We start from the raw sequence: 55,455 nt of genomic DNA, 5'->3' as shown, positions 1-55,455 counted from the left end.
CTCGACCGCGACATGTGTCGAGTTCAGCGCGACCGCCCTCAGGTGCAGGCCGAGCGGGGCGTGCCCGCCGCCGGCCCGGCCGCGTGGCAGGTCGAGCTCCACCTCCCGGCGCACCCCGGTCCGCCGGACCTGACCGGCCAGCGTGCGCAGGATCGGGTGTGCGGCGATGGTGCCGGGGGCTCCACCGGAACGCAGCAGGCCCATCGCGCGGGCCGCCGGGTTCACCAGCACCGGATGATCGTCGGCGTCGAGGACGACGACTCCCACCCGTAACGAATCGAGGCTCTTACGTCCAAGCCCCTTGAGGCCGTGTTTGCCTCCCGGGCGATCGTCGTCCGGTTCGATGGCGGCGCTCCCCTCCGGTGCCCCGGTCCGAGCCTCTCCGCCCGGCCGGCGGATTCGGGCAAGGGCGAGTCCCGCTCCCACACCGACGGCGAGCGCGGCAGAAACCATGCCGACGGCGTATTCCCACTCCACGCTGCGATCGTAGGGTCATTGTTTACCTGAACCACAGGGCCATTACGGCAAATCGGGCGCGCGTCGAATAATGTTCACCACTGCGCCCGCCCTCGTTCACCGGTGTTCATGTTGAGGCCGTTCCACGCCCATACCGTGGGCAGCGCACCCCGGCCGACGCCATCGGCCGACGCCGTCGAAAGAGGGATCTGAGAAATGCGCGAGGAGTACCAGGCCGATCTGGTCGAGGTGAGCCGCCTGCTCGTGACCATGGCGGAGTCCGTCCGCGCCGCGCTCCGCAAGGCGACGTCGGCGCTGCTGACCGCCGACCTGGAGGCCGCCCAGGCGGTCATGGAGCGGGACTCCGAGGTCGACGCCATCTACGAGCAGGTCGAGCTGAAGGTGGCCGACACCATCGCCCGGCAGGCCCCGGTCGCGTCCGACCTGCGGCGCGTCATCACCGCCCTGCACATCGGCGCCGACCTGGAGCGGATGGGCGACCTGGCCGAGCACGTGGCCAAGACCGCGGCCCGTCGCCACCCGTCCCCGGCCGTGCCGGCCGAGCTGCGCCCCACCTTCAAGGGCATGGCCGAGGTCGCCGACCACATGGCCGAGCAGATCACCGAGCTGCTGGCGAAGCCGAACGCGGAGCAGGCGGCCCAGTTGGAGAAGGACGACGACGCGATCGACGACCTCGAGCGCAAGTTGTTCAAGATCATGCTGGCCGACGACTGGCCGTACGGCGCCGAGACCGCCATCGACGGCGCTCTGCTGGGCCGTTTCTACGAGCGTTACGCCGACCACGCGGTGAACATCGGCGAGCACCTGATCTACCTGATCACCGGCGAGACCGTGGCCGCCGCCGAGGTCACCGAGGACTGATCCGATCTCCGGCGCGCGAGCCAGGAGATCCAGGGGCCGGGACACCACGGGGGTGTCCCGGCCCCTGTCTGTTACTTGCGGCCCTGGGCGGCCACCGCGGCGGCGGCCTCCTTGGCGGCGACCGGGTCGAGGTAGGTGCCGCCCGCGGTGATCGGGCGGAGGTTCTCGTCCAGGTCGTAGCGCAACGGGATGCCGGTCGGGATGTTCAGGCCGGCGATCGCCTCGTCGGAGACGTCGTCGAGGTGCTTGACGATGGCCCGCAGCGAGTTGCCGTGCGCCGCGACCAGCACCGTCTTGCCCGCGCGCAGGTCCGGGACGATCGCGTCGTACCAGTACGGCAGGGCCCGCTCCAGCACGTCCTTCAGGCACTCGGCCTTCGGCAGGACCTCCGGGGCCAGGTCCGCGTAGCGAGCGTCACCGGCCTGGGAGAACTCGGAGCCCTCCTCGATCGGGGGCGGCGGCACGTCGTACGACCGGCGCCAGAGCATGAACTGCTCCTCCCCGTACGTCTCCAGGGTCTGCTTCTTGTCCTTGCCCTGCAGGGCGCCGTAGTGGCGCTCGTTGAGCCGCCAGTGACGCTTCACCGGGATCCAGTGCCGGTCGGTGATGTGCAGTGCGATCTCACTGGTCCGGATCGCGCGCCGAAGAAGGCTGGTGTGCACCACGTCGGGCAGCACCCCCTGCTCCTTGAGAAGTTCGCCGCCGCGCCGGGCCTCGTCCTCACCCTTGGCGTCCAGGTCCACGTCGACCCAGCCGGTGAAGAGGTTCTTGGCGTTCCACTCGCTGTTGCCGTGTCGCAGCAGCACCAGGGTTCCAGTCATGACCACATCTTCCCCCGAGCTGCGCCCGTCCGTACGGGCCACCCGGCACGTGTCCGCCGCCACACCGAAACCCGCTTGCGGAAGATTCGCAGATGTAAGGGAATGAACCGCGCCGACTACTTACGGGGAGACGATCGTGCGAGGTTGGTTACGACAGGCCGCCGGTGGGCTGCCGCGGCAGTTCTGGTTCCTGTGGACCGGCACTCTGATCAACCGGGTCGGCTCCTTCGCGGTGCTGTTCCTGAGCATCTACCTGACCTCGGAACGCGGCTTCTCGCAGAGCCAGGCCGGTCTCATCCTGGGCCTGTACGGCGTCGGCGGAGCGATCGGCACTCTGGGCGGCGGCGTGCTGGCCGACCGCTGGGGCCGCCGCCCGACCATGCTGGTGGCCCAGTTCGGGGCGGCCGCACTGATGCTCACCCTGGGCCTGGCCCGGACGTACCCGCAGATCGCCGTGGCGACCCTGCTGCTCGGGCTGTTCGCCGAGGCGGTCCGGCCGGCCTTCTCGGCCATGATGATCGACGTCGTGCCGGAGCGGGACCGGGTCCGGGCGTTCTCGCTGAACTACTGGGCGATCAACCTCGGCTTCGCCCTGGCGGCGATCATCGCCGGGTTCGCCGCGAAGGTGGACTACCTGCTGCTCTTCGCCGGCGACGCGGCCACCACGCTGATCACCGCGATCATCACGGCGATCTTCCTGGCCGAGACCCGGCCGACCCGGACCGCGGAGCGGAAGGCGGCACCGGGCGGGCTCGGCACCGCGCTACGGGACCGCCACTACGCCGTCTACCTGCTCCTCAGCTTCATCTCGGTGCTGGTCATCCTGCAGCACCTGTCCACGCTGCCGATCACCATGCTGGCCGACGGCCACACCGCGGCCACCTACGGCACGGTGATCGCGGTGAACGGCGTCCTGATCGTCGCCGGCCAGCTCTTCGTGCCGAAACTGATCGAGGGCCGGGACAGTGCGAAGGTCCTGGCGGTGGCGGCGTTGCTGGTCGGTTCCGGTTTCGGGCTGGTCGCCCTCGCCGAGACCCCGCTGATGTACGCCGTAACGGTGATCATCTGGACGCTGGGCGAGATGCTGCAGTCCCCCAGCAACGCGGCCACCGTGGCGGCCCTCTCCCCGCCCGCGCTGCGTGGCCGTTACCAGGGCCTGAACTCACTCTCCTGGTCGGCCGGGACCGCGCTGGCCCCGATCGTCGGCGGCCTGGTCCTGCAACGGGCCGGTGACGCCGTGCTCTGGGGTGGCTGTTTCGTCCTGTCCGCCCTGGTGGCGGCGGGCCAGTTGCTGGCCGGTCCGGCCCGGGCCCGGCAGGCGACGCGGCTACGACTCGCGCAAGAGGAGGCGTCGGAACGGGCGGCGGCCGCCGCCTGACACCGGCCGGGAAATCGGATTCCCACGACTCTCACGCCATTAGGCGGAGTCCATCGATAGACAATGATCCGGGCGTGTCCAATAAGTGAACAGCAGAAACAAGCCGGAAACAAAAGCGCCGGCGGCGGCGGACGACACCCATCCCCATAGGCGCCGTCCGCACTTACCGCCGGTCTCGGGTCGCGCCGTCCCCCAACGGCTCATGCCACCCGTCCCCAAACGCCGAACCGTGGCGATCATTGCTGATCGACCCGTTCCCCGAACTGACGGCTCGGCGTCCATCGACCACGCTAGTTGGGCCGTGCAAGCCTCACAACCAAAAATCGTGTCGACATCTGTCTCAACCGTCACATTCACCAACAACCAACCGATCGGACGAGCCGCCAATCACTCTTCCGGGTTTCTCAGTCGGGAAGAAATCACGACGACTACCGTTCGGTAGCCCGGCTCCGGCAAATGGCGCGCGAGTCTAGACGGCGATCGAACCAGCCGCCCAGAGGCTCCAGCGAATCCTCAGCACATCGCCAGGAGACTGCCAGTACCCAGGGACGGCGCGATCCACACATCGACGGATTGGTGCGCGATTCCATCACCGCCGGACCACAATGGACCGACCGGTACGGATAGACGGCACTAGATGATCAATAACTGCTAGTCGGTCCGCTCGACCAGGTGCTTGAACGCCTGCAGGTTGGCCGTCGACTCGCCCCGACTGACCCGCCACTCCCACTCCCGCCGGATCGACGACCCGAAACCGATCTCCAGCATCGTGTCGAACGACTCGTCGGCATACGTCAACACCGAGCCGAGCAACCGGTCCAACTCGTCCTCGTCCAGGCCCTTCAACGCCACCCGGCCGGTCAGATAGACGTCGCCGGCCGCGTCGATCGAGAAGGCGACCCCGTACATCCGGGCGTTGCGGCGCAGCAGCCACGCCCACAGGTCCTCGTGCCGCTCGTCCGGCCGGCGCATCACGAACGACTCGATCCGCAGCGAATGCTCCCCGACGATCAGGTTGCAGGCCGTCTTCAGCTTATGGGTGCCGGGCAGGGAGACCACATAGGAACTGTCACCTGTCGCCTCCCACTCCAGCTCCCGCTCGGTCAGCACCCGCTCGATCAGCTCGGTCACCATGCGCAGGACGCCCTCTCCAGTCGCGCCGCGATCAGCGCCCGATGCCCACTCACCGCGTCACGGTAGACGCGCAGCAGCGTCTCGGCGGTGCGATCCCAGGAGAACTGCGACGCGTGGGCGACCGCCCCGGTGGCCAGCCGGTGCCGGTGACCCGGCTCGTCGAGCAGCCGGTCGAGCACCTTCGCCCAGTCCCGCGGATCGTGGCCGTCGACGAGCACGCCACTCACCCCGTCACGGATCGCGGTGACCAGGCCGCCGACCGCGGCCGCCACCACGGGGGTGCCGCAGGCCTGCGCCTCCAGGGCGACCAGGCCGAAGGACTCGTTGTAGGACGGGACGGCTACCAGGTCGGCGGCCCGGTAGAGGGCGGCCAGGTCGTCACCCGTCTGCGGCGGCAGGAACACCACCGAGCCGGCCACACCGAGCGTGGCGGCCAACTCGATCAGGGCGGTCGGCCGGTCCAGCCCACTGCCGCTCGGGCCGCCACAGATCACCAGGGTGGTGCCCGGGCTCATCTCGGCCAACGCGGCGATCAGCACGTCGGGCGCCTTGAGCGGCTGGATCCGGCCGACGAACGCGACGATCCGGCCGTGCTCAGGCAGGCCGAACCGGGCCCGGTCGGTCGGGCCGGGCCGGAACCGGCGCAGGTCGACACCCGGCGGCACCACGCTGACCAGCGCCGGATCGGCGCCGTAGTGGGTGATCAGGTCCTGCGCCTCGAAGTCGGTGTTGGCCACCAGGCGGTCCGAGGCGGCCACCACCTGCTCCTCGCCGATCACCCGGGCCTTCGGCTCGGGCCGGTCACCGGTCGCGATGAACCTGTTCTTGACCTTGGCCAGGGTGTGCGCGGTGTGCACGTGCGGCACGCCCCAGCGCTCCCGGGCCAGCCAGCCGACCTGACCGGAGAGCCAGTAGTGCGAGTGCAGCAGGTCGTAGTGACCCGGCGGGTGCGCGGCCTCGGCCCGGAGCACGCCGTTGGTGAAGGCGCACAGCTGGGCGGGCAGCTCCTCCTTGGCCAGCCCTTCGTAGGGCCCCGCGGTGACGTGCCGCACATGGACCCCCGGCGCCATCTCCACCACCGGGGGCAGGTCACCGGCGGTGGCCCGGGTGAAGATCTCCACCTCGACACCGCGCTCGGCCAGGCGTTTGGCGATCTCGACGATATAGACGTTCATCCCGCCGGCGTCACCCGTGCCCGGCTGCTCCAGCGGCGACGTGTGCACGGAGAGGGTCGCGATCCGGCGGGGCGTGGGCCATCGGCCACCAGCCCGTAGATCAGCCACGCTGACTCCCTCCGTATCGGTTTCGCAACATGCTTGTTGCGCCAACGTTCATCTTCCCCATCGGCGCCCCCGGAACCACCACTCAGCCGACCCGGGGTGATCCAGGTCATTGATCGCGTGGGACGTTCCTCCGGATGGATCAGAATCGGGGCATGCAGAACATCGCGGTTGTCACCGGGGCGTCCAGCGGGATCGGCGCGGCCACGGCCCGCCGGCTGGCCCGGGAGGGTTTCCACGTCGTCGTCGCGGCCCGGCGGGCCGACCGGCTGGAAGCGCTGGTCAAGGAGATCGGGGCGGGCGCCACGGCGGTCGAGTGCGACGTCACCTCGGACGACTCGGTGGCCGCTCTGGCGACCGCGGTGACCACGCTCGGCGGCCCGGTCACCCTGCTGGTCAACAACGCCGGCGGAGCCCGAGGGGTGGATCCGGTCGCCACCGGGTCGGTCGAGGACTGGCAGTGGATGTATGACGTGAACGTGCTCGGCACGCTTCGGGTGACCAAGGCGCTGCTCCCGGCCCTGGAGGCGAGCGGCGCCGGCACGATCGTGACGGTCGGGTCGACGGCGGCCTTCACCCCGTACGAGGGCGGCGGTGGCTACGTGGCCGCCAAGCACGCCGAGACCGCCCTGGTCGGGACCCTGCGGCTGGAGTTGGCCGGCCGTCCGGTGCGGGTCATCGAGATCGACCCGGGCATGGTGCGGACCGACGAGTTCGCGGTCAACCGGTTCGGCGGCGATCAGGACAAGGCCGACGCCGTCTACGCCGGGGTCCGGGAGCCACTGGTCGCCGACGACATCGCGGACTGCATCGCGTGGACCGCCACCCGGCCCCAGCACGTCAACGTCGACCGGCTGGTGGTGCGGCCGATCGCCCAGGCCGCCCAGCACAAGGTCCACCGGGAGCTGTAGGTATGCGGCCGGTCGGCGCGATCACCCGGGGGACGACCAATCCCAACCGGCTCCGACGCGTCGACAACTTCATCTCGTACCGCTGCGGTGAGCTCTTGAAAGAAGCGGCGCAGCCGCTAATGATCGATCTGGGCTACGGCGCGTCGCCGGTCACCGCGGTGGAGCTGCGGGAGCGCCTCGCCGCCTCGGTCCGCGCGGACGTCGCGGTGGTCGGTCTGGAGATCGATCCGGTACGGGTGAGTGGCGCGCAACCGTACGCGGACCCGCCGTGGCTGGAGTTCCGGCGCGGCGGGTTCGAGCTGGCCGGCCTCGCCCCGGTGGTGGTGCGCGCGTTCAACGTGCTGCGGCAGTACGCCGAGGACGAGGTGGCGCCGGCCTGGCGGACGATGACCGCGACCGGCGCGCTGCTGGTCGAGGGCACCTGTGACGAACTGGGCCGGATCGCCACATGGACGGTCGTCGAGGCGGGCGTGCCGTCGACCCTGACCCTGTCGGCCCGGCTGCCGGTGCTGGAGCATCCGGCGGTCTTCGCCGAGCGGTTGCCGAAGGCGCTGATCCATCACAACGTGCCCGGTCATCCGGTGCACGAGCTGCTGCACGCACTGGGCCGGGCATGGGAGACCGAGGCGACACCGTTCGGGCCGCGGCAGCGTTGGTCGGCCACCGTCCGGCGGATGCGCGAGGAGGGTTGGCCGGTGCTCGACGGCCCGGCCCGGTGGCGGCTCGGCGAGCTGACCCTGCCCTGGCCGGGCTAGTTCTGGTCCTTGCGGTCCAGGGCCTCCCGCACCGCGGTCAGCAGGGCGTCGGCGGTGAACGGCTTCTTCACCAGGATGTCGTCCTCGGTGATCTCGCCCTTGGCGACCGCATGGTCCTTGGGCAGGCCGGAGACGAAGACCACGCCGATCCCGGGCCGTACGTTGCGGATGGTCCGGGCCAGCTCACCGCCGGACGCGCCGGGCAGGGTCAGGTCGGTGATCAGCACGTCGATCTTCCCCGAGTGGTCCCGGACGATCGAGAGGGCCTCGTCCGGTTCCCCGGTGGCCAGCGTCGTGTATGACCCGCGGCGCTCCAGCATCCGCCGCATGATGTCGCGCAGATCCTCTTCATCGTCGACGACCAGGATTGTCGGCCTCTCGGGGACCGGCGCCTCGGACATCTCGGTCCTCCTCGGGCTGGGGTCGCTCTCACGCTATCCGCCCCCGGGGCCCGGCGTACGGCTCACGCTCAAACAGGCCGGCTCTCAGTGCTGTCTTCGGCATCGCGAGACGACACTGAGAGCCGACCGGGTTTTCAGAGCAGGTGACCGGTGTAGAGCAGGCGGTTCGGGGCGCCCTTGAGCTCGCCCTTGATCAGGTCGACTCCGGAGTTGGCGACCAGGTCGTCACGGACCTGGCGAGGCGTCCAGTCCGGGTGCGCGGCCAGGACCAGGGCGGCGGCACCGGCGACGTGCGGGGCCGCCATCGAGGTGCCGCTCATCTTCTGGGTCGCGGTGTCCGAACCCTTGGCCGACGACACGATGTCCACGCCCGGGGCGAAGATGTCCAGGCAGGTGCCCCAGTTGGAGAACTTCGCCCGGCGGTCGGCGGAGTCGACGGCACCGACCGTGATCGCGTCGGGGGTGGCGGCCGGCGAGCTCTTGCAGCCGTTCGCGTTCTCGTTGCCGGCGGCGATCGCGTAGGTCACGCCCTTGTCGATGGAGCGCTTGACCGCGGCGTCGAGGGCCTTGCTGCGCGGGCCACCCAGGCTCATGTTGGCCACCGCGGGCAGCTTGGCGTTCGTGGTGACCCAGTCGACGGCGGCGATGAAGTCGGAGAACGAGCCGGAACCGTCGCAGCCGAGCACACGCAGCGCGACGATCTTGACGTCCTTGGCCACGCCGTAGGTGGCGCCGCCGATCGTGCCGGCGACATGGGTGCCGTGGCCGTGGCAGTCGTTCGCGGTGGCGTCGCCGTCGACGAAGTCCCAGCCGCTGACGGCCCGGCCGCCGAACTGCTTGTGGCTGGTGCGGACGCCGGTGTCGATCACGTAGGCGGTGACCGCCGACGCCGGCTTGTAGGTGTACGTCTTCGACAGCGGCAGGGAGCGCTGGTCGAGCCGGTCCAGGCCCCAGGTCGGCTTCTTCGACTGGGTGATCGAGGCGGTCGGTGCCGCGGCCGGCAGGGCCTTACCGTCGACCACGGCGTCCTGCTCGACGAACGAGACGGACGGGTCGGCGGCCAGGCGGGCGGCCTCGTCGGCGGTGGCCTCCAGGTGGAAGCCGCGCACCGTGGAGAGGTAGTTGCCGGCGACCTTCCCGCCGTACCGCTGGGTCAGCTCCTGCGAAGTGGCGGTGACCCGGTCGGCGGCCGGCGTGCCGGGCTTCAGCACCACGATGTAACTGCCCGGGATGGCGCCCTCGGCGCCGGCCCCGGCGATGGTTCCCACCACGGGCGCGGCCGGGGCGGCGACAGCCGGCCCGGTCAGGCCCCAGAAGGTGGCGGTGGCGGCGCTCGCGACGGCGGTCAGTCGAATGGCCAGGCGGCGGGCGTCGTTACCGAACATATGTGGTGGGTCCTCTCGGTTGTGTTCTCAGGTCGTCTTTGAATCCGGCCCGGGGGCATGCCGAAAGCAGCTGAGGGAAAGATTGGTGGGGGGAGGTTGTGGTCCCGGGTTCTCGCGGGTTGTGGTCGAGTTGCACGATCCGGGCCGTCAGAGTCACACCGCGAACCTCTAAGCCGACCGGGCGGAGGGCCGAATCTCTCGCTGTCAGGACACCTGCACCACCACTGAGCACCGCTACCGAAGCACCGCCACCGAGCCACCGCGAGCTACTAGGAGAGCGATATGACCGCACTGCTGTCGCCCGAGATCGACACCGTCGGCGAGATGTCCGAGCGCTGCGATCGTTGTGGGGCGGCCGCCAAGCTGGAGGTCGTCCTGACCAGCGGTGGCGACCTGGCCTTCTGCGGGCACCACGCCAACCGTCACCGGGCCGACATCGCCAAGGTGGCCAGCAAGATCCGCCTGGAGGACGGCTTCGACTGGGCGGGCAAGTAACCAACCGCTCACCCCGGGTAGCCCGCGTTATGCTCTTTCCCTCACGTCTTGGGGGTATTTGTGCATATCACGGCGCACGACGTGGGCAGGCTGTCCCGGCTGACCGCCGGGTGCGCCGGAGTCACGGTCGCCATCTTCGGCGTCCTGCACACGTTCGACCCCGGGCCGGCGCCGGCCCTTCTTCCGGCCGGCGTCGCCCTCCTGCTCCAGGTGGTTCCGGCCACCGGTAGACGGATCGGCCGGCTCCGCGCCGGGGCGGCGGCGCTTCTCGCGCTCGCCGCCACCGGCGTGGGCGCCGCCAACCTCGGCACCCATCCCGCCTCGGCGGTCGCCACCGCCCTCTCCGGGCTGGCTCTGGCCTGCCTCGATCTACGGGTGCCCCGCCGCAACGGCGGCATCGCCTTCCGGGTCGCCGACCCGCTCCTGCTCGGCGCCGCGATCATCGCCCTGGTGGCCCTCGTGCCCCGGCTCTTCGACGCGACCTTCCCGACCGGCGAGGAACCGGACAGCGTGATGCCGCCCGCACTGGCCGGCGCACTGCTCTTCCTGGCCGTCGGCACCATCCTGGCCCGCCCCGAGACCGGGCCGATGCACACCCTCGACGAGTCCGGGCCGCGCGCTGCCGTACGCCGCCTGGCCCCCGCCCTGATCGCCGCCCCCGTGGTCGCCGCCCTGGTCAGCGCTTTCGCCGCACAGACCCGGGAGAGCAGCCCGGTGGCCGCGGTGAGCACCGGCGTGATCCTCGCCGCCCTCGCCCTGCTGGCCCTGCTCGCCTATCTGGTCCGCAGCCTCGACGACGCCGACCAGCGGCAACAGCATCTGGTGGCCGAGCTGGAGGAACGGCAGGACTTCGCGCAGACGCTGCTCCAGTCGATGAACGAGGCGGTCATGGTCCTCGACGCCAACTACCGGGTGATCGACGTCAACCGCCGCTGGCGGGAACTCACCGGACACGACGGTCCGCCCGCTGAATCGCCGCCGCTGCCGCCACCGGGCACCGGCGGCGATTGGCTTCTGCCCCGCGCCGACGGCACCGATGTGCCGGTGCTGGCCACCATGGCGGCCATCCCGGACGCGGCCGGCGCGACCCGCGGGTACGTGGCCACCTACATCGACATCGCCGAGCGCAAACAGGCCGAGGAGGCGCTCACCGAGCACGCCGCCGAACTCGAACGCGGCAACGCCGAGCTGGCCGCGGCCCTGGCCTTCAAGAACGACCTGACCTCGATGCTGACCCACGACGTGGCGCAGCCGATCAGCTCCATCGCCAGCCTCGCCGAGCTGCTCTGCGCGGACTGGGCCGACCTGCCCGACGACATCCGGCTCGAACTCGCCACGAAGATCGACAAGAACACCCGCCGGCTGATCAAGATGATGAACGACCTGCAGCTGCTGTTCCGATTGGACACCGGGACGGTCACCGCCCGCCGGGTGCCGGTCCCGTTGCTGGAGGTGGTCGAGGCGGCCTGCGGTACGGCCATCGGCACCGGTGACGTCGAGATCGTCATCGACGAGGAGTTGGCCGCGCTGGCCGACCGCGGGCACCTGACGGTCGTGGTGGAGAACCTGCTGAAGAACGCGCTGAGCCATGGGGCCCCGCCGATCCACATCCGGGCCGATCGGGGCGGCCCGGGTACGGTCCGGCTGGCCGTGCAGGACAGCGGCGCCGGGATCCCCGAAGACGTGCTGCCCAGCCTGTTCGGCCGGTTCATCCGGGGTGCCGGGCTCGGGCTGTTCATCGTCCGGCACCTGGTCGAGGCGAACGGCGGGACGGTCCGCTACGAGCACGCCGAACCCCGCGGCGCCCGACTGCTGGTCACCCTGGAGGCGGCGCCGGCGAGCGCGTGAAAAGGCCCGAGACGCGGTGCGTCCCGGGCCGGTAGAACGAGGGGCGGTCAGCCGCGCTCCTCCTCGTTGATCATGCCGTTGCCCCACATGTCGGCCCCGGCGGTACGGCCACCCATCCGGGCGGTGCCGGCGACGCCGGTGTCCCAGCCGGCGCCCGGGCTCGGCGCCGGGGTGTTCCGGTTGCGGATGCGTGCGGCCACCGCGGCCGGGGACGGGGTGTCCGCGCCGGGGAGCAGTCCGAGCGGCTTGGTGCTGACACCGCCGTGCGGGATCGGTCGGCCGCCGAGCACTCCGCTCTCCACCAGGCCCTTGAACGTGGTCAGGTCGGCCTTGAGGCGGCGGTTCAGCGACTCCTGACCATGCCTGTCGCTCGGCATGAGGAAGGCGATGTCGGCCTCCAGCTGGGCGACGATCTGGGTCTTGGTCTCACCCATCGGACGCAGTGTGATCGTCTCGGCGAGCAGCGGGCCCTCCATGGTCGACCAGGAGACCCGCTCGTCCGGCGACCGCTCGATGATCTGGGCGTCGAACTCGCGCCGCTTACCGTCGACGTCCATGATCCAGTGGGTCTGGTCGGCGCCGATCGACGTCACCTGCCGCACACCTGTCATGAAACGCGGGTAGTTCTCGAACGCCGCGAGCTGCTCGTACACCGTGTGGACCGGCGCACTGACCTCGATAGCCTGCTGAACCATGCTCATCGCAACTCTCCCATGCTGAAGTGCTGGCATCACAGAGAGTACGGAGACGAGTGCTGGTCGTGTTCGGTTTTGCTGTTCTCCTCAGACACGTCGCAGGTACTGCCAACGGCCCACCTCGGCGGCATACCGGGCGTCACTCGCCGGGGCCACCGGGACCGCCGTGTCCAGCAGCATCTGCACCACCCGCGGCGACGGACTGCGCCACGCCTCGCTCACCTCGACCACCGCCCCGGTGGTCCGGCAGGCCGAGGCCAGCTCGCCGATCAGCTCCGGCGTCACGCACGAATCGTCGAGGCCGGCCTGCCCGAGCAGCGCCAGCGGACGGGCGAGCTGCGCCGGGACATACCGGGACGCCCGCTCCAGGCCCTTGACGGCCGCCGCCACCAGCAGCTCGGCCACCTGGCCGGCGGTCAGCAGGCCCATGTCCAGCCGGGTCCGAACCTCGCGCGGGGTGAGCAGCTCGTCGCCGACCGGCAGATCGGACACCGCCACCGAGAGGGCGTCCAGCGGCGCCAGGTCCGGCGGCAGGGCCAGCCAGCCGTCCGGGCGGACCACCTCCACCTCGGCCGCCACCCGCAGGGTCATCTCGGTACGGTGCCGGGCCCGCCGGACCGCGTCGGCGTAGGCCGAGAGCCAGGTGGTGTCCGGCCCGGCCTGGTCGGCGAAGGTCAGCGCGCGCAGACCGGTCTGGTCGGCGGCCGAGACCACCACACCGACGGCGTCCCGTCCGGCCGCGAACCCGGTGTGCACATGCGCGTCCACCGCCAGGTCCAGCGCGCAGGCGGTGCCCACCGCACCGCCACCGATGACTGAGTCCCGCTCTGCGCCCACGCTCGCTCCCCGGCTGAAAGAGGCGGGTTTCTCCCGCCCGATGATGAGAGTGAGGCTCCGACGTTGTCTCCGGGGTCAGTGGCCGGTGCAGGACAGGAGCGTGTGGCGGGCCGGAGACGAAAGAACGCCCGTCGCCGGCGGCGACGGGCGTCACTCGTTGTCCCCTACTGCGCCGTGGTGTCCGGCTTCTCCAACATCTTGGCGAGTGCGTGGACCGCGTCCTCGGTCGGCGAGGCGGCCGCCCGGTTGGCCTCCTGCAGTTCGCGGTAGACCTCCTCGCGGTGTACCTGGACATCCCGCGGGGCCTGGATGCCCAGCCGGATGACATCACCGCGAGCCTCGAGGACCGTGATCACGACGTCGTCGCCGATCATCACACTCTCCCCGGCACGACGCGTCAGAACCAGCATCGGTGCCCCCTCCATCCCTCGTACGGACAGCACCTCGTACGGACAGCAAAGGCGCGGTCGCGACGAAAACGCGACCGCGCCCGCTTCTGGAGGGTCAGAAGTTCCGGTTCATGATCGCCCGGACCGGGTAGCCCGAGCCGGAGAGGACGACCTGCATGGCCCGCATGCTGTCGCGGTCCACCACGATCGGGGCGAGCAGGTTCGCGGTCGTCTCGTTCTCGCCGGCGGTGATGACCGTGAGCAGCAGGAGCCGGTCCGGGTCCTTCGTGTTCAGCGCCGCGAAAACCGCGTTCTCGATCTCCGGGGCGTACTCCGGGAAGAACGGCTCCGGAGGGGCCACCAGGAACCGGAGCTCCGGGTTGTCGATGGACGTGAACGCGTAGAGCAGGCCGTCTTCGTTGAGCCGCACCAGGACGAAATCCCGATGAGACGGGAACCCCGGCATGGGGACCGCCATCGTGATGGTCGGCAGCCCCAGCGACGGGTCGGTCATGGTGGCCTCAATCGGACGGGATGCGGTGCGAGTAGTCATGGTCACCTCAGGAAATCGATGAGCGAGGGCTGGATCACCTTGGCCGTGGCGGCCAAGGCTGCCTGATACGAGGTCTGCTGGAGTTGCAATTCCATGATCGCCTTGGGCAGGTCGACATCCTCGATATCGGACAGCTGCGACGACACGGACATCAAGCGATCCTCTGCGGACTGCTTCATCTGCGTAACCCGATTATATCGGGCGCCTACGTCCGAAAGGGTCGAATTCAGGGTTTCCGCTGCTTTATCGAGATTCTCCAGACCCGTTTTGATGCCTGCGGCATCACCTGTGCGCATTGCGGTGGAAATGGAATCGAGGACCTTGAAGAGCTGGGCCTCGTTCGGAACCGGGTCACCATTCGCATCGACCTGCGGTGTCACCCCGTCGGCCTGCATCATCGCGTCGGTGCCGAACACCTCGGGACCGCGTACATCGACACGGACCTTGGCGTTCGGGCCGATCGACCGATTGGTCTCACCCTCCGCCTCGCCCACATAGGAGCCTGATATCTCGTACGCGTGCGCGTCCGGAGTGAAGCCGCCGAAGACCGGCCGGTTCAGGTACTTCGTGTTCGCGAACTGGACGACGAGACCCTTGATCTGGTCGAGCTCGTCGGCACGGGCCTTGTTCGCCTGCGGGGTGCTGCCACCACCGGCGTTCAACCCCTCCAGGGTCAGCGTGCGGACCCGCTGGACCTGGTCGTACACGCTCTGCAGGGTGTCCTGCACGGTGCCGAGCCGGCCCATCGCGTCGTCGGCGTTGGCCGAGTACTTCTTGTTCTCCCGGACCTCGCCGCGCAACTGGAGCGCGGTGACCGTGCCGGTCGGCGAGTCCGACGGGCGGTGCAGGAGCTTGCCGCTGGAGATCTGGTCCTGCGCGGTCTGGGTCCGGTTCAGGTTCCGCTGGAGGCTCGCCATCGTCCGGGTGCGGACCGAGCTTTCGGTTACTCGCGGGCTGCTGCTCATGAACGGTGTTCCCCCTGCCTGTTACCTGCCGACCAGACCGGTGCGGTTGATCAGCTGATCGAGCATCGAGTCGATCGTGGTCAGTACGCGTGACGCCGCCTCGTAACCGCGCTGGTAGGTGAGGAGGTTTGTCATCTCCTCGTCGAGGTTCACCCCGGACTCGGCGTCCCGGGCCGCGTCGACCTGGTCGGTCACCGCGTTCTGGATGTCCCGCCGACGGATCGAGGACTGCGACGCCACACCGAGGTCACCGATCAGCGACTGATAGGTCGCATCCGCACCGACTCGCGAAGTGGCCAGATCGGACACCTCGTCGGCCACCGAGCCGTTCAGCACGCGGGTCGCCGTGCCGACACCCAGCGGATCACCGGACGACACCGCCACCTTGTCCACATTGTTGATCAGGGTGGTGTTGACCCGGATGTTCGAGGCCGTGATGGTCAGATCGGCCGGATCGTTGCGCACGAACACGTCGAGGCCGGTGGTTCCGTCCACTCCGTACCCCGCACGATGTGCGTTGTTGACGTTCGACGCCAGGGTGGAGGCGACCGCGTTCAACCGCTGCGAGATCTCGCGCAGGGTGCCGTCCTTGTCCAGCAACTCCATCTGGGCGCCCATGCTGCCGCCCGCCGCGACCGTGCCGTTGGTGTCCTTCCAGCGCAGGTTCACCTCGACGTCGGGCAGGTCCTGCAGCTTCTGCGCGCTGCCCGGTTCGACCCAGATCTCCCGGGCGTTGAACTCGCTGACCAGCTGGGCACTGCCGACGTACACACTCATCGCGCCGTTCGGCAGCTCGGTCGCGGTCGCGCCGATCAGCTCGGACAGCTTCAGCATCTGCTGGCCCCGTTGGTCCTGTAGCTCGTTGGCCTGCAGGCCGGCCTGGGTGGCGATCACGATCTCGTGGTTCAGTCTGGCGATCGCGTCGGCCGCCTTATTGACCTCACCGGTGTACGTGTCGAGGCCGGCCCGGGTCGACTTGTACTGGTTGTCCAGCGCGGCGGCCGCGTCGTTGAGCGACGACGCGACGGTCACCGACTGTTCCAGCATCGCCGACTTCGGCGCCTGCTTGTCCGGGTTCGCGGAGATCGCGTTCCAGCCGTCCCACATGTCCTGCAGGCGGGCCTGCAACGCGGTGTCGCTGGGCTCGCCGAAGACGTCCTCGATCAGCGTGTAGGCACCGGCCCGCTCGTTGTGGTACGACGAGTTCGCGTGCTCGGTGTAACTGCGCTGGTCGAGCGCCGAGTTGCGGAGCCGCTCCACCGAGCTGACCGTGACGCCGTTGCCGACCGCGGACGTGGTGGAGTAGATGCCCGGCACCAGGTTCGCGTTCTGCGCGTGCATCACCACACGCTGACGGGTGTACCCCTCGGTGCTGGCGTTCGCGATGTTCTGGCCCGTGACGTCCAGGCCCCGGCGCTGCGCGTAGAGAGACGTGAGCGCCGTGTTGAGTCCACTGAATGTGCTGCCCATCAGATCGCCTCATCAACCAGGGTGGGGCGCCGCACGGCGCCGCTGACGGTCTGGCCCTGCGGTCCGTACGTTTCCACAGTCTCGGCGAACGCGAGCATGGTTTCGCGAGCCGCGCGCTGACCCGCAGTGAGCAGGTCACGGTTGACGTCGGCCAGGGCCCGGATCTCCGACGTCAGCATCAGGAAGGCCTTGCGGTGCTGGTGGAGAAGCTCCGACCAGGGGTCCGGGGCGGCGTCGGCGAGCTCGCCGAGCGAGGCGTCCGGAGACAGGCCGAGCTCCACGGCGACGTCCTGCGAGTACGCCGCACGGATCACCTCGGTCTGCCGGATCTGATCCAGGACCACTTCCACCTCACGGGTGGCGTGGCTGAGCCATCGGGACCGGTTGGACGCGAGGAGCAGCTGCTCCTCCTCAAGCTTGAACAGCAGCATCTCCAGCAGCTCACGTGAGCGCCAGAGGACACTGGCCAGGTCGGTCAGGCTCACCCGGTCCTCCGTCGTATGGCTGGTCGGGCCTACCCCCTCGGCGGACCCGCTCATTCGGACAGGTCGGCACATCCGCCGTGCCGCTGAGCGCTTTCTCCCGATCGGTACTTCTCCGGTTCGCCCGAAAAGCCCGAAAAAATCTCAGAGAATGCTCATGGCCTCTCGGCGACCCGCCGATGGGAAGTGGCGTAACACCACGGCTCATGGACGGGCCGGCTCAAGACCCCACTCAAGGAGGAATCACCCAATGGGTCTTCGCATCAATCAGAACATCGCCGCGCAGAACGCCTACCGGAACCTTTCGGTCACCGACAACCAGATGTCGAAGTCGCTCGAGAAGCTCTCCAGCGGTTTCCGCATCAACCGGGCGGCGGACGACGCGGCAGGTCTCTCGATCTCCGAGGGCCTGCGCGCGCAGACCGGCGGTCTCAAGGTCGCGGTTCGCAACGCGCAGGACGCGATCAGCGTCGTGCAGACCTCCGAGGGTGCGCTCAACGAGGTCACCAGCATGCTCCAGCGCATGCGTGACCTGTCGGTGCAGGCCAACAACGCCTCTCTCGACGACAGTGCCAAGAAGGCCGCCAACGCCGAGTTCTCGCAGCTCGCCTCGGAGATCGACCGGGTCAGCGAGACCACCTCGTTCGGCAAGTCGAAGCTGCTCGACGGCTCCTTCGGCATGGTGTCGAAGGCGGAGTCCACCCAGACGGGTACCGCGGCCGCCGTCGGCCCGCCGGCCACGCTGGCCACATCCGGCATTGCCAACGCCGTCGCCGGGGGCACCACGAGTTCCACGACCATGACTCTCGACGTCACCGGAAAGGACGGCACCGCGACGACGCTCAATCTCGCGGACGTCTCCCTGGTGGACTCGAAGGGCAAAGCACTCAGCCCGCAGGCGGTCGCTTCGAAGCTCAACAGCTCCATCGCCACGGCCATCAAGGACGCGGGTCTCGACCTCACTGTGGAGGTCACGGCTGAGTTCAACGACTCGACCGGTGACACCAAGTTCACGGCCGCCGGCACAGCCGGCTTCACGCTCACCGCGGGCGCCCTCAACATCGGCGGCGCCGCCACGGACGCGACGAGCACGACGCCGGGCGCCTTCCAGATCGGTGCCAACGCCGGTGAGACCCTGAGCGTCGGGCTCGGCAAGGTCGACTCGAAGACGCTGGGTCTGAGCAACCTGGATCTGACCAAGACCGCCGCGAGCAACGGCGGCAAGACGGGCGCCGCCGAAGCGATCGAGGCGCTCGACGTCGCGATCCAGTCGGTCTCCGACACCCGGGCCAAGCTGGGTGCTCACCAGAACCGCTTCGAGCACACCATCAACAACCTGAACGTCGCCGTCGAGAACCTGTCGGCGTCGGAGTCGCGGATCCGGGACACCGACATGGCGCAGGAGATGGTGTCGTTCACCCGCAACCAGATCCTCACCCAGGCCGGTACCTCGATGCTGTCGCAGGCCAACCAGGCCTCGCAGAACGTGCTGTCGCTGCTCCGCTGACGCACCGGCCGGCAACCCGATAACCACCGACGACAACTGAATCCGGTCCGCGAACGGCCGAACAGTGGGGGTAGCCCGGCACGCCCAGCCGGCTACCCCCACTCCGCTCTCGTCCTCGGCAGGAAAGGCAGGCTCCCGTGACCAGCTCCGTTGACGGCCTCGTCAGTGGTCTCAGCACCTCCTCGATGATCAGCCAGATGATGCAGGTCGAGGCGGCCGGCCAGACCAAGCTGAAGACCAAGGTCGAGACCGCGGAGACCGCGATCAGCTCGTACCAGTCGGTCAACACCAAGCTCAAGGCGACCAAGGCGGCCGCCGAGGGGATGGGCTCGCTGAGTTCCTGGCGCGCCATGAAGGCCACCTCCAGCTCGACGAGCGTCACCGCGACCGCCACCGGCGGCCTCTCCGGCATGACCGGCAACCTGAAGTTCGACGTCACCTCGGTGGCCCGCTCGCAGACCACCATCCTCGAGGTCGCCGACACCACCGCCGAGCAGGCCGTACCCGCGACGATCAAGATCCAGCCCGGCACATGGAGCCCGGACGCCGACAACGACGGCGTCGACGAGTTCACCGCGGTCGGCGCCGAGGTCGAGGTCACCATTCCGGAGCCCCGGACGATGGCCAAGCTGACCGCGGCGGTCAACTCGGCGACCGATGCGAACGGCGCCACCCTCGGCCTTCGCGCCTACACCGTGAACACCTCCGGCAACGAGGGTGTCGTGCAGTTCAGCGGGATGAAGAGCGGCGCGGCCAACGGCTTCAAGATCAATGGCCTGGAGGGGTACGGCAAGAGCGGCGCCGACCCGAAGACGACCTCCGCCAAGGACGCGGTGCTGACCGTCAACCCGGGTAGCAACTCCGAGTACCAGGTCACCAGCACGACGAACACGTTCAGCACGCTGATGCCGGGTGTGACGATCTCGGTCACCAAGGAGGAGCAGAACGTCGTCGTCGACTCGACCGCCGACTCGAGCGCGATCGCCGACAAGATCAAGGCGATGGTGACCGCGGCCAACGAGGCGCTCACCGAGATCGCGACGCAGACCAAGTACGACCCGGAGACGAAGAAGGCCTCCCCGCTCACCGGTGACTTCACGATCCGGCAGATGAACCAGGCCATGCTCGGCGTGGTCAGCAACGGTCTGTCGTTCACCCGGGAACTGAGCACCGACGCGGACAATGACGGCAAGCCCGACACCACCACTGTGGACTTCGGCTCGCTCAAGCAGCTCGGCATCACCCTCAGCAAGGACGGCACCCAGTTCGCCTTCGACTCGGGTGCGTTCGCCGAGTCGTACGCCAAGGACCCGACCGCCATCCAGGAGGCCGGCATGGCCTTCGGCTCCCAGCTGCGCTCCCTCGCCGACACCCAGGCGAATGCGGTCACCAACGTCATCACCGGCCGGAAGACCGAGATCAAGTCGCTCAACGACCAGATCGACAACTGGGACGTCCGGCTGGCCACCCGCCGCCAGGCGCTACAGCGGCAGTACGCGGCGCTGGAGACCTCCCTGGGCAACCTGAAGAACCAGTCGAGCTGGCTCTCCGGACAGCTGGCCGGTCTCGGCTGACGACCCTCGACCACGGACTCCAGCCGACCGCCCCTGACCGAGGGAGACTCATGAGCGCGCCCCACCTCCGCGACCGCTACCTGCAGGATTCGATCAACACGGCCTCGCCCGCCAGACTGCTGATCATGCTGTACGACCGTCTGATCCTCGATCTCATGCACGGCGAGGAGGCGTTCCGCAACGACGACCGGGTACTGGCCAACGAGAAGATCACGCACGCCCAGGAGATCGTCCTGGAGCTGCGGGTCACCCTCGACCTGGAAGCCTGGGACGGAGCACCCGGTCTGGCCAGTCTGTACGGTTTCGTACTCACCGAGCTGATCGGGGCGAACATCCAGCGCGACGCCGATCGGGTGGCCGGCTGCCGGGCCCTGCTGGAACCGCTGCGCGACGCGTGGCGCGACGCCGCCTCGGCCTCGACATGAGCACCTCGACGTCGAACGCGGTGGACTGGCGGTCCGCCTGGACGGCGGCGCTCGACGATCTCGAGATGGACGTGCTCGCGGTCGAGACCATGCTGGCCGACGAGCGCCGAATCGCCGAGACCCCGCCGTCGAACATGTGGCGCCCGCCGACCGAGCTGGGTGCGCTGCCGCTGGAGCTCAAGCCGCGCGCCGACGAGATCCTGACCCGGCAGTTGGCCGCGGCCGAGGAGATCGCCAGGCGGCTCACGGCGAACCGTCAGCAGATGGCGATGACGTCGCGGATCGAGACCGGCGAGGCGGTCAAACGCCCGGTATATCTGGATTGCGCCATGTAATGCGATGACCTCAAGGTCCCGGACCCCACGCGGGGTCCGGGATCTTTTCGTGTGCAACCTTCCGGCAACCGCTTGGGACTCAGCGGATCGGCGAGCACGCCGAACTGCAGGGTACGAGCACGGATCGCTCAACCGAAAAGCCAAGGACGGGCTACCTCGAACGACTGAGGAGCAACCTTGTTCGACGACCGCTCATCGGCATCATTGCGCGTCGCCGTCGCCGGCCTGGCGGCCCGGCAGCAGGCCATCGCCAACAACATCGCCAACATCGAGACCCCCGGTTACCGGGCACGTAAGGTCAAGTTCGAGGAGGCGCTGCAGAGCGCCGTCGCCCGCGGCGATTCACCGGCCGGGGTGTCCCCGAGTGTGCTGACGTCGCTGGAGCCGACCCGGCTCAACGGCAACAACGTCAACCTCGACGAGGAGACGCTGTCGCACATCGACACCACGATGCGCTATCAGCTCGCCATCCGAGCACTCGACGGCAAGTACAGCCTGCTGCGCGAAGCCATCAAGGGGGCCTGACGATGAGTACCTTCAACGCCATCGGGATCGCGGGTAGCGGCGTCACCGTCTACCGGAAGTGGCTGGACGCCGCGGCGGACAACCTCGCGAACATCAACACCACCACCCGGACCAGCGAGAACGCCTTCCAGGCCCGGTACGTCGCGGCTCGCGCCGCGCAGGACGGCAACGGCGCCGAGGTCGCCGGCGTCCACTTCGGCAGTGCCGAGGGCATCCTGGCGTACGAGCCGGAGAACCCCCTCGCCGACGCCGAGGGTTACGTCCGCCGCCCGGACATCGACATGGGCAACCAGATGGCCCAGCTGATGATGGCCCAGCGTTCCTACCAGGCGAACCTCGCCGTGGTGGACCGGGCCCGTGACTCGTACACCGCCGCGATCAACCTCGGGAAGTGATCCTCTTGACCTCACCGATCAGCCCCATCGGCGGCTTCTCCGCCATCGGCGGACTCAGCGACCGCGGTGTCGGTCTCGGCGGCCTCAACGGTCTCGGCGGCATGCTCGGTTCGTCCGAGCCGCAGGCGCCGCAGGGCCCGAACGCCGACTTCGCCGGGATGCTCGCCAAGGGCATCGAGAACGTTCAGGCATCCCAGACCAAGGCCGCCGACCTGGCCGTCCAGGTCGCCGACGGCCGGCTGGCCGATCCGGCGCAGTACACCATGGCATCCACCGAGGCCGCCCTCGGGCTCCAGCTCACCATGGCGATCCGGAACAAGGCCGTCGAGGCCTTCCAGGAGATCATGAGGATGCAGGCCTGACATGACCGACCGCCTTCCCGCTCCGGTACGCCGCATCACGGACACCTTCAAGTCCTTCACGCCGGGACAGAAGGCTGTCACCGTTTTCGCGGTTCTCGCGCTCGCCGTCGGCGGCTACTTCTTCGCCACCTGGGCGGCGAAGCCGTCGTATCAGATCCTCTTCAACAATCTGTCCACCAAGGACGCCAGCGCGATCGTCGAGTCGTTGCAGAAATCCGGCACCCAGTACGAACTGGCGAACGACGGCCAGACCATCCTGGTACCGGGCGAGCAGGTGAACGAGCTCCGCCTCCAGCTCTCCGGTGAGGGCCTGCCCAACGACGAGGGCACCGGCTACTCGCTGCTGGACCAGCAGGGCATCACCACCAGCGACTTCATGCAGCACGCCAACTACCAGCGGGCACTCGAAGGCGAACTGGCCAACACCATCAAGTCGATCGACGGCGTCGAGGCGGCGACCGTCCACCTGGTGATGCCGAAGGAGGACATCTTCACCGAGGACCAGTCCAAGCCGACCGCTTCGGTACTGGTCGCCTCGAAGGCGAACAATCCGCTCAATCAGCAGCAGGTGCAGTCGATCGTGCACCTGGTCGCGTCGAGCGTCGAGGGCCTGGACCCCACCCAGGTCACGGTCGCCGGTTCGGACGGGCGGATGCTCTCCACCGGAGGCGGCAACTCCATCGGCGCCACCGGCGGCGACGGCGGGACCGAGCAGCAGACCGTGGCGTTCCAGAACCGTCTGAACAGCTCACTCCAGCGGATGCTGGACAACCTGGTCGGCCCCGGCCACTCGGTGGTCACCACCAACCCGATCCTGGACTTCGACTCCACCGAGACGCGGAGCAAGAAGTACAGCACCGACCCGTCCATGCCGGCCGAGTCGGAGAACCTCAAGAGCGAGACCTACTCCGGCACCGGCACCGGCAACGGCGGTGTGCTGGGACCGGACAACATCCAGGTGCCCAACGGCGTCGGCTCCGGGCAGTACCAGCAGAAGGACGAGACGCGTACCCGTCGGTTCAACGAGGTCGAAGAGGTACGCCGCAACGCGCCGGGCAGCATCGAGCGGCTCAACGTCTCGGTCCTGCTGGACAGCACGGTGGCCGGCACGATCAAGCCCGCCGACGTACAGCAGCTGCTGAGCGCCGCGGCCGGTATCGACCCGAACCGGGGTGACACGATCGCGGTCGCCTCGATGCCGTTCGACAACACCCAGGCCCAGGCGGCGAAGGACGAGCTCGCCGCGGTGGCCGCCGCCGAGAAGTCGGCCAAACAGACCAAACTGATCCAGACCGGCGCCCTGCTGTTCGTGGTGCTGATGCTGATCCTGCTGGCCTGGCGGGCCAACCGCCGCGCCAAGAAGCGGCAGCAGCAGCTCACCGCGGAGGAGCGACGGCACCTGGAGGAGATGCAGGCGGCGCTGGAGGCTCAGCGCGCGGCTGAGATCGACGTCACCACCGCGCACATGCTGGAGCTTCCGGAACTCGCCGATAAGACGGACGAAGCGCGGGAGGAGCGTCATCGTGAGATCGAGGACCTGGTCCGGGAGAAGCCGGACGAGACGGCGTCCCTGATCCGCAGCTGGATCTCGGCCGACGAGAGCAACCGCTGAACCACAGGAGCAACAGTTGACTACACCGGCGCTCAGCACGCTCTCCATGACCGGAGTGCGCAAGGCCGCGATCATGCTCGTCCAGTTCGGCCGGGAACATGCGGCGTCGGTCATGGCGAACATGACCGACAAAGAGGTCGAGATGGTGTCCGCCGAGGTGGCTCGGCTGGGCAAGCTCGACCCCGTCCAGGTCGACGACGTGATGGACGAGTTCTACGCCATGGCCACCACCCGATACGCCGGGTCGGGTGGCATGGACTACGCCAGGGAGCTGCTGGAGGCGTCGCTCGGCAAGGAGCGGGCTGCGCTGATCCTGGAGCGGCTCGAAGCGTCGATGAACGACATCCCGTTCAACTTCCTGAGTCACGCCGACCCCCGACAGCTGCTCTCCTACGTCCAGTACGAGCACCCACAGACCATCGCCCTGGTGTTGGCCCACATCCCGTCCGGGTTGGCCTCGTCGATCCTGGCCGGCCTGCCGCTGGAGGTGCAGACCGAGGTCGCGCACCGCATCGCGATCATGGACCGCACCTCGCCGGACATCATCCGCCAGGTGGAGAGCGCCCTGCAGCGCAAGCTGTCCAGCGTGCTCCAGCCGGACGAGCTCTCCACGGTCGGTGGCCTGCAGCCGCTGGTCGACATCATCAACCGGGCCGACCGCACCACCGAGCGGCTCATCCTGGAGGCCCTCGACGCGCGCAGCCCGGAGCTGGCCGAGGAGATCCGCCGCCGGATGTTCATGTTCGAGGACATCGTGAACCTCGAGGACCGCGCGGTACAGCTGATCCTGCGCCAGGTGGAGCCGGCCGATCTGGCCACCGCCCTCAAGGGTGTGCCGGAGTCGGTCCGCGACAAGGTCACCAAGAACCTCTCCGAGCGCGGCCGGGAGAACCTGCTGGAGGAGATGGACCTGCTCGGCCCGGTCAAGGTCAAGATGGTCGAGGAGTCCCAGGCCAAGATCGTCAGTGTCATCCGTACCCTGGAGGACTCCGGCCAGATCGAGATCCAGCGTGGTGGCGAGGCCGATGAGCTCATCGCCTGACCGGGTGCTGCGCGGGGTGGCGGCCGAGAACCTGGCCGCCGCGCGCTTCGGTATCGACCTTCGCCACGAGACGCCGGTCGACGAGGAGGTCGTCGAGCGGGCCCGCCGGCAGGCCCGGACCACCGGGTACGCCGAAGGCTGGGCCCAGGGCAAACGCGACGCGGCAGCCGCCAACGAGGCTGCCGCGGCACGGGCCGTGCTCGCTGAGGAGGCGTACGAGCAGCGCCGCGCCACCGCTCTGGCCAGCGCCGTGAACGCCCTCGGCCGTGCGGTGACCGGCCTGGAGGACCAGCTGATGCCGACCTTCACCGAGTTGCAGGAGGTCGTCCTGGCCACCGCCTGGGAACTGGCCGAGGCCATCATCGGCCGGCACCTTCAGGACGACCCGCAACGAGGTGCCGACGCCCTGCGCCGGGCGATGACCGCCGCCCCGGAGCACGGCGACGTGGTCGTCAGCATGCATCCGGACGACTTCCGCAATCTCGTCGGCGAGAGCTCCGGCGAGGACTTCGAGTTCTCCGGCCGCCGCATCACGCTGCGCCCCGATCCGCGGCTCCAGCCGGGCGACGCGGTCGCCGAGACCGGCACCGCGACCGTCGACGCCACCCTCGCCGCGGCGGTGGCCCGGGCCCGCGAGGCGCTGCGGTTGTGACCGACCTCTTCCAGCACCGCATCCAGAGTGCGATCGAGGCAGCCCGTCCGCTGGTGAGCGGACGGGTCACCGGCGCGGTCGGCCTGCGCGTGACGGTCAGCGGGTTGGAGGCCAACGTCGGTGATCTGCTGCGCATCGGCGTCGGCGGGGATCAGGTGCTGGCCGAGGTGGCCGCCCTCGACGGCGAGCGGCTCTCCTGCATGCCGCTCGGCCCGATCGCCGGGATCGGCGCCGGTACCCCGGCCTTCAGCACCGGCGGACCCCTGCGCATCGCGGTCGGCCCGGACCTGCGCGGCCGCATCCTGGACGGGCTGGGCCGCCCGATGGACGGTGGGCCGCCACTGCGTGGTGCCCTGGTGCCGATCGACGCGGCGCCGCCGTCGGCGATGGAACGGCAACTGGTCGGCGCGCAGATGTCCCTCGGGGTACGGGTACTCGACACCCTCGTCCCGTGCGGAAAGGGCCAGCGCATCGGCATCTTCGCCGGTTCCGGAGTGGGCAAGTCGACCCTGATGAGCCAGATCACCCGGGGCACCGCGGCCGAGTTGAACGTGGTCGCCCTGGTCGGCGAACGCGGTCGGGAGGTGCGCGAGTTCATCGAGCACGACCTCGGGCCGGAAGGGCTGGCCCGGTCGGTGCTGGTGATCGCCACGTCGGACACCCCGCCGCTGGTCCGCCTGCGGGCCGGGGCGGTGGCCACCCGGATCGCCGAGTACTACCGGGACGAGGGTGCGGACGTGCTGCTGATGATGGACAGCGTGACCCGTGCGGCGATGGCGCAGCGTGAGGTCGGGCTGTCGGTCGGCGAACCACCCGCCACCCGCGGTTATCCGCCGTCGGTCTTCGCGATGCTCGCCTCCCTGCTGGAACGGGCCGGGCCGGGCGCACGGGGCAGCATCACCGGCCTCTACACGGTCCTGGTCGAGGGCGACGACCACAACGAGCCGATCGCCGACGCGGCCCGTTCGATCCTGGACGGGCACATCGTGCTGGACCGCAAACTGGCCACCGCCGGGCATTTCCCGGCCATCCAGGCTCTCGACTCGATCTCCCGGGTCGCCAACAAGATCACCGACCAGCAGCAGCGGTCCGACGCCACCGAGTTGCGCCGTCTGATGGCCGCGCACCGCGAGGTTCGTGAGCTCGTCGAGATCGGCGCCTACGTGCCCGGGACGAACCACGACGCCGACCGGGCCAACGCGTCCTGGGCGCAGATCAGCGCCTTCCTCCGGCAGGATCTCGACGACCGCACCACGGCCGAGTCGGCCTGGGCCGCCCTGCGCGCGCTGATCGCCACCACCTGAGCCCCACCCGGCCACCGGATCAGCCCGGCGGTCGCGTTTCGGTCTCGGCCTTCGCAAACCTCGCGCGGCGCCGGCGGGGCGGTCCGGTCTGCGGTTGTCGGCTTTTCCGGGCGTACGAGATGAGGGTTGTCCTCCGCGCAACGCGAACCGTGACCCACCGCGCATCGTGCCCAGTGACCGCGTTCGCGGGCGAAGGCCGCAGGCCGTACCGAAGCGCAGCGAACGGTGGCCTTGAGGGATGCGGTGTTTGCAGGTCAGTAGCGAAGTCGGTGCAGGGGCTCAGCGGATCGGCAGGCGGACCGAAGCGGCTATGTGAGGGCCACCGGCCCCGCTAGGAGGCCAACGTTGAACCGTCTGTTCCGACTGGCGCCCGTGCTGCGCGCTCGCAAGGCCCAGGAGGATGCCGCCCGTGGCGCCGTCGTCCAGTCCCGCGCCGAGATCCGTGACGCCGAGGCGCTGGTCAAGCGTCGCAAGTTGGACCTCGTCGGCTCGGACGCGCCGAGCGAGGGGTCCGCCCGGGCCATGGTGGCCGCGCTCGTCGCCCGGCAGTCGCTGGCCGCCGGGCTGTTCGACGCGCAGCGGATGGTGACCAGCGCCGAGCAGATCGAGCAGGAGAAGCTGGCCGCCCTCGCCGACGCCGCCAAGCGCCGCCGAGCGGTGGAGCTGATGTCCGAGCGCCACGCCGCGACCGTCAAAGCCCACGACCTACGAACCGATCAGGCCGCCCTCGACGAACTCGCCGTCACCGCCAAGGCGCGGAACGCCGCCGGAACCGTCAACGACCCGAACCGGAGCGAAGCATGATGTTGGGTGTCAACGGAGTCCTCAACCGCGTCGCCGAACTGCAGGACCAGCTCGGTCTGAACCCGGCGCCGCAGACCGTCGGCGGAACGTCCGGCGCCAAGTTCGCCTCGGCCCTCGCCGGCGCCACCGGCGCGACCGGCGGTGCGCTCGCCACGTCCGGCCCGACCGGCGGCGACGTCGTCGAGGCGGCCAAGAGATATCTGGGTACGCCGTACGTCTTCGGCGGCGACGACCCGGCCAAGGGGCTGGACTGCTCGGCCCTGGTCCAGCGGGCCTACCGCGACCTCGGCGTCGAGCTGCCGCGCAACTCCTGGCAGCAGGCCAAGGCCGGCCGCCCGGTGGCGAGCATGGCCGACGCCAAGCCCGGCGACATCCTGGCGTTCAACTCGCCCGTCGACCACGTGGCGATCTACCTGGGCGACAACAAGATGATCGCGGCCCCGAAACCCGGCGACCGCGTCAAGATCCAGAGTGTGTACGAGACGCCCAGCGCCATCCGCCGGGTCCTCGACACCGTCCCGACCGCCGCCGTGCAGGACATGTCGTCGCTGCGCCCGGCCGGTCTGCGGGCCGCGGCCACCGGCGGCGGGCTCGGCGGTGTGCCGTACGCGACGCTGTTCGAGCAGGCCGGCGCCAAGCACGGGGTGTCGCCGAAGCTGCTCGCCGCGGTCGCCAAGGTCGAGTCCGGCTACAACCCGAAGGCGGTCAGCAAGGCCGGCGCCCAGGGCATGATGCAGCTGATGCCGGCGACCGCACGCGGCCTCGGAGTCGACGACCCGTTCGACCCGACCCAGGCCGTCAACGGCGCGGCCAAGCTGCTCGCCCAGCATCTGCGCGAGTTCAAGTCGGTGCCGCTGGCACTGGCCGCCTACAACGCCGGGGGCGGGGCCGTGCACAAGTACGACGGCATCCCGCCGTCCGCCGAGACCCAGGCCTACGTCCCGAAGGTGCAGAAGGCCCTCGCCGCGCTCGGCGGCTGACCAGCCCCCGATCCGACACCCACCAGCAGGGAGACGCATGACCATGCCGAGTTCAGTGACGGGTCCCGACCGCCGGCCGGGCGCCGACGGGACCAGACGAGCGGGCGGGCGGCGTGAGGAGGGCGGGCCGGAGTTCGGGTCGGCGCTCTCGGCCGAGATGAGCCGTCCCGGTGACGAGGACGAACGAGCGGCCGGCCGGCCGGCGGGCAAGCGCGACTCCCCCGCCACCGACGCTTCACAGGCGGCGGCCCGGTTCGCGGCGGACCGGGCGGCGATGTCACGGGCGGCCGCCTCCCGGACGGCTGATGCGCACGCCGTGGGCGAGCGGGCCGCTTTCACCGCGAGCTCGGCTTCGGGCCGGCAGGCGGCGCGCACGACCGACGGACGCGAAGCGGCACAGCGGGCCGCGACCTCACGGGCCACCGACGGGCGCGAGGCGGCGCAGCGGGCCGCGACCTCACGAACGACCGACGGACGCGAAGCGGCACAGCGGGCCGCGACCTCACGGGCCGCCGACGGGCGGGAAGCGGTGCAGCGTGCGGCCGCTCGGACGGTCGCCGGGCGAGCCGCGGCCGGACGGGACGCCGCCGAGCGGGCCGGTGCGGAACGGGCCGATGCCCGGGCGGCCACCGAGCGGGCCTCGGAGCGGCGGGCCGCCACGGGACGTGACGCGAAGCGGGTCCCGGACAAGGCGGTCGTCGCCCGGACGCCCGTCGACCGACCGGCCACGGAGCGGGCGGCCGACCGGTCCGCCGACGACCGGGTGGCCGGGCAGTCCAGCGCGCCGGTTCGGGCCGGTGCGACCGGCACCCGGGATGCGGCACGTGCTGAAGCGCAGGCTTCGGCGCGCGCGGACGCCCGAGCCGACCAGGCCACGGCCGGCGAGGTCGAGGAGACCACCGTGGCCGGCACTGAGGCTCCCGTCGAAACCGATGCGCCCGAGGAGACTGCCGAGAAGACGGTCGACGGCACCGTGATGGCCCTGGCCACCGGCACGATGGCGGGCATACCACCGACCGTCGCGGCCGAGACCGGCACGACCGGAGACCCCGCAACGGCCGGTGACTCGGCGACGGCGGTCACCGGTGTGGCACCACAGGCCGCGACCGGAACGACCATGACGGCCACCGGCCCGGGCGCGACCGCACCGGTCGGCACCGCGGCCACCACCACGGACACCGGGGCGCAGGCCACTCAGACCGGCCCGAACCCGACGGTCGACACCGCGGCGGCTGCCGGTGCCGGCACCGGTGCCGCGGCTGCTACCACCAGCGGTGGGCCCGTCGCCACCGGAACGGTTGGGCAGGGCGCCGACGGCGCGATCGGCGCGGGGACTGTCCCCGCCGGTCAGACCACTGCTTCGGGTTCGGCCGGCACCGGATCGGCTGGAGTGGGGGCGGCTCCGGGCGTACCCACCGGGGCTGGATCTCCGATGGATCCGGCCGCGTCCGCCGCGACGGCCACCGTGACCGAGGCGGCGGCCGCGCCACGCCCGGAGGGCCTGCGTGCGTCGGCCTCGGCCGCCGCGACGGCGCCGGCCGAGAACACCACCGGAACCGCCGTCGCCGACCAGGCGCCGGCCGGCGAGGCGGCACCGAACACCGGCGGCCAGGACGGCGGCGGGCCGGGCGACGGGTCCGGTCAAAACGGCGGAGATGGTACGGCCGGCACGTTAACCGGCACCGACCGAACCACCGCCGAACCCTCGACCGGCGGATTCCCGCAGGTGGGAGCAGCAGCCGAGACCGCCGGACCGGCCGCACCGGCCACCGCCGGGGTGACCGGGTCGACCGGCCCGCAGGCAGCCGCTCCGGCCGCGCCCACCGCCGAAACGCAACCGGCCGCACCGCAGGCTCCGACCAACCCGGCACCCGCGGCGGCACAGGTGGCCACCCGCCTCATCCCGCTCCGGTTGGACGCCGACGGTGTGCACCGGCTGACCATCAACCTGCACCCGGCCGATCTGGGACCGGTGCAGGTGGTGGCGGAGATCCGCAACGGCGACATCACCGTGCAACTGTCCGGCGGGACCGAGGCGGGCACCGAGGCGCTCCGGTCGTCGCTCGACGATCTGCGGCGTGAGCTGGAGAACTCCGGGTTCGGGAACTGCACGCTCGACCTGCGGCAGGGCAATGCGCAACAGCAGGCGCGGCAGCAGTTCGCCGAGACTCTGAACCGGCGGACCGACACGCCGCGCGGTGGCCCGGACGTCGGGGCCGAGCCCGCCCCGGTGTCCACCCGTCGGGTGGACCCGAGCTCGGGACGGCTGGACGTGCAGGCCTGACCGCGAACCGGCGCCGGCCCCCGTGCGGGGCCGGCGCCGATCAGCTGGTCTTTCCGGGTTCGGGACTCTCGTACGGCTCGGGGGTCATCAGGGTCCCGGGCGGCTCCTCCTCGGCCTTCCGGTAACCGGCGAGGACGAATCGGAGCCCGGCCAGGAGCACCGCGGCGATCGGCACGGCGACCAGGAACCGGATCAGCACCTGGATCAGGTCCACCTCGTCGAGGAGCAGGCGGTACCACGCCGGCGCGCTCATCAACAGCGCGAACAGCAGAACCGACGGCTTGATCATCGGCTGGCGGGGTCAGCGGCGGCCGGACCGGGTCACCCGGCGCGGGACCACCGCCGACGGCATGACCTCGGCCGCGATCCGGGCGCACAGCATGGCCGCCCAGGCGTGCGGGGTGGCCGGCTTGCCGTCCAGCGAGAAGATCGGCACGTCCAGGCCGAGCACCGACGCGGGGTCGGCGGTCAGTTCCACGCTGTGCACCACGAGCGCCTCGACCTCACCGAGACTGCGCAGATGACGGGCCGAGTCGGCGGTCTTGCGGGTGGCGTCGACGACGGCCCAGAGCGCGGTGGCGCCGAGCGCGTCACTCATGTCGTTGACCCAGAACGGGTCGGTCCCGCCGACCGGCGCCTCGATCACCACCACCCACGGATGCTCCGAGCTCTGCAGCTTGTCCGCACGTGACTCGGCCGCACTGCGGCTGGAGATGAGCCGGGACGAGTGCAGCCCGGTGCCGGCCGTCGACGGAGCGGCGAGCAGCAGGTGGGTCTGGTCGACGTGCAGCTGTTCGAGGATCTGCTTGGCGATCGGCACGGCGGTGTGCACCTCGCCGGCCAGCACCAGGATCTCGCCGGGGCCGTCCGGGATGCCGGGTGCGGCCGGGCGGGCGGCGAGGACGCTGAGCACACCGGCATACGTGTCCCCGCCGGTGATCTTGCGGGCCATCGACTCGGGCATACCGACCGTGATCAGGTTGCGCTGCACCGGGTCGAGCTCGCCGGAACGCAGCGCGGCCGGCGCCGCGGGTGCGGCCGGAGTCGGCGTGGCCGGGGCGGGCGAGATCGGCACCGACTCGTCGAGCCCGTACACGTCGGCCGCGGACCGGATCGGCGCGGGCGGCTGAGCGAAGGCGGCACGCGGCGGCGCCGGGGTCGGCTCGACGGTCCGGAACGGCGCCGGGGAGACCGAGCGGGGAGCGGCCGTGGCCGCGCGGATCGGGGTCATGGTCTCGCGGGGCTCCGGGGTCTGGCGTTCCTTGGCGGCGGGCCGCTCGGGGAAGCTGGGCGTGGTGGGCAGGGCGGCGGGCAGCGGCCGGCCGGCGTTGACGGGTGAGCCGGTGGCGGTGGCCGGGCGGAACGGTCGAACCGTCGGCGACTCCTCGCGCGACTCGACCGGCTTGATCGGCTCGGCCGCGCGGGGACGGGACGGCGCCCGGCCCTCACCGAGGTGACCGGCGACGTCGAGGCCGGCCATCAGCTCGGCGAACGCGGCGCCGGTGTCGCCGAGCCCGGCCTGCCGGCCCTCCTGGCGGGTTCGCCGGTCGGGGGTCGCGGGCGGTCTGTCGGTGGTCACCCGGTCGTGCGCCTCGGCCTGCTCGAGCAGGCGCTCGAAGTTGTGTGTGCCGTTGCCGGCGACGGTCTGTTGCGCCATGTCATCACTGTCCTCGGTTGGATCCGGTACCTCGACGGAGAGCTCGTAGTGCTGCTTCGCGAAGAAGCCCCCGATGCCACCACTTCGTACCTTGTCGGCGGAGATGATCCGGACGCTCGAGCCGTACTCGTCACGTACCTGAGCCAGCAGTGGCTCGATGGCCGGTCCCTCAAGCAGCACCCGCGTAGGCACCGTTCACCACCCCTATCGTCTCGATCTGTGCGGTGGAACCAGAGATTTCGCTGTACGACAGCACCTGAACCCGGCGGGAGCCGGCTCGCAGCAGTCGCATCAGTGGCAGCCGCAGCTGTGGTGAGCAGGCCAGGACCGGGTTGAGTCCCTGCTGCTCGGCGGCCTCGGCGAGCCGGCCGGCCTCGCTGACGATCGCCTCGGCGCGCATGCCGTCGATCGCCATGAAGGCGCCGGTGTCGCTGGGTCGCAACGACTCGAGCAGGCCCTGCTCGAGCATCGGGTCGAGAGTGATCACGGTGAGCCGGCCCGCGGTCGCGTACTGGGCGGCGATGGCCGGTCCGAGGGCGCCGCGCGCCGCCTCGACCAGGCCGTCGTGATCCTGGGAGGCCTTGGCACGCAGCGACAGCGCCTCGAAGATCCGGACCAGGTCACGGATCGGCACGCCCTCGTCGAGCAGAGCCTGCAACACCTTCTGCACCTGGCCGAGGCTGAGCAGCGCCGGGGTCAGCTCCTCCACCACCACCGGGTGCGTGCGCTTGACCATCTCGGAGAGGGCGCGGACGTCCTCGCGGCCGAGCAGGCGGCTGGCGTTGGTGCGGACGATCTCGGCCAGGTGCGTGATGATCACCGACGCCCGGTCCACCACCGTCGCGCCGGAGATCTCGGCCTGGTAGTGCAGTTCGGCGGGGACCCACTTGCCGGCGAGCCCGAAGACCGGTTCGACCCCGGCCCGTCCGGGGAGGGCCTGGAGACCCTCGCCGATGGCCAGGACGGTGCCCGGTGGCGCCTGGCCGGAGCCGGCGTCGACACCGGAGATCCGGATCGCGTACGAGGAGAGCGGCAGGTCCAGGTCGTCCCGGGTGCGGACCGGCGGCATGATCACCCCGAGTTCCATGGCCATCTTGCGGCGCAGGGCGCGTACCCGGTCGAGCAGGTCTCCGCTGCTGGCGTCGACCAGGTCGACCAGGTCGGGGGCGAGGGCCAACTCCAGCGGGTCGATCCGCATCTCGCCGAGCAACTGTTCCGGCGAGTCGGGCGAGGGCAGGTCGACCGCCTCGGCTGCGGCGGCGCCCTCGACCGGTTCCGGCGCCGGGTCCTTGACCCGATGGGCGATCAGCAGGACCGTCGCGCCGACCAGCAGGAACGGCAGCGGCGGCAGACCGGGGATGATGCAGAGGGCCATCGCGGCGCCGCCGCCGATCCGCAGCGCCAGCTTGTTCTGGCTGAGCTGGGTGGTGACCGTCTGTCCCATGTCGCCGGAGGTGGCCGAGCGGGTGACGATGAGACCCGTGGCGACCGACAGCAGCAACGCCGGGATCTGCGAGACCAGGCCGTCGCCGATGCTCAGCATGCTGTAGTGGTTCATCGCGTCGACCGGGGCCATGCCGGCCTGGAGGATGCCGACCGCGAAGCCACCGACCAGGTTGATCACCGTGATGATGATGGCCGCGATGGCGTCGCCCTTGACGAACTTGGAACCACCGTCCATGGCGCCGTAGAAGTCGGCCTCCGAGGACACCTCGGCCCGCCGCTTCTTGGCCTCGGCCTCGTCGATCAGACCGGCGTTGAGGTCGGCGTCGATGGCCATCTGCTTACCGGGCATGGCGTCGAGGGTGAAGCGGGCGCCGACCTCGGCGACCCGCTCGGCGCCCTTGGTGACCACGATCATCTGGACGATCACCAGGATCGTGAAGATCACCAGACCGATGACCAGGTTGCCACCGACGACGAAACTGCCGAACGCGTGGATGACCTTGCCGGCATCACCGTCGCGCAGCACCAGGCGTGTCGCACTGATGTTGAGCGCCAGCCGGAATAGGGTCATGACCAGCAGCAACGCGGGGAAGACGGCGAAGTCGAGCGGCTTCTGCACGAACATGGCGATCAGCAGCACGAGCAGGGCGGCCGTGATGTTCACGGCGATCAACATGTCCAGCAGGAAGGTCGGCAGGGGGACGACCATCATGATGATGATGCCGACGACCCCTACGGGTACGGCAAACCTGCCTAGGTTTCGGTTCTTCACGGCACCTTCCGAGCGTGGGCAGTCCGATGGCCATCCGAGCCCAGCCGTCGCCGTCCTGGCGTTGTTCTGTTCGGCGTTCCGTCGCCGTCACTGAGGCCGCTGTGGCACCGCCACGTCTCGATCTTCCCTGCTCTTGCACCCCGTTGTGAGGAAATCTCCGGAATCGGTGGTTATGCCATAGCTGGGGTCGGGTTCGGGTTGCGATGCAAACCGGCCGCCGCACCACGTGCCTTCAGACTCATCACGAACGCCAGCACCTTGGCCACCGCGCCGTAGAACTCCGCCGGGATCTCCTGGCCGATCTCGCAGTCCTTGTTGAGCGCCCGCGCCAGCGGGATGTCCTGCACCATCGGGATCCGGTTCTCGGTGGCGATCTCGCGGATCTTCGCGGCCAGCGGGCCCTTGCCCTTCGCCACCACCCGGGGCGCGCCCTTGGCCGGCTCGTACCGCAGGGCCACCGCGACGTGCACCGGGTTGACCACCACCACGTCCGCGGTCGGCACGTCGGCCATCTGCCGGTTCCGCGCCATGGCGTGCTGCTTGGCCCGGATCTGGGCCTTGACCAGCGGGTCGCCCTCGGTGTTCTTGTGTTCCTGCTTGACCTCCTCCTTGCTCATCCGCAACTGCTTCTTGGTCCGCCGCCGCACCACGAAGTAGTCCGCCGCCGCCATCACGATGCCCGCCGCCGCCGCGGCCCGGATCAGCTGGATCGACGCGTCGCTGACCACCCCGAGCAGCGTGACCAGCGGCAACCGCCCGGCGTCCATCAGCACCGGCACGATGTCCTGCATCGTGAACCAGAGGACCAGCCCCAGCACGATCGTCTTGAACAGCGCCTTGAAGCCCTCCCAGAGCGCCTGCGGGCCGAGCATGCGCTTGAGGCCGCTGAACGGGTTGAGCCTGTTGAACTTGGGAATGAAGAGTTTGGTGGCGACCCGGATACCTCCCTGCGCCGCCGCGGCCACGATGCCGACCGCCATCATGGTCAGCGCCAGCGGCAGCACCGCCCAGGCGGCGCTCATCAGCGCGTCCCGGAAGATCGCCAGCCCCTTGCCGACGTCCGGATCGGCGATGGTGTCCGGGATCTTCTCCATCAGCTCCTGGGCATGCTCCATGGCCTGACGCAGCGTGCGCGGCAGCATGATGCTCGCGGCGAGCATGCCGACCCAGGCGCCGAGGTCCTGGGTCTTGCCGATCTGGCCCTCCTGCTTGGCCTTCTTCAGCTTTTGTTGTGTGGGTTCCTCGGTCTTCTCGCCGGACACGTCTCACCTCCCCGCGCTCGTGGCTCTACCAACGCTCTTCGGCGTGGTTCAGCCGCCGCTGAGCCGGACCACCGCGGTGACCGCCTTCTCGACCAGGGTGTCGAGGGCGCCCGGCAGCATCGCGATGGCGATCCCGGAGAGGGTCACCACCAGGAAGATCTTGATCGGGAAACCGAGCTGGAACGCGTTGAGCGCCGGCGCCACCCGGTTCAGCAGGCCCAGCGCGACGTCGGCCAGGAACAGCACGGCGATCAGCGGCCCGGCGATCTGGACAGCGGCCAGGAACATCTCGCCGACCCCGCGGAGCAGCAGCTTGCTGAGCGTCTCGGTGGAGAACGTGGCGTCCAGCGGCAGTGTACGGAAGCTCTGCAGGAATCCACGAAGGATCATCTGGTGCCCGTCCCCGGCGAAGAGCAGGGTCAGCGCCACCAGGTTGTAGAAGCGGCCGAAGATCGAGGCACTGCTCTGCGAGAACGGGTCGTACGTCGCGGCCAGAGTGAAACCGCTGAACAGGTCGAGCAGGTCGCCGGCGGCCTGGATGGCGGCGAACAGCATCGCGGTGAAGAAGCCGAGCGCCGCACCGACGAACACCTGGAGGGCGGCGCTGAAGATCAGATCCTTGGTCTCCAGCGACGGGACCGTGGTGGTCAGGTACGGCGCCATCGGCAGCGTCAGACCCACCGAGAGCAGCGCCTTGACCTGCCCCGGGATGAGCCGGGAGTTCAGTGGCGGGCACACCATCATCCACGCGCCGGTCCGCACCGCCCCCAGCATGATCGCCAGGAACTGTGCGATGGCTATGTCGAAGTTCATCGTCTCAGTACGAGCCGACCAGTGCCGTGATGATCAGACTCCACCCGTTGACCAGCACGAACAGCAACAGTTTGAACGGCAGTGCGATGGTCACCGGGGGCAGCATCATCATGCCCAGCGACATCAGGGACGCCGACACCACGAGGTCGATGATCAGGAACGGGATGAAGATGACGAACCCGATGATGAACGCGGCCCGCAGCTCGGACAGCACGAACGCCGGGACGAGCGTGGTCAGCGGAACAGCCTGGATGTTGGGCGGGCGCTCCGCCCCGGACACCTTGATCAGCAGCGCCAGCTCGTCCTCGCGGGTCACCTCGTACATGAACTCGCGCAGCGGCTCGACCCCGTCCTTGAACGCCTGCGACTGGGTCTTGTCACCGTTCAGGTAGGGCTGCACACCCTGCTCGTTGATCGCCGACACGGTCGGCCCCATGATGAACAGGCTCAGGAACAGGGCCAGACCGGCGAGCACCTGGTTGGGCGGCATGGTGGTCAGCCCGAGCGCGTTGCGGGTGATGCCGAGGACCATGAAGACCTTGGTGAAACAGGTACAGAGCAGCAGCAGCGCGGGAGCCACCGAGAGCAGGGTCAGGCCGAGGACGATCACCAGCGACGCGGCCGGGCGACTGCCGTCCGGGTTCGTGCCGTTGATCTGGATGTCGATGCTGGGCGGTGTCGGCGCGGGCGCGGCCGAGGCCGCCTCCGGCAGCAGGACCAGGGTCGCCGCCAGGATCAGCAGGGGAAACGCACGCCTCGCCATGGGGTCATCGCCTCGTCGTCCGGTCGCGCAGGAACTCGACGGTCGAGGTCCACGTCTTCGGGGAGAGCAGTGAGCCGTCGAGCCGGCCGCCGAGGCTCCCCGGGTGCCGGCCCGGCAGCTCGGCGGACAGGCCGCCGGGCGCCACCTCCATGTGGTCCCGGTGCTCCTCGGGCTCGGACTCGAAAGCCTCGATGTCCGTCTCGCCGAGCAGACTGACCTGCTGTTCGGTGATCCCGAGCACCAGTGCGCGATCGGCCACCCGCACCACCGCCACCGCCGAGCCACGGCTCAGCTGCTGGCGGTTGAGCACCGCGAGCGTCCCGTCACGACGGCCCGCGTACGGCCGGCGGACGGCCTTGGCGAGCAGCCACATCAGCATCAGGACGACGAGCAGGGCGAAGACGACGCGCACGGTGAGCGAGATCAAGGCGGTTACTCCGAGCCCGGCGAGACGATCTCGGTGATCCGGATGCCGAAGTTCTCATCCACCACGACGACCTCGCCGCGGGCGATGAGCCGGCCGTTCACCAGCAGGTCGGCCGGGCTGCCGGCGGCCCGGTCCAGTTCGACGATCGCACCGGGGTTGAGCGAGAGCAGCTCCCGCACGCTCATCCGGGTCCGGCCCAGCTCGGCCGAGACCTCCATCTCGACGTCGTGCAGCATGTCGAGGCCGCCGCGCCCGCTCGCCATCCGGCTCGGCGCGGCGCGCTGCGAGACGTTCACCGCGCCCTGGTCGTCGCCGGGCCACTGGCTCAACGCGAGGGCGAGCACCGCCCGTACCTCGGTCTCGTCCTGCAGGGGAACCGCGACCGCACCGTCCTTCGCGGCCAGCGCGCTCAGCGCGACCTCCGGCTCCATCAGCTGACCCGGGTCGAGGACCACCGGCCCGAAGACCCGAGCGGCCGCCTCGAGGGCCGGACGCACCGCGGCGGTGAGGTCGAGTTCGCCGAGCGGGCTCTCCCGGAGCGCGTCCGCCAGGTCCTGGCCGACCACGACGAGAACCTCACCGGAGGCCGCGCCGGTGAACCGCGCCGTGATCGCCTGACCTTCGATCACCGTCCCGGCGTCCGGTATGACCGGATCGCCGACCATCAGGGCTCGGCTGGTGGGCAGGACGGCCAGCGCAGCCTCGGCGGCGTTCCGGGCTAGCGCCAGCTGAGGCGCGGTCATGGTGGGCGCTGTCATGGGCGGCCAGACTCCTTGGACGAGCTCTCGTTGGGCGACGGCACGACGAGACACGCCAGCCGGGCGCCCTGGTTACCGGGAACTGCATGAGCGAAGACGATGTCGTGCACGGTCACCTCGAGCGGCCGGCTGGTCGCGTGTCCGAGCGGGACCACGTCGCCGGGGCGCAGATCCACGATGTCATCGGTACGCATCCGGATGGGCTGAAATCGCACTGCTACGTCGATCGGAGCGGCGGAAAGGCCGGCCGTCAGGTTCCGCAGGGCGGTGTCCTTCGCCTGGCGTTCGGCGGCGCTCAACACGATCGCCTCGGTACGCGACAGCACCGGCAGGATCGTGTTGAACGGCAGGCAGAGGGTGGAGATGCACTCCTCGGCGCCGATCTTCGTCTCGAAGGAGGCGACCACCACCGCGTCACCGGGCGCGTGGGCACGCAGGAACTGCGCGTTGTACTCGATCTCCTTGAGCTTCGGCGAGATGTCCACCATGCTCTCGAAGCCGTACCGCAGCTCGCCGAGCATCCGTTCCATCAGGCCGCGCAGCAGCGGCATCTCGACCTCGGTCAGCGGCCGCTCCGGTTGACTGCCGCCGGGGCCGCCGAGCATGTGATCTATCGCGGTCATCACCGCCGACTGGGCGATCTCCAGCAGGACCGTGCCGGGCAGCGGATCCAGCGTGACCACACCGATGATCGTCGGATTGGCGAGCGCGGCGACGTACTCGTCGTAGTTCAGCTGCTCGATGGAGATGAGACTGACGTTGCTGACCGCCCGGAGCCGAGTGGTCAGCAGGGTGCCGCAGCTTCGCGCATAGGACTCGAAGACCATCTGCAAGGTACGGACGTGCTCGCGGGAGAGCTTGATGGGGCGCCGGAAGTCGTACGCGGTCGGGCCTCCGCCTTGGCCGCGACGTGACATCCTGCCGGGGGATCGCTGAGCGGTGGTCACGTCGTCCTCATCGGCTCACTTACCGAACCGCTGAGCCGTGGCGGTGTTTTCATCCAGTTCTCGCGCCGATGGGCGGGTCTCCCGGAGGAGACCCGCCCGAACAGCGGTCTTACTGGGTCACGAAGGACGTGTAGTAGATGTCCATGACCATCTTCTTCTTGTCCTCGGTGTAGGTCTCGACCAGCTTCGCGAGCAGCTCTTCCTTGATCTTCTCGCGGCCCTCGGCGGTGGAGAGCTCCTCCAGCTTGCGACCGGTGTACGCGTCGATCGCCAGCTGGTAGGCCTCGTTCAGGTCGACCGCCTCGGTGCCGGCGTCCTCGGTCTGCTGGAGCGCGAAGCCGAGCTTCAGGTAGTGGCCGTCGGCCAGGTTCACCGTGATGGTGCTCTCGGCCGCGGTGACGACGCCCTTGACCGGCTTCGCCTCGGCCTGGGCCGTGTCGCCGCGGAGCATGAAGAACGCCCCGGCCCCACCGCCGCCCAGGATGACCAGCACGAGGGCGATGACCACCATCAGCATCTTGTTGGACTTCTTCGGCGCTTCGGCCGTTTCCTTCTCGTCAGCCATTACGAACTCCCCTCAGTTCAGTCGTGCGTGGTGGTCTTGGTGGTGGTGTGCTCAGTGGTCGTGCTCGGCGTCGTGGTCTCGGCCGCGGCCTTCTGCTCGGCGTTGTACTCGGCGGTCGTCTGACCGGTGTGCAGCTTGCCGTCCTCGCCGGCCGCCGACGGCAGCAGCGCCGCCTGGTCCGCGGTGAGCTGGGTGAGGACGACGACGTCCACCCGGCGGTTCATCTGGATCGAGCGTGGGTCCTTCGGGTCGATCAGCGGCTTGGTGTCGGAGAAGCCCACCGCGCTGAGCCGCTTCTTCGGCAGACCGTGGTCGGTGAAGAACCGGACCGTGGTCGAGGCTCGCGCCGCGGACAGCTCCCAACCGCTGGGGTAGAACGTGGTGCGCGCCTTCAGCTGGTTCGTGTGACCGTCCACCTCGATGCTGTTCGGCAGACCGGCCAGCGTCGGGGCGATCGCGTTCAGGATCTTCTCGCCACCGGCCTGGAGCTCCGCCCGGTTGCCGGCGAAGACCACCTCGTTGGTCACGATGGTGACGATCAGGCCGCGCTGGTCGATCGTGAACTTCGCGCTGCCGAGCATCTTCTGCGCGGCCAGTGCGTCGGCGATCTTCCGTTCGATGGCCTTCAGGTCCTCGGCCTCCTTGGCGGCTTTCTCCGCGTTGGCCGACGCCTTCTTGCGGTCCTCGGCCTTGATGGCCCGCTCGACCGCCTCCTTCTGCTTCTGGTTCAGGCCCTCGGTGCCCGAGCTGCCGTCACCGGGGTTGGAGCCCGGGTCGATCTGTACCACCTGGGCGTTGTTCGAGGCACCGTCCAGCGGGGCGTAGTTGCCGCTGAACGCCGCGCTCTTGGAGCCGAACCCCTGGGACAGGCCCTGAGCCAACTGCGCGAACTTCTTCTGGTTCACGTCACTCATCGAGAAGAGCACCACGAAGAGAACAAACAGCAGGGTCAGCATGTCTGCGTACGACACGAGCCAGCGCTCGTGGTTGACGTGCTCCTCGTGCTCCTCGTGCTTCTGCTTACGCTTTCCCCCGCCGGAACTCATCTAGGTCAGGCCGCCTTCTTGCTCGAGGCCGCAGCTTCGGCCTTCTTCATCTCGTCGGGCGGGAGCAGACTGCGCAGCTTCTGGGCGACCAGACGCGGGTTCGAGCCGGCCTGGATGGCCAGGACACCGTCGATGACCAGCTCCATCTCCTCGGCCTCGATGGCGCCGAGCCGGTCGAGCCGGGCCGCCATCGGCAGGAAGATGATGTTCGCGCTGAGCACGCCCCAGAGGGTCGCGACGAACGCCGCGGCGATCGAGTGGCCGAGCGTCTCGGGCTTGTCCAGGTTCTCGAGCACGTGGACCAGACCCATGACCGTGCCGATGATGCCGATCGTCGGGGCGTAGCCACCCATGTTCTCGAAGAACTTCTTGCCGGCCTTGTCGGCCTTCTTCTTGGCGGAGACCTCGGCGTGCAGGATGTCGTGCAGCTCGTCCGGGTCGGTGCCGTCGATGGCCAGCTGCAGACCGCGCTTCAGGAACGGGTGCTCGACCGTCTTCACCGCGTCCTCGAGGGCCAGCAGGCCCTCGCGGCGGGCCCGCTCGGCCAGCTTCACGACGTTGTCGAGCAGCTGGGTCGGCGGGGTGACCTTGTTGGTGAAGGCCTTCTTGAGCTGGGTGATGAAGCCGCCGGCGTCCTTCATGATGCCGCCGGCCATGGCGGCACAGAAGGCGCCACCGAAGACCAGGAGCATCGAGGGCAGCAGGATGATGGAGGCGGGTGAGCCGCCCTCCAGGATCTGGACGGTGAAGACGATCGCCAGGCCGGCGACCACACCGATGATGCTAGCGAGGTCCATCAGCGTTCCTTCCGGTGCAGCGGGAGCACCTTGGCGTCGAGGTCGTCATCCGAGGAGGACGAGGAAGTGGTGAGGGCCGAGGGCTCGGGCTCCATGCGGCTCGCCTGGGCGATCAGCGAGGCGCGGTAGTGACGCACCGAGTCGATGAATTCGGGCACGGACTCGGCGATGACGTACTTGGTGCCGTCGACCAGGGTGACGACCGTGTCGGGCGTGCAGTCGACGCGCTCGACCAGGTCCGGGTTCAGCGCGAACACGGCACCGTTGATACGAGTTACGAGGATCAAGTTCCGTCCTTGGGTCGTCCTTGGCTGGTGTAGGCCGTCCGTGGCCCTTCGCCTGTTACTTCGGCCCGATCCCGGTTGCCGATGAGATCGAGGCGGTCGCTATCCGGGTGCGAAGGTGCTCATCCGTCCGGACGTGCAGAACGGCCGGGACGGGCACACGTGTGCCCGTCCCGGCCGCCCGGGTTCAGCTCGTCTAGCGCTTCATGCTGACGAGTTCCTGGAGGATCTCGTCGGAGGTGGTGATGATGCGGCTGTTCGCCTGGAAGCCGCGCTGGGCGACGACCAGGTTGGTGAACTCCTGTGCGAGGTCGACGTTGGACATCTCCAGCGCACCGGAGATGACCTGACCCATGCCGGCACTGCCGGGTTCGCCGACCTGGGCGTACCCGGAGTTGACGGTGGTCCGGAACAGCGAGTTGCCGACCTTCTCCAGGCCCGCGACGTTCTTGAAGGTCGCCATCGCGACCTGGCCCAGCGTTTGCTTCAGACCGTTGCTGTAGACGCCGATGATCTCACCACTGTCGGACACGGTGTAGGAGAGCGAGGTGAGGGCGCCGGCCGTCTGGCCGTCGACGTTGAAGACCCGTGCGTCGGTGAGACCCGAGTACATGGTCAGGTCAGCCATATTGATCTTGAGACCGGGATCGGTCGGAGTGGTGGCTCGGAACGTCATGTTCCCGTCCGAGTCCAGGTTGCCGTCGGTGGGGTTGTCGCTCACCTCGACGACCGGCCGGCCGGTGGACATGTCGAGGAGCTTCGTGCCCGTCAGAGTGCCGTCCGGGTTGGCGACCCGGACATTGTTGGCCGGAACCTCGGCGTCGTAGACCTCATAGAGATCGACGTTGAAGATGGTGTCCTTGGGCTGCGCCCGGGTCGGGTCGACGTCCCGGGAGAGCACGGCGGTGATCGTCCGCGTGGCGCCCTTGTCGTCGAAGATCTTGACCGGGATCGTGACGACGTCGCTGGTGGCCAGCTCGTTCGTCGGATAGTCGCTGGTCAGATTGCCCTTGAGGGTGATCGTCGAGGTCTGCTTGGGCGGGATGGTCGCACCGAGCGGCATCCGGATGTCACTCGGCTGGACACCGGAGTTGACCACACCCTTGGAGTCCGCGGTCCAGCCCTGGACCGGCTCACCGGTCGCGGTGGCGAGCACGCCGTTGGCGTCGAAGAAGAACGAGCCGGCCCGGGTGTAGAGGTTCTCGTTGCCGCTGCGGGTGATGAAGAAGCCGTCACCCTGGATCATCATGTCGCCGGACTTGCCGGTGGTCTGCGCCGAGCCCTGGCTGAAGTTCGCGGTGACGCCGGCCACCCGCACACCGAGGCCGATCTGCGCCGGGTTGGTGCCGGCCATGCCGTCCTGGGGAGAGCCGCCCGCGCCCATCATCTGGCTCAGGGTGTCGTTGAACTGCACCTGCGACGACTTGTAGCCGGTGGTGTTGACGTTCGCGATGTTGTTTCCCGTGACGTCGATCATCCGCTGGTGAGCGTTGAGTCCGCTGATGCCGGAATAGAGAGAACGCAGCATTAAGTAAGGTCCTTACGCTTGTGGAGGGAGACGGATTTCAGGCGGTCTTGGTGTCGGTGACTTCCGTGACCTTGGACAGCTGCACATCCGTGTTCCCGACCTTGAGCGTCGGTTCGCTGTCTCCATTTAGCTTTGCTGCACTGATGACGCCGGTCTGCATCGCACCGGTGTCGTCCATGTACGTGACCGTCTTGCCGACCAGGGAGCTGGCGCCGATCATGCGCTGCGACTGCAGCATGCCGATCATGTCCTCCAGCTTCTCGACCTGCGTGAACTGGGCGGTCTGCGCCAGGAACGCGGTCGAGTCGGCGGGTTTGGTGGGGTCCTGGTATTTCAGCTGAGCGACCAGGAGCTTCATGAAGGTGTCCTTGTCACCGAGCGATTTACTTTTCGCTTCGGCGGCCTTGGCCGCAGCCACGGCCTTGGACGGATCGGCTCCGGTGGGTCCGGACATCGGTGAGGTCATCGACTTCTCCTGTCCCGTAGCAGGCTCAACCTAAGCTTCGGCCCGCCCCCCGATTTGCTTAGACAGAAATTTGCGGGCCCGCCGGATGGCGGGCCCGCAACGGGAGATCTTCAATTTTGTACGCCTTCGGCGGATCCGTAGGGTCAGGGTGCGAGGGACAGGCTGAGCTTGCCCTTGCCGTACCGGTTGACCTCGACCGACAGGTCGAGACGCCGGCCCAGGGCGAGCAGGACGGCGCGCGCGTCGGCCGGCAGCTCCTGGTTCGGGTAGATGACCTGGTAGAGCTTCACGTGCGGAGCCCCCTCCTTGTTGAGGAGGCTGGTGAACACGTTGCACAGCTCGAAGACGTTCTCCGCCAGGTTCGGGAAGAGCTGCTTCTCGTCGATGCTGTCCTCGGCGGCGCCGGCCGGCAGCAGACCGAGCGCGGCACCCGCGTTGGCGGCGAGGCTGAGCGTCATGCCCATCACCGCGTAGATCTTCTGACCGCTGTCGGTGAAGATCGCGGAGGTGGTGAGAGGTACCTCGGGCGCGCTGATCGGGTCGCCGGGGCTGACCGTCACCTCTCGCCCGAGGAGGTCCTCGAAAAGGTTGCGTACGGCTAGAGAGCCGGGAAGAACCGAGACGTCTGACATGTCTTAATCATCCCAAAATAGGAGCGAACACTTCGTCGAATCGCTCAGCGGTGAAGGGTTTGACGATGAAGAACGCCGCACCGGCGCCTTCGGCGGCCGACTTCATCTCCGGAGTGCACTCCGAGGTCACGAAGCCGAACTTGACGTTGTTGCCGGCGGCACGAAGCTGTCGGAGCACCTCGATACCCGTGAGGTGCGGCATGTTCCAGTCCGAGATGACCAGGTCGGGCTTCTGCTCGGTGGCCATGTCGAGGGCTTCCTTGCCATCGGCGGCCTCTACCAGGTCGTGATCCCCGAACCCGGCCTGTCGCAGGGTCCGGACGACGATCTGCCGCATCACCCGGCTGTCATCGGCGATGAGGATCTTCATGCACCCTCCTCCTTGTTGTCGGTGCTGCTCTGCCACATCGAAATGGACACCGGTTCGCCCTCCCACATCCCGTACACGCCGCTGATGCGCTCGGTGTTCGGGAATCGCGCCGAAGCCTCCGGCGCGAGTACCACCTGTGGGAGCGACAACTGCGCCCCCGGCGGCAACATCGCTTTGACGTTGCCACCGACGATGTTGGCCAGTTCGCCGAGCGTGTCGGAGATGTCCTCCTCACTCACTTCCTCAAGCTCCATGGCGAGGAAGGCGGCCGCGGCGCGCTGGGCGGCGGCTCGGGAGGACGCGTACACGACATGCCCGGACCAGGACCCGGTGATCGAGACCGAGGAGTGCACCTCGGACGGCTGGTTTTCGTCGTACGTGGGGATCAGCGGACTGACACCCTCGGGGTCCAGATATGACTCCCATACCTGTTCCACCATCTCGGCGAGGTCACTCTCGTCGACCTCGACTTCGACACTCATGAGTTCGCTCCGGTCGGGACGAGGCCCAGCAGGGCCAGCTTTTCGATCATCGCGCCTTCGGTGAAGGGCTTGATCACGTATTCGTGGGCGCCCGCGGCGAGCGCTCGTACGATCTGGCTCTGTTCGCTCTCGGTGGTGACCATCACGAGCGTCATCTCCCGCAGTCTCGGGTCGGCCCGGACCTTGGTGACGAATTCGAGCCCGTTCATGTTGGGCATGTTCCAGTCGATGAGGGCCAGCTCCGGCACCTCGGTCATATCGGCCAGCAGGTCCATCGCCTCCTTGCCGTCCCCGGCCTCCACCGCCTCGAAGTTGAGCTTCGTGACGATGCGCTTGAGGATCATGCGCATCGCGCGCGAGTCGTCGATCACCATGGCACGCATCGGCGTCATCCCCTTCTCGCGGCACCGGCGGGCGCCGCTGTACGAGACCGGTAGGCAGAGGTGCGCCCGGCGGCCACCCGTTCGTAGTTGTCGTCGATCCCGATCGTGGTCTCGGCAGCGCCGAGGAAGAGCAGCCCGTCCGGGCGCAGGATCTTGGCGGCGTTCTGCAGCACCTGGCGTTTGGTGGCGACGTCGAAGTAGATGAGGACGTTCCGCAGGAAGATCACGTCGAACGGCTGCATGGGTGGGAACGGCGCGGTCAGGCTCATGTGCTTGAACGACACGTTCTTGCGCAGTGCCGGAATGATCCGCCAATGCGCGCCCGCCCGCTCGAAATACTGCACGAGCTGGGTGGCGGCCAGGCCCCGGTTCACCTCGACCTGGCTGTACTCGGCCTTCTGCGCCCGGTCCACCATCGCGGTGGAGATGTCGGTGCCGAGGATCTCGTATGTCCATCCGGCCGGCAGGGTCTCCTGCAACGTGATCGCCAGGCTGTACGCCTCCTGCCCGCTGGAACTGGCCGCGGACCAGAAGCGCAGCTTGCGCACGGTGGCCCGGGACTTGATCAGCTCCGGCAGGACCACGTCGGTGAGCGCGGCGAACGGCTCACGGTCCCGGAAGAACGAGGTCTCGTTGGTGGTGAGCGCGTCGATGATCTTCCGCTGGTGCGCCGGATTGGGGCGCTTCTGGAGGTCACCGATGAACTCGTTGACGTTCGGCGCCCCGACCGCCCGGGCGACCGGGATGAGCCGCGCCTCGACCAGGTACTCCTTGCCGGGCGCAAGGACGATGGACGCCTCCTTGCGGACCAGGTTGGAGACGAAGGCGAACTCAGCTTGGGAAAGGGTCATCGGGCCACCGCCGGCGACCGGCCCACCCGGACACGGTTGAGCAGGGCCCCCGCGATCCGGTCCAACGGCAGCACCTCGTCGGCCAGGCCGGCCGCCACCACGGCGCCGGGCATGCCCCAGACCACCGAGGTCGCCTCATCCTGTGCCAGAACCTCGGCGCCCGAGTCTCGTAGCACTTTCGCACCACCCCGTCCGTCTTGTCCCATTCCTGTGAGAATCGTGGCGAAGCACGACCCGCCGTACAGAGCGGCCACCGACCGGAACATCACGTCCACCGCCGGCCGGCACGAGTTCTCCTGCGGACCGTTGTTGAGCTGGGTCATCGTGGTCGTGCCGCGGCGTTGGAAGACCAGATGCCGATCACCCGGGGCGATGTAGACGGTGCCGGCGGTCAGCTCCATGCCCTCGCCGGCCTCCACCACCTTCAGCGGGGTACTCCGGTCCAGCCGCTCGGCGAACATCTTGGTGAACACCGGTGGCATGTGCTGAGTGATCACGATCGGGACGGGCAGGTCGGCCGGCAGACCGAGCAGCACCTTGGTGAGCGCGTCCGGACCACCCGTGGACGAGCCGATCGCCAGGATGTCGATCTTCCCGCCGGGGCTGCGCTTGACCGCCGGGCGCGCCGGGGCCGCCGGACCGGCACCGGGACGCGCCGGGGCTCCGGGCGGGGAGCCCGGCCGCAGCGGCGCGGGGCCGGTGGGACGCAATCCGGCCGGCGCCGGGCCGCGGCTGGGCGGTCCGGCAGGCGGACGGCGACGCCCGCCGAGAGCCTGGATCTTCGGTACGAGTTGCTCGCGCACCGCCATCATCGACTCCTGCACGGAGCCGACGTTGCTCGGCTTGGTCACGTAGTCGGTGGCGCCCGCGGACAGCGCTTCGAGCGTGGCGGTGGCGCCCGCGGCCGAGAGCGTGCTGAACATGATCACCGGAGTGTTGTGCCGCTTGCGCAGCTCGCGGACCGCCTCGATGCCGTCCATCTGCGGCATCTCGATGTCCATCGTGATCACGTCGGGTTTCAGTTGATCGATCTTCGCCTGTGCGAGCAGACCGTTCGCAGCGGTGCCGACGACCTGGATGCCCGGCGCTTCGCCGAGAGCATCGACGATCAGCCGACGTACCACCACGGAATCGTCGACGACGAGAACCGAGATCATTCGACCACTCCCTTCAACCGAGCCAGGCCGGGCCGAGCGCCGCGACCACCGGAGCGAGCAACCGGTGTGCCGTGGCGGTGTCCAGCAAATCGCGCACCACCAGCGCCTGAACGGCACCGCTGAGCATGTTCCAGACCCCTCCGGCACGATCTGCCAGCGGAATCCCGGCCGTATCCACCGCCTGCACCAACAGCATCTGCGCTGCAGCCGCGGTACGGACCCGATCGGAGAGGTACGCCGCCCAGGACGCCGAATGCACGGCGGGCGACCAGCCGGCGGTGTTGCGCCGGGCGTCGTCGGCTGCGGAGGAGACCCGTTGCCGGTCCTCCGGCCGCAGTGTTCGTAGCCGGTCGAGCAGGGCCGACACCGTGTAGTGGTGCGGCCCCATGTCGATCGGCGGACCGCCCGGCAGCTTGCGCATCGCCGAGACCCACCCGGCACCGAGCCGGCGGCGGGTCTCGTCGTCGAGCACCTCACGCAGATAGCTGGCGACCGCGGCGTCACAGAGCAGGGCCGTGGCCGCGGCCGCGTCCTCACTCTGTCGTGCGTCCCGGCCGGTGCCCTCCCACGTCCACGACATCACGTCGTAGCGCAGGCAGGTCAGCAGCGCGTCCACCGATCCGATCGGCGCGCGTTCGACCAAGGCGAGGTTTCCGGCCGGGTCGTCTTTCGACATCCCCTTGAGAGTGGGCATCCGCCGCGCCGCGGACTCCACCTCCACCCAGAGCGGCCCGCGGACGTTCTCGTCGGGCAGCCGCTCGGCGAGTACCGGCAGATCTCCGCTCTGCAGACGCAGGGCGCGCAGCATCACCTCGGCCGCGGCCGACCCGCCCTCCAGGCGGGTCAGGTCGAAGCCCAGCACGGGGGCGCTGACCAGGCTGTACATCAGTTGGTGGCGCGGTAGGTATCGACGGCCTGGTTGACGTCGAGAGCCAGCATCAACCGCCCGTCCAGCTTGAACGTGCCCACCACCAGCTCCCTCGTGGGACCGCTCAGCGTGTCCGGTGGGGGCTCGAAAGTCTCGTCGTCGAGATCGACCACCTCGCCGATCTTGTCCACCAGCAGCGAAACCGGTTCCCCGTCACCACGCAGGATGACGTTCATGACCGGCCCCTGGAGCGCCTGCCGGGCCAGGCCCAGCTGCACCCGCAGGTCCACTGCGGCGATGACCTGACCGCGGAGGTTGAACAGACCGCCGACCGCGGGCGGTGCCAGCGGCACCGGGGTGTACTCGTTGTAGGAGAGCACCTCCTGCACCGTATGCACCTCGACCCCGAAGAGCTGGCCGTCCACCTCGAAGGTGGCGAACTGACGACTCGCCATGTCAGGCCTCCACCAGCATGTCGTCCATCGAATCGCTGTAGAAGTTCGGGTCGGCGGCGAGGATGGCCCGGCGCACGTCGAGCAGCTCGGTCACCCTCTGCTGGATCACAGCGGTGCCGACCAGGCCGTCCTCCTCCGCGTCGCGGCGTGCGGTGGTCGAGTTCTCGGCGATGTCCACGATCCGGTCCACGACCAGGGCCACGCTCTTGCCGCCCTCGCTGTAGACGACCACCGACACGGTGTCGCCCTCCAGCTCCTCGCCGTACGCCCCGAGCAGGTGCGATAGACGAACCAGGGGCAGGATCTGGCCGCGGTACTGGACCACCTCGCGGGAGCCGGCGTGCTCGATCCGGTCGCGCGGGAACTCCTCCAGTCGCGTGACCGTGTCCAGCGGGATCGCCACTCGGCGCTCGCCGACCGCGGTGACCAGCAGACGCTCGGTACCGCCGCCCTGCTGACCGCGCTTGTCGGCGACCGTCTCGCGTTCCGAGTCGACGGCCAGGTGCGACCGGCGGGCCAGCGAGGACACGTCCAGGATCAGACCCACCTTGCCGTCGCCCAGGATGGTGGCTCCGGCGTACAACCCGATGTCCTTGAATCTGGTGTTGAGGGCCTTGACGACGACCTCTTCGGTGTTCAGCACCCGGTCGACGACCAGGCCGAACCGCCGGCCGTCGGCCTGCAGCACCATGATGTAGACGCCCTGGTCACCGCCGACTTCAAGACCGAGAGCACGATCCAGCCGTACGAGTGGGAGCAGCTTGCCGCGCAGCCGGTAGACCGGGGCGCCGGAGGCGTACTCGACCTTGGTGGTGTTGCCGTCGATGAAGACCAGTTCCAGCACCGCGACCTGCGGGACGACGTAGCGCTGGTCGGCGCAGTCGACGGTGAGGGCCTGGATGATCGCCAGAGTCAGCGGGATGGTGAGGCGCCAGACGGTGCCCTCGCCGGGTGTCGAGTCGACGCTGACCGCGCCGCCGATGTTCTCGATGTTGGTCTTGACCACGTCCATGCCGACGCCGCGGCCGGAGACGTTGGTGACCTTCGCGGCGGTGGAGAAGCCGGGCTGGAAGACCATCGCCATGATGTCGCGCTTGTCCATGTTCGGGATCTGCTCCGGCCGGAGCAGCCCGTTCTCCACGGCCTTCTGCGCGATCCGCTCGACGTTCAGGCCGGCACCGTTGTCGGCGACCTCGACCGCGACGTGCCCACCCTCGTGGTACGCGCGGAGCGTGAGTGTGCCCTCCGGGTCCTTGCCGGAGGCGATCCGCCGCTCCGGCTCCTCGATACCGTGGTCGACCGCGTTACGCACCAGGTGGGTCAGCGGGTCCTTGACCGCCTCCAGCAGGCTCCGGTCGAGCTCGGTCTCCTTGCCCTCCATCACCAGCGCGACCTGCTTGCCGAGCGAGTTGCTCAGGTCCCGGACGACTCGGGGAAGCTTGGACCAGATGTGCTCGATGGGCTGCATGCGGGTCTTCATGATGCCCTCTTGCAGCTCACTGGTGATCATGCCGAGCCGCTGGGCGCTGCGCACCAGACCGGAGTCACCGATCTCCATCACGCCACGGACCAGCTGGTTCCGGGCCAGCACCAGCTCACCGACCATGTTCATCAGGGTGTCGAGCAGGTCGACGTCGACCCGGATCGCACTGTCGGCGATGCTTCGCTTCGGGGCCTGCGACTGGAGCGCCTCGCTGACCGCGGTGGGCGCCGCCTTGCCTTCCTCGAGCAGGATCGTGCCGAGTTTGCGCTCGTCACCCTCGATCTGCTGCTGGAGCGCCGAGGCGACGTCGGCGGCCTGGGCCGCGCCGGCGTCGACCAGCATCTGACCGAGCGGCTGGCGCTGGTCGGAGACCGGCTCGGGGGCCGGGCGGGCGGCCGGAGCCTCCTGCTCGACGCTCACCGGGGCCTCCGCCTCGGCGGCCGGTGCGGCGTCGGCGGTGGGGGCGGCCGCGGCCGGAGCGGCGTCCGTCGGCGCGTCCATCTGCGCCTTGATCCGGACGATCATGCTCTCGATGTCGACCTCGGCCTCGGACCCGTTCTCCTCGATCGAGGAGAGGATGGACCGGACGCCGTCGATGCAGAGCAGCAGAACGGTGATCGTCTCCGGAGTGACCGGCTGGACGCCGTCGCGGAGCCGGGACAGCAGGGACTCGCCGGCGTGCGCCAGCTTCTCCAGGCGGGAGAAGGCCAGGAACCCACTGGTGCCCTTGATCGTGTGGATCGCCCGGAAGATGCGGGAGATCAGGTCACGCGAATCCGGCTCCTGTTCCAGGCTGACGAGGTCCCGGTCGATCTGGTCCAGGTTCTCGTGGCTCTCCATGAGGAATTCGCCAACGATCTCGCCAAGGTCTTCCACGACTTGCTACCTCCTGCTCGGCTTCACTGCCCTCATCGACCCCTCGGGGCACCAACTGAGAAGATCGCCCGGTACGCCGGAATAGTTCAGGACTCCCCGCCCGGGCGGCGGTAGCGATAGCCGAACCCGCGCACCGATTCGATCGGTGACTCGTCCGGGTCGGACCAGCCGAGCTTGCGCCGCAACCGCAACACCGCGAACTTGACCCGTTCCTGACCGATGCCGGTCGGGTCGTCCCAGGCCTGAGTCAGCAGCTGGTTCGGCGAGAGGACCGCGCCGGCATGTCGCACCAACGCGTTGAGCAGGCGGAACTCGGTCGGAGTGAGACGTTTCTCCTCACCCTTCACGTAGACCCGGCGCTTGGTCGGATCGAGGTGCACCAGGCCGTCGTCGTAGACCTGACTGGCCCAGCTGTTCTGCCCGGAGGACGAGCGCCGTAGCAGCGCCTCCACCCGGGCCAGCAGTTCGTTGTTGGCGAACGGCTTGGTCAGGTAGTCGTCGGCGCCGCCACGTAGGCCGCGCACCTTCTCCGCCTCCTGGCCGTGAGCGGTGAGGACCAGCACCGGCACATCCGAGACGTCGCGCAGCCGCTCCAGCACCTGCCAACCGTCCATCTCCGGCAGACCGACGTCGAGCACCACCAGATCGGGGTGTTCGGCGTAGGCCTCCTTCAGCCCGGAGCGGCCGTCGGCGGCATGCGCCACCTCATAACCGGCCCGGCTGAACAGCAACCGGAGAGCGAGTGCGATGTCCGGGTCGTCCTCGACCACGAGTAGGCGACTCATCGTGTGCTCACCCTGTCCCTAACCCGCACTGGCGGCGCAAAACCACCATATAGCGTGATGTCACCGCCTATTTACGGACAGTGACAGTCTAGCGCCGGGTGCCGGGGTCCGAGCCGGTCCGCAAGGATCCGCTGTGACCGTTCAAACACGAGTCGCCCGGAAGGCCCGACAGGGACATCCCTACAGCCTGACATTTCCCGTACGGCTTATCGCCCGTTCCGCGAAAGATGTGACACGCCGCGAGCAACGGGGTGCGATAACCGTGACGGGCGATAGGCGCCCGATCAATGCGTATCCGGGAGGCACCTGTGTTCGACCTGGTGGTACGACGTGTCGCCGTGCTCGCGGCGGCACCCGCGCTCTTCGCGCTCTCCGCACCGGCTCTCGCTCAAGGACCGCTCACGCCGCCGCGCCCGCAGGAGACCCCGCCACCGACCGTCACGGCCACCCCGACCCCCACGCCCTCCCTGAACCCGGCCCAGATCCGTGCCCGCGCCGTCATGGTGCAGGTGGTCCGCCTGACCAACGAGGAACGTAAGGAGGCCGGCTGTCCCGCACTCACCGTCGACGGGCACCTGGTCACGGCTTCTCTACGGCAGAGCAACTACATGGCCAGGACCCGACTGTTCAGTCACGTCTGGCGGGACGGCTCGACCTTCGTCGACCGCAGTGAGGACTCCGGTTACCGGCAGCCGGCCGGGGAGAACATAGCCTGGGGCTATCGCAGCGCCCCCGAGGTGATGGAGGCGTGGATGGCCAGCCCCGGGCACCGGCGCAACATCCTCAACTGCAAGGCCAAGGCGTTCGGCGCCGGGGTGGCCTTCGCCGTCGACGGCACTCCTTATTACACGCAGGTCTTCGGGTGGCAGTGACCGCCGCCGCCGTCAGATAGCGCAGTCGATCAGCACCGGCTCCGGATGCAACTCGACACCGAACCTCGCCCGGACCCCGTCCCGGATGGTCCGGGCCAGGTCGAGCAGCGCCGCCGTGGTGCCGGCACCCCGGTTGGTCAGCGCCAGCGTGTGCTTGCCGGAGATGGCCACCCCGTCCCCGGCGAAGCCCTTCGGGAAGCCGGCGTGCTCGATCAGCCAGGCGGCCGGAAGCTTCACCAACCCGTCCCCGGCCGGCCAGTGCGGCGCCTCACCGATGCCCGCCAGCACGGCGGCGGGCACCACCGGGTTGGTGAAGAACGAGCCGACCGACCAGGTGTCCCGGTCCTCCGAGTCGAGCACCATGCCCTTGCCCGCGCGCAGCTTGAGCACGGTGTCCCGGGCCTGGCGCAGCGGAACCCGGTCGCCCGCCTCCGCACCCAGCGAGCGGGCCAGCTCGGCGTAGCGGATCGGGGCCGACTCGGCCGACCGGGCCAGCCGGAAGTCGACCGCGGTGACCAGGTAACGGTCGTCGTGCTTGAAGACGCTGGTCCGATAGCCGAAGCGGCACTCCTCCGGAGTCATCACCCGGATCTCGTCGGCCGCGCGGTCATAGGCGTGCACGGCCTCGATGGTGTGCGCGACCTCCTGGCCATACGCCCCGACGTTCTGGATCGGGGTGGAGCCGGCCGCACCCGGGATGCCGGAGAGGCACTCGACACCCGACAGGCCGGCGCCCACCGCGTACGACACGAAATCGTCCCAGGGCTCGCCGGCCGCGACCCGCACCAGGACGCCGGAGGCGTCCTCATCGGTGACCTCGACGCCACGGGTGCGCAGCAGCAGCACCTCGCCGTCGAAGCCGGCGTCGCCGATCACCACGTTGCTGCCCCCGGCGAGCACGAGCAGCCGCCGCCCGGCCGCCGACGCCGAACGCACCGCGCCGACCGCCTCGTCCGTATGGACCGCGGTGGTCACTGTGCCTGCGGGCCCGCCAAGGCGTAGCGTCGTGTACGCCGACAGGAATCTCTCCGGGGCCGAAGGGGTATCAGTCACGACGCCAACCCTAAGGTCCACCCGAGGGAAGGTTCACCGGCGGTCCGGCGAACGGGGAGACGACTGCGATGAACAGGTTGCACGCGACGAAGGATTTCTGGCTCGCAGCGCTGCGCGCCGACGGGCCGGCGCTCTGGGACGCCGTCGCCGAGACCGGCCCGGAGGCAGCCGTCTCCGGCTGCCCGGACTGGACCGTGGCCGATCTCGCCCACCACGTCACCGAGGTGCTGCACTGGGTGCGCAACACGGTGACCCGCGGGGTCACCGCGCTTCCCGAGTTCGCCCCGGCGCTCCCGGCGACCGACTGGCCGGAGACGCTCGACGTGCTGCGGCGGGAGCTGACCGGCACGATCGAGACGCTGGAGGCGCTCGATCCGGACTTCCCGGCGTGGAACTGGGCGCCCCAGCCGAAACGAGCCGGTTTCTGGGACCGCCGGATGGCCCACGAGATCTCGGTGCACAGGTGGGACGCCGAGTCGGCCGCGGGCCGGGCCACCCCGATCGAGACGAAACTCGCGACCGACGGGGTCAGCGAGATCCTGGACACGTGGCTGCCGGCCGGTAAGCGGCAGGGCCCGACCGATCTGCACGGTGTCGTGCACCTGGTCGGGACCGACGCCGGGCAGGAATGGTTCGTCAGGTTGCGGGGCTCCGGGATCGCTCTGCTCGACACCGGCACGATCCTGGACAGCGACGATCACCACGCCCGGGCCAAGGCG

61 protein-coding genes (2 of these 61 cut by a window edge) are annotated in these 55,455 nt (G+C 69.2%); 22 read left to right on the top strand and 39 right to left on the bottom strand.

The window, feature by feature from the left end; all coding sequences use genetic code 11:
- Positions 1 to 477, bottom strand: partial view of a sensor histidine kinase gene (locus Q0Z83_RS46560; RefSeq protein WP_378079108.1) — the beginning only. It extends 804 nt beyond the left edge of the window; 477 of the gene's 1,281 nt are visible here — the first part of the coding sequence; its start codon is at positions 475 to 477; its stop codon lies beyond the left edge, outside the window.
- Between the two features lie 195 nt (positions 478 to 672).
- On the opposite strand from Q0Z83_RS46560, the gene phoU reads away from it, so the two are divergent.
- Entirely contained in the window at positions 673 to 1,338 is a 666-nt protein-coding gene (gene phoU, locus Q0Z83_RS46555) for a phosphate signaling complex protein PhoU (protein WP_317789974.1), read from the top strand.
- A gap of 71 nt (positions 1,339 to 1,409) precedes the next feature.
- Here the strand turns inward: phoU and Q0Z83_RS46550 are convergent, their stop codons facing one another.
- Positions 1,410 to 2,159, bottom strand: coding sequence for a phosphoglyceromutase (locus Q0Z83_RS46550; protein ID WP_317789973.1), 750 nt, complete (start codon positions 2,157 to 2,159; stop codon positions 1,410 to 1,412).
- 136 nt (positions 2,160 to 2,295) lie between these two features.
- Here Q0Z83_RS46550 and Q0Z83_RS46545 point away from each other — a divergent pair, with 136 nt between their 5' ends.
- Complete coding sequence (locus tag Q0Z83_RS46545; RefSeq protein ID WP_317789972.1) at positions 2,296 to 3,537, top strand: MDR family MFS transporter; 1,242 nt, start codon at positions 2,296 to 2,298, stop codon at positions 3,535 to 3,537.
- A gap of 651 nt (positions 3,538 to 4,188) precedes the next feature.
- On the opposite strand, the gene Q0Z83_RS46540 is transcribed toward Q0Z83_RS46545, so the two are convergent.
- Both Q0Z83_RS46540 and mshA read right to left on the bottom strand, forming a co-directional pair.
- A complete protein-coding gene (locus Q0Z83_RS46540; RefSeq protein ID WP_317789971.1) occupies positions 4,189 to 4,671 on the bottom strand; it encodes a type III secretion system chaperone family protein in 483 nt (160 codons plus the stop codon).
- Positions 4,665 to 5,954, bottom strand: coding sequence for a D-inositol-3-phosphate glycosyltransferase (gene mshA, locus Q0Z83_RS46535; RefSeq protein ID WP_317789970.1), 1,290 nt, complete (start codon positions 5,952 to 5,954; stop codon positions 4,665 to 4,667). Before mshA ends, Q0Z83_RS46540 begins: the two co-directional genes overlap by 7 nt.
- A gap of 152 nt (positions 5,955 to 6,106) precedes the next feature.
- Here mshA and Q0Z83_RS46530 point away from each other — a divergent pair, with 152 nt between their 5' ends.
- Both Q0Z83_RS46530 and Q0Z83_RS46525 read left to right on the top strand, forming a co-directional pair.
- Entirely contained in the window at positions 6,107 to 6,862 is a 756-nt protein-coding gene (locus Q0Z83_RS46530) for an SDR family oxidoreductase (protein ID WP_317797314.1), read from the top strand.
- Between the two features lie 2 nt (positions 6,863 to 6,864).
- Positions 6,865 to 7,617, top strand: a complete 753-nt coding sequence (locus Q0Z83_RS46525) for a class I SAM-dependent methyltransferase (protein ID WP_317789969.1) — start codon at positions 6,865 to 6,867, stop codon at positions 7,615 to 7,617.
- Here Q0Z83_RS46525 and Q0Z83_RS46520 read toward each other — a convergent pair.
- The gene (locus Q0Z83_RS46520) at positions 7,614 to 8,018 is read right to left on the bottom strand and encodes a response regulator (RefSeq protein WP_317789967.1); all 405 of its coding nucleotides are present in this window, start codon (positions 8,016 to 8,018) and stop codon (positions 7,614 to 7,616) included. The two genes, Q0Z83_RS46525 and Q0Z83_RS46520, sit on opposite strands and share 4 nt — an antisense overlap.
- A gap of 134 nt (positions 8,019 to 8,152) precedes the next feature.
- Entirely contained in the window at positions 8,153 to 9,403 is a 1,251-nt protein-coding gene (locus Q0Z83_RS46515; protein ID WP_317789966.1) for a S8 family peptidase, read from the bottom strand.
- Between the two features lie 282 nt (positions 9,404 to 9,685).
- On the opposite strand from Q0Z83_RS46515, the gene Q0Z83_RS46510 reads away from it, so the two are divergent.
- Positions 9,686 to 9,898, top strand: a complete 213-nt coding sequence (locus tag Q0Z83_RS46510; RefSeq protein WP_317789965.1) for a DUF7455 domain-containing protein — start codon at positions 9,686 to 9,688, stop codon at positions 9,896 to 9,898.
- Between the two features lie 81 nt (positions 9,899 to 9,979).
- On the top strand, positions 9,980 to 11,746 hold the full coding sequence (locus Q0Z83_RS46505; RefSeq protein WP_317789964.1) for a sensor histidine kinase: 1,767 nt from the start codon (positions 9,980 to 9,982) through the stop codon (positions 11,744 to 11,746).
- 47 nt (positions 11,747 to 11,793) lie between these two features.
- Here the strand turns inward: Q0Z83_RS46505 and Q0Z83_RS46500 are convergent, their stop codons facing one another.
- From Q0Z83_RS46500 to Q0Z83_RS46470, 7 genes are all read right to left on the bottom strand, one after another.
- Positions 11,794 to 12,447, bottom strand: coding sequence for an SRPBCC family protein (locus Q0Z83_RS46500; RefSeq protein ID WP_317789963.1), 654 nt, complete (start codon positions 12,445 to 12,447; stop codon positions 11,794 to 11,796).
- 81 nt (positions 12,448 to 12,528) lie between these two features.
- The gene (locus Q0Z83_RS46495; protein WP_317789962.1) at positions 12,529 to 13,278 is read right to left on the bottom strand and encodes a hydrolase; all 750 of its coding nucleotides are present in this window, start codon (positions 13,276 to 13,278) and stop codon (positions 12,529 to 12,531) included.
- A 164-nt stretch (positions 13,279 to 13,442) separates the two neighbouring features.
- Entirely contained in the window at positions 13,443 to 13,688 is a 246-nt protein-coding gene (gene csrA / locus Q0Z83_RS46490) for a carbon storage regulator CsrA (RefSeq protein ID WP_093619594.1), read from the bottom strand.
- A gap of 94 nt (positions 13,689 to 13,782) precedes the next feature.
- A complete protein-coding gene (fliW, locus tag Q0Z83_RS46485) occupies positions 13,783 to 14,181 on the bottom strand; it encodes a flagellar assembly protein FliW (protein WP_317789961.1) in 399 nt (132 codons plus the stop codon).
- 41 nt (positions 14,182 to 14,222) lie between these two features.
- On the bottom strand, positions 14,223 to 15,185 hold the full coding sequence (locus Q0Z83_RS46480) for a flagellin N-terminal helical domain-containing protein (protein WP_317789960.1): 963 nt from the start codon (positions 15,183 to 15,185) through the stop codon (positions 14,223 to 14,225).
- Between the two features lie 21 nt (positions 15,186 to 15,206).
- Positions 15,207 to 16,655 (bottom strand): flagellar hook-associated protein FlgK, encoded by a 1,449-nt coding sequence (gene flgK, locus Q0Z83_RS46475; protein WP_317789959.1) that lies wholly within the window; start codon positions 16,653 to 16,655, stop codon positions 15,207 to 15,209.
- Complete coding sequence (locus Q0Z83_RS46470) at positions 16,655 to 17,140, bottom strand: flagellar protein FlgN (RefSeq protein WP_317789958.1); 486 nt, start codon at positions 17,138 to 17,140, stop codon at positions 16,655 to 16,657. Before Q0Z83_RS46470 ends, flgK begins: the two co-directional genes overlap by 1 nt.
- A 247-nt stretch (positions 17,141 to 17,387) precedes the next feature.
- Between Q0Z83_RS46470 and Q0Z83_RS46465 the strand changes: the two genes are divergently transcribed.
- The 14 genes from Q0Z83_RS46465 (at position 17,388) to Q0Z83_RS46400 (ending at position 30,938) form a co-directional block, all read left to right on the top strand.
- Positions 17,388 to 18,644, top strand: a complete 1,257-nt coding sequence (locus tag Q0Z83_RS46465) for a flagellin N-terminal helical domain-containing protein (RefSeq protein ID WP_317789957.1) — start codon at positions 17,388 to 17,390, stop codon at positions 18,642 to 18,644.
- A 137-nt stretch (positions 18,645 to 18,781) separates the two neighbouring features.
- Entirely contained in the window at positions 18,782 to 20,218 is a 1,437-nt protein-coding gene (fliD, locus tag Q0Z83_RS46460; protein ID WP_317789956.1) for a flagellar filament capping protein FliD, read from the top strand.
- 50 nt (positions 20,219 to 20,268) lie between these two features.
- A complete protein-coding gene (gene fliS / locus Q0Z83_RS46455; protein WP_317789954.1) occupies positions 20,269 to 20,643 on the top strand; it encodes a flagellar export chaperone FliS in 375 nt (124 codons plus the stop codon).
- Positions 20,640 to 20,978, top strand: a complete 339-nt coding sequence (locus Q0Z83_RS46450; RefSeq protein ID WP_317789953.1) for a hypothetical protein — start codon at positions 20,640 to 20,642, stop codon at positions 20,976 to 20,978. Before fliS ends, Q0Z83_RS46450 begins: the two co-directional genes overlap by 4 nt.
- Before the next feature lie 177 nt (positions 20,979 to 21,155).
- The gene (locus Q0Z83_RS46445; RefSeq protein WP_317789952.1) at positions 21,156 to 21,503 is read left to right on the top strand and encodes a flagellar basal body rod protein FlgB; all 348 of its coding nucleotides are present in this window, start codon (positions 21,156 to 21,158) and stop codon (positions 21,501 to 21,503) included.
- Positions 21,504 to 21,505: 2 nt separating this feature from the next.
- On the top strand, positions 21,506 to 21,898 hold the full coding sequence (locus tag Q0Z83_RS46440) for a flagellar basal body rod protein FlgC (RefSeq protein WP_317789951.1): 393 nt from the start codon (positions 21,506 to 21,508) through the stop codon (positions 21,896 to 21,898).
- The gene (fliE, locus tag Q0Z83_RS46435; protein WP_317789950.1) at positions 21,895 to 22,260 is read left to right on the top strand and encodes a flagellar hook-basal body complex protein FliE; all 366 of its coding nucleotides are present in this window, start codon (positions 21,895 to 21,897) and stop codon (positions 22,258 to 22,260) included. The genes Q0Z83_RS46440 and fliE overlap by 4 nt, the downstream gene beginning before the upstream one ends.
- Before the next feature lies 1 nt (position 22,261).
- A complete protein-coding gene (gene fliF / locus Q0Z83_RS46430) occupies positions 22,262 to 23,872 on the top strand; it encodes a flagellar basal-body MS-ring/collar protein FliF (RefSeq protein WP_317789949.1) in 1,611 nt (536 codons plus the stop codon).
- Positions 23,873 to 23,888: 16 nt separating this feature from the next.
- Complete coding sequence (gene fliG, locus Q0Z83_RS46425) at positions 23,889 to 24,914, top strand: flagellar motor switch protein FliG (RefSeq protein ID WP_317789948.1); 1,026 nt, start codon at positions 23,889 to 23,891, stop codon at positions 24,912 to 24,914.
- Positions 24,898 to 25,566, top strand: a complete 669-nt coding sequence (locus tag Q0Z83_RS46420) for a FliH/SctL family protein (protein ID WP_317789946.1) — start codon at positions 24,898 to 24,900, stop codon at positions 25,564 to 25,566. The genes fliG and Q0Z83_RS46420 overlap by 17 nt, the downstream gene beginning before the upstream one ends.
- Positions 25,563 to 26,870, top strand: coding sequence for a FliI/YscN family ATPase (locus Q0Z83_RS46415; protein WP_317789945.1), 1,308 nt, complete (start codon positions 25,563 to 25,565; stop codon positions 26,868 to 26,870). Before Q0Z83_RS46420 ends, Q0Z83_RS46415 begins: the two co-directional genes overlap by 4 nt.
- A 345-nt stretch (positions 26,871 to 27,215) precedes the next feature.
- Positions 27,216 to 27,674 (top strand): cell envelope biogenesis protein TolA, encoded by a 459-nt coding sequence (locus Q0Z83_RS46410; protein WP_317789944.1) that lies wholly within the window; start codon positions 27,216 to 27,218, stop codon positions 27,672 to 27,674.
- Complete coding sequence (locus tag Q0Z83_RS46405; RefSeq protein WP_317789943.1) at positions 27,671 to 28,654, top strand: transglycosylase SLT domain-containing protein; 984 nt, start codon at positions 27,671 to 27,673, stop codon at positions 28,652 to 28,654. The genes Q0Z83_RS46410 and Q0Z83_RS46405 overlap by 4 nt, the downstream gene beginning before the upstream one ends.
- A gap of 37 nt (positions 28,655 to 28,691) precedes the next feature.
- Positions 28,692 to 30,938: a flagellar hook-length control protein FliK gene (locus Q0Z83_RS46400; protein ID WP_317789942.1), complete on the top strand. Its 2,247-nt coding sequence runs from the start codon at positions 28,692 to 28,694 to the stop codon at positions 30,936 to 30,938.
- 40 nt (positions 30,939 to 30,978) lie between these two features.
- Here Q0Z83_RS46400 and Q0Z83_RS46395 read toward each other — a convergent pair whose 3' ends face one another.
- The 25 genes from Q0Z83_RS46395 to Q0Z83_RS46275 form a co-directional block, all read right to left on the bottom strand.
- Positions 30,979 to 31,227: a hypothetical protein gene (locus tag Q0Z83_RS46395; RefSeq protein WP_317789941.1), complete on the bottom strand. Its 249-nt coding sequence runs from the start codon at positions 31,225 to 31,227 to the stop codon at positions 30,979 to 30,981.
- 12 nt (positions 31,228 to 31,239) lie between these two features.
- The gene (locus Q0Z83_RS46390; RefSeq protein WP_317789940.1) at positions 31,240 to 32,775 is read right to left on the bottom strand and encodes a hypothetical protein; all 1,536 of its coding nucleotides are present in this window, start codon (positions 32,773 to 32,775) and stop codon (positions 31,240 to 31,242) included.
- Positions 32,765 to 34,813, bottom strand: coding sequence for a flagellar biosynthesis protein FlhA (gene flhA / locus Q0Z83_RS46385; RefSeq protein WP_317789938.1), 2,049 nt, complete (start codon positions 34,811 to 34,813; stop codon positions 32,765 to 32,767). Before flhA ends, Q0Z83_RS46390 begins: the two co-directional genes overlap by 11 nt.
- Positions 34,814 to 34,983: 170 nt before the next feature.
- On the bottom strand, positions 34,984 to 36,075 hold the full coding sequence (locus Q0Z83_RS46380; RefSeq protein WP_317789937.1) for an EscU/YscU/HrcU family type III secretion system export apparatus switch protein: 1,092 nt from the start codon (positions 36,073 to 36,075) through the stop codon (positions 34,984 to 34,986).
- Positions 36,076 to 36,123: 48 nt separating this feature from the next.
- Entirely contained in the window at positions 36,124 to 36,888 is a 765-nt protein-coding gene (gene fliR, locus Q0Z83_RS46375; RefSeq protein ID WP_317789936.1) for a flagellar biosynthetic protein FliR, read from the bottom strand.
- A gap of 4 nt (positions 36,889 to 36,892) precedes the next feature.
- Complete coding sequence (gene fliP / locus Q0Z83_RS46370; RefSeq protein WP_317789935.1) at positions 36,893 to 37,651, bottom strand: flagellar type III secretion system pore protein FliP; 759 nt, start codon at positions 37,649 to 37,651, stop codon at positions 36,893 to 36,895.
- 4 nt (positions 37,652 to 37,655) lie between these two features.
- Complete coding sequence (locus Q0Z83_RS46365) at positions 37,656 to 38,078, bottom strand: flagellar biosynthetic protein FliO (protein WP_317789934.1); 423 nt, start codon at positions 38,076 to 38,078, stop codon at positions 37,656 to 37,658.
- Between the two features lie 5 nt (positions 38,079 to 38,083).
- Positions 38,084 to 38,836, bottom strand: a complete 753-nt coding sequence (gene fliN, locus Q0Z83_RS46360) for a flagellar motor switch protein FliN (protein WP_317789933.1) — start codon at positions 38,834 to 38,836, stop codon at positions 38,084 to 38,086.
- Complete coding sequence (locus Q0Z83_RS46355) at positions 38,833 to 39,783, bottom strand: flagellar motor switch protein FliM (protein WP_317789932.1); 951 nt, start codon at positions 39,781 to 39,783, stop codon at positions 38,833 to 38,835. The genes fliN and Q0Z83_RS46355 overlap by 4 nt, the downstream gene beginning before the upstream one ends.
- 109 nt (positions 39,784 to 39,892) lie before the next feature.
- Positions 39,893 to 40,348 carry a flagellar basal body-associated FliL family protein gene (locus Q0Z83_RS46350; RefSeq protein ID WP_317789930.1) on the bottom strand — a complete coding sequence of 152 codons (456 nt, stop codon included), beginning with the start codon at positions 40,346 to 40,348 and terminating at the stop codon, positions 39,893 to 39,895.
- Between the two features lie 17 nt (positions 40,349 to 40,365).
- Positions 40,366 to 41,394, bottom strand: a complete 1,029-nt coding sequence (locus tag Q0Z83_RS46345; RefSeq protein WP_317789928.1) for an OmpA/MotB family protein — start codon at positions 41,392 to 41,394, stop codon at positions 40,366 to 40,368.
- 5 nt (positions 41,395 to 41,399) lie between these two features.
- On the bottom strand, positions 41,400 to 42,191 hold the full coding sequence (locus tag Q0Z83_RS46340) for a flagellar motor protein (RefSeq protein ID WP_317789926.1): 792 nt from the start codon (positions 42,189 to 42,191) through the stop codon (positions 41,400 to 41,402).
- Positions 42,191 to 42,478, bottom strand: a complete 288-nt coding sequence (locus Q0Z83_RS46335; RefSeq protein WP_093619563.1) for a flagellar FlbD family protein — start codon at positions 42,476 to 42,478, stop codon at positions 42,191 to 42,193. Before Q0Z83_RS46335 ends, Q0Z83_RS46340 begins: the two co-directional genes overlap by 1 nt.
- A gap of 193 nt (positions 42,479 to 42,671) precedes the next feature.
- The gene (locus tag Q0Z83_RS46330; RefSeq protein WP_317789924.1) at positions 42,672 to 44,003 is read right to left on the bottom strand and encodes a flagellar hook protein FlgE; all 1,332 of its coding nucleotides are present in this window, start codon (positions 44,001 to 44,003) and stop codon (positions 42,672 to 42,674) included.
- 37 nt (positions 44,004 to 44,040) lie between these two features.
- On the bottom strand, positions 44,041 to 44,469 hold the full coding sequence (locus tag Q0Z83_RS46325; RefSeq protein WP_317789923.1) for a flagellar hook assembly protein FlgD: 429 nt from the start codon (positions 44,467 to 44,469) through the stop codon (positions 44,041 to 44,043).
- A 143-nt stretch (positions 44,470 to 44,612) separates the two neighbouring features.
- Positions 44,613 to 45,101 (bottom strand): hypothetical protein, encoded by a 489-nt coding sequence (locus Q0Z83_RS46320; RefSeq protein ID WP_317789922.1) that lies wholly within the window; start codon positions 45,099 to 45,101, stop codon positions 44,613 to 44,615.
- A gap of 7 nt (positions 45,102 to 45,108) precedes the next feature.
- Positions 45,109 to 45,471, bottom strand: a complete 363-nt coding sequence (locus Q0Z83_RS46315) for a response regulator (protein ID WP_317789921.1) — start codon at positions 45,469 to 45,471, stop codon at positions 45,109 to 45,111.
- Positions 45,468 to 45,953, bottom strand: coding sequence for a chemotaxis protein CheX (locus Q0Z83_RS46310; RefSeq protein ID WP_317789920.1), 486 nt, complete (start codon positions 45,951 to 45,953; stop codon positions 45,468 to 45,470). The genes Q0Z83_RS46315 and Q0Z83_RS46310 overlap by 4 nt, the downstream gene beginning before the upstream one ends.
- On the bottom strand, positions 45,950 to 46,327 hold the full coding sequence (locus Q0Z83_RS46305; protein WP_239143795.1) for a response regulator: 378 nt from the start codon (positions 46,325 to 46,327) through the stop codon (positions 45,950 to 45,952). Before Q0Z83_RS46305 ends, Q0Z83_RS46310 begins: the two co-directional genes overlap by 4 nt.
- Positions 46,328 to 46,341: 14 nt before the next feature.
- A complete protein-coding gene (locus tag Q0Z83_RS46300; RefSeq protein WP_317789918.1) occupies positions 46,342 to 47,187 on the bottom strand; it encodes a CheR family methyltransferase in 846 nt (281 codons plus the stop codon).
- Entirely contained in the window at positions 47,184 to 48,344 is a 1,161-nt protein-coding gene (locus Q0Z83_RS46295; RefSeq protein ID WP_317789917.1) for a protein-glutamate methylesterase/protein-glutamine glutaminase, read from the bottom strand. Before Q0Z83_RS46295 ends, Q0Z83_RS46300 begins: the two co-directional genes overlap by 4 nt.
- Positions 48,345 to 48,357: 13 nt before the next feature.
- Positions 48,358 to 49,230: a hypothetical protein gene (locus Q0Z83_RS46290; RefSeq protein WP_317789916.1), complete on the bottom strand. Its 873-nt coding sequence runs from the start codon at positions 49,228 to 49,230 to the stop codon at positions 48,358 to 48,360.
- Positions 49,230 to 49,667, bottom strand: coding sequence for a chemotaxis protein CheW (locus Q0Z83_RS46285; RefSeq protein WP_093619555.1), 438 nt, complete (start codon positions 49,665 to 49,667; stop codon positions 49,230 to 49,232). The genes Q0Z83_RS46290 and Q0Z83_RS46285 overlap by 1 nt, the downstream gene beginning before the upstream one ends.
- Position 49,668: 1 nt before the next feature.
- Positions 49,669 to 52,026, bottom strand: a complete 2,358-nt coding sequence (locus Q0Z83_RS46280) for a chemotaxis protein CheA (protein ID WP_317789914.1) — start codon at positions 52,024 to 52,026, stop codon at positions 49,669 to 49,671.
- Positions 52,027 to 52,112: 86 nt separating this feature from the next.
- On the bottom strand, positions 52,113 to 52,811 hold the full coding sequence (locus Q0Z83_RS46275) for a response regulator transcription factor (protein WP_093619553.1): 699 nt from the start codon (positions 52,809 to 52,811) through the stop codon (positions 52,113 to 52,115).
- Between the two features lie 308 nt (positions 52,812 to 53,119).
- On the opposite strand from Q0Z83_RS46275, the gene Q0Z83_RS46270 reads away from it, so the two are divergent.
- Positions 53,120 to 53,683 (top strand): CAP domain-containing protein, encoded by a 564-nt coding sequence (locus Q0Z83_RS46270; RefSeq protein WP_317789912.1) that lies wholly within the window; start codon positions 53,120 to 53,122, stop codon positions 53,681 to 53,683.
- Between the two features lie 12 nt (positions 53,684 to 53,695).
- On the opposite strand, the gene Q0Z83_RS46265 is transcribed toward Q0Z83_RS46270, so the two are convergent.
- Positions 53,696 to 54,736, bottom strand: coding sequence for a UDP-N-acetylmuramate dehydrogenase (locus Q0Z83_RS46265; RefSeq protein WP_317789911.1), 1,041 nt, complete (start codon positions 54,734 to 54,736; stop codon positions 53,696 to 53,698).
- Between the two features lie 68 nt (positions 54,737 to 54,804).
- On the opposite strand from Q0Z83_RS46265, the gene Q0Z83_RS46260 reads away from it, so the two are divergent.
- A protein-coding gene (locus tag Q0Z83_RS46260) for a maleylpyruvate isomerase family mycothiol-dependent enzyme (RefSeq protein ID WP_317789910.1) crosses the window boundary here: on the top strand, positions 54,805 to 55,455 show its 5' portion. 108 nt of this gene lie beyond the right edge of the window; 651 of the gene's 759 nt are visible here — the first part of the coding sequence; its start codon is at positions 54,805 to 54,807; its stop codon lies beyond the right edge, outside the window.

The sequence above is a fragment of the Actinoplanes sichuanensis genome, assembly GCF_033097365.1.
GTDB classification, from domain to species: domain Bacteria; phylum Actinomycetota; class Actinomycetes; order Mycobacteriales; family Micromonosporaceae; genus Actinoplanes; species Actinoplanes sichuanensis.
This window is presented reverse-complemented; position numbering and strand designations above follow the sequence as displayed.

Bases quoted from the DNA above. Each gene is read 5' to 3' on its own strand.
- phoU (WP_317789974.1), top strand. From the start codon at position 673: ATGCGCGAGGAGTACCAGGCCGATCTGGTCGAGGTGAGCCGCCTGCTC.
- Q0Z83_RS46550 (WP_317789973.1), bottom strand. From the start codon at position 2,159: ATGACTGGAACCCTGGTGCTGCTGCGACACGGCAACAGCGAGTGGAAC.
- Q0Z83_RS46540 (WP_317789971.1), bottom strand. From the start codon at position 4,671: ATGGTGACCGAGCTGATCGAGCGGGTGCTGACCGAGCGGGAGCTGGAG.
- Q0Z83_RS46530 (WP_317797314.1), top strand. From the start codon at position 6,107: ATGCAGAACATCGCGGTTGTCACCGGGGCGTCCAGCGGGATCGGCGCG.
- Q0Z83_RS46525 (WP_317789969.1), top strand. From the start codon at position 6,865: ATGCGGCCGGTCGGCGCGATCACCCGGGGGACGACCAATCCCAACCGG.
- Q0Z83_RS46520 (WP_317789967.1), bottom strand. From the start codon at position 8,018: ATGTCCGAGGCGCCGGTCCCCGAGAGGCCGACAATCCTGGTCGTCGAC.
- Q0Z83_RS46515 (WP_317789966.1), bottom strand. From the start codon at position 9,403: ATGTTCGGTAACGACGCCCGCCGCCTGGCCATTCGACTGACCGCCGTC.
- Q0Z83_RS46510 (WP_317789965.1), top strand. From the start codon at position 9,686: ATGACCGCACTGCTGTCGCCCGAGATCGACACCGTCGGCGAGATGTCC.
- Q0Z83_RS46500 (WP_317789963.1), bottom strand. From the start codon at position 12,447: ATGAGCATGGTTCAGCAGGCTATCGAGGTCAGTGCGCCGGTCCACACG.
- csrA (WP_093619594.1), bottom strand. From the start codon at position 13,688: ATGCTGGTTCTGACGCGTCGTGCCGGGGAGAGTGTGATGATCGGCGAC.
- fliW (WP_317789961.1), bottom strand. From the start codon at position 14,181: ATGACCGACCCGTCGCTGGGGCTGCCGACCATCACGATGGCGGTCCCC.
- Q0Z83_RS46480 (WP_317789960.1), bottom strand. From the start codon at position 15,185: ATGAGCAGCAGCCCGCGAGTAACCGAAAGCTCGGTCCGCACCCGGACG.
- flgK (WP_317789959.1), bottom strand. From the start codon at position 16,655: ATGGGCAGCACATTCAGTGGACTCAACACGGCGCTCACGTCTCTCTAC.
- Q0Z83_RS46465 (WP_317789957.1), top strand. From the start codon at position 17,388: ATGGGTCTTCGCATCAATCAGAACATCGCCGCGCAGAACGCCTACCGG.
- fliS (WP_317789954.1), top strand. From the start codon at position 20,269: ATGAGCGCGCCCCACCTCCGCGACCGCTACCTGCAGGATTCGATCAAC.
- Q0Z83_RS46450 (WP_317789953.1), top strand. From the start codon at position 20,640: ATGAGCACCTCGACGTCGAACGCGGTGGACTGGCGGTCCGCCTGGACG.
- Q0Z83_RS46440 (WP_317789951.1), top strand. From the start codon at position 21,506: ATGAGTACCTTCAACGCCATCGGGATCGCGGGTAGCGGCGTCACCGTC.
- fliF (WP_317789949.1), top strand. From the start codon at position 22,262: ATGACCGACCGCCTTCCCGCTCCGGTACGCCGCATCACGGACACCTTC.
- Q0Z83_RS46420 (WP_317789946.1), top strand. From the start codon at position 24,898: ATGAGCTCATCGCCTGACCGGGTGCTGCGCGGGGTGGCGGCCGAGAAC.
- Q0Z83_RS46405 (WP_317789943.1), top strand. From the start codon at position 27,671: ATGATGTTGGGTGTCAACGGAGTCCTCAACCGCGTCGCCGAACTGCAG.
- Q0Z83_RS46400 (WP_317789942.1), top strand. From the start codon at position 28,692: ATGACCATGCCGAGTTCAGTGACGGGTCCCGACCGCCGGCCGGGCGCC.
- Q0Z83_RS46395 (WP_317789941.1), bottom strand. From the start codon at position 31,227: ATGATCAAGCCGTCGGTTCTGCTGTTCGCGCTGTTGATGAGCGCGCCG.
- fliR (WP_317789936.1), bottom strand. From the start codon at position 36,888: ATGAACTTCGACATAGCCATCGCACAGTTCCTGGCGATCATGCTGGGG.
- fliP (WP_317789935.1), bottom strand. From the start codon at position 37,651: ATGGCGAGGCGTGCGTTTCCCCTGCTGATCCTGGCGGCGACCCTGGTC.
- fliN (WP_317789933.1), bottom strand. From the start codon at position 38,836: ATGACAGCGCCCACCATGACCGCGCCTCAGCTGGCGCTAGCCCGGAAC.
- Q0Z83_RS46350 (WP_317789930.1), bottom strand. From the start codon at position 40,348: ATGGCTGACGAGAAGGAAACGGCCGAAGCGCCGAAGAAGTCCAACAAG.
- Q0Z83_RS46345 (WP_317789928.1), bottom strand. From the start codon at position 41,394: ATGAGTTCCGGCGGGGGAAAGCGTAAGCAGAAGCACGAGGAGCACGAG.
- Q0Z83_RS46340 (WP_317789926.1), bottom strand. From the start codon at position 42,191: ATGGACCTCGCTAGCATCATCGGTGTGGTCGCCGGCCTGGCGATCGTC.
- Q0Z83_RS46330 (WP_317789924.1), bottom strand. From the start codon at position 44,003: ATGCTGCGTTCTCTCTATTCCGGCATCAGCGGACTCAACGCTCACCAG.
- Q0Z83_RS46325 (WP_317789923.1), bottom strand. From the start codon at position 44,469: ATGACCTCACCGATGTCCGGACCCACCGGAGCCGATCCGTCCAAGGCC.
- Q0Z83_RS46320 (WP_317789922.1), bottom strand. From the start codon at position 45,101: ATGTCAGACGTCTCGGTTCTTCCCGGCTCTCTAGCCGTACGCAACCTT.
- Q0Z83_RS46315 (WP_317789921.1), bottom strand. From the start codon at position 45,471: ATGAAGATCCTCATCGCCGATGACAGCCGGGTGATGCGGCAGATCGTC.
- Q0Z83_RS46310 (WP_317789920.1), bottom strand. From the start codon at position 45,953: ATGAGTGTCGAAGTCGAGGTCGACGAGAGTGACCTCGCCGAGATGGTG.
- Q0Z83_RS46305 (WP_239143795.1), bottom strand. From the start codon at position 46,327: ATGGTGATCGACGACTCGCGCGCGATGCGCATGATCCTCAAGCGCATC.
- Q0Z83_RS46300 (WP_317789918.1), bottom strand. From the start codon at position 47,187: ATGACCCTTTCCCAAGCTGAGTTCGCCTTCGTCTCCAACCTGGTCCGC.
- Q0Z83_RS46295 (WP_317789917.1), bottom strand. From the start codon at position 48,344: ATGATCTCGGTTCTCGTCGTCGACGATTCCGTGGTGGTACGTCGGCTG.
- Q0Z83_RS46290 (WP_317789916.1), bottom strand. From the start codon at position 49,230: ATGTACAGCCTGGTCAGCGCCCCCGTGCTGGGCTTCGACCTGACCCGC.
- Q0Z83_RS46285 (WP_093619555.1), bottom strand. From the start codon at position 49,667: ATGGCGAGTCGTCAGTTCGCCACCTTCGAGGTGGACGGCCAGCTCTTC.
- Q0Z83_RS46275 (WP_093619553.1), bottom strand. From the start codon at position 52,811: ATGAGTCGCCTACTCGTGGTCGAGGACGACCCGGACATCGCACTCGCT.